The sequence below is a fragment of the Streptomyces sp. NPDC015171 genome (assembly GCF_043079545.1).
Classification (GTDB): Bacteria; Actinomycetota; Actinomycetes; order Streptomycetales; family Streptomycetaceae; genus Streptomyces.
Map to the genome: position 1 here is coordinate 328,184 of NZ_JBIBUO010000003.1, position 57,671 is coordinate 385,854.

Consider the following 57,671-nt stretch of genomic DNA (forward strand, 5'->3'; position numbering starts at 1 on the left):
CCGGCCCGCACCCGCCGAACTGCGCGCGGCCCTGCGCCGCGTGCTGCCCGACCCGCTGGTGCCGTCCTCCTTCACCGCGCTCGCCGCACTGCCGCTGACCACCAGCGGCAAGCTGGACCGCCGCGCCCTGCCCGCCCCCGACCTCGAAGGCGGCGACCGGGAACGGGAGTTCACCGCCCCGCGCACCCCCGACGAGGAGACCCTGGCCGGCATCTGGGCCGAGGTGCTCGGCGTGGCCCGGGTCGGTGTCACGGACAACTTCTTCGAGCTGGGCGGCGACTCGATCCTGAGCATCCAGGCCGTCTCCCGGGCCCGCGCCGCCGGTCTCGTGATCGGCTCCCAGGACGTCTTCCGGCACCAGACGGTCGCCGACCTGGCCGCCGCCGCGTCCCGCCGCACCGTTCCCCTGCCCGCGCCCCGGCGCCCGCGGGCGGACGGCCCCGCCCCGCTCACCCCCGTCCAGGAGTGGTTCCTCGCCACGCACGGCCCGCTGCGGCACTTCAGCATGTCGATGCTGCTCGACCTGCCGTACGACCTCGACGAACAGGCCCTGGAACGCGCCCTGGAGGCGCTCGTGGCCCGGCACCCGGCGCTGCGCACCCGCTTCACCCGCACCGCCGAGGGCTGGCGGCAGCACCCCGGCACCGGCCCGGCCACCGCGCTGCTCACCCGCCACGGCCCGGGGACGGCGCCCGCCGAGGCCGCCGAGCAGGCACGCGCCGCCCTGGACCCGGCCACCGGCACCCTGCTGAGCGCCGCCCTGCTCACCGGGGCCGAGCGCCCGCGCCTGTTCCTGACCGCCCACCACCTGGCCGTCGACAGCGTCTCCTGGCGGGTGCTGCTCGCCGGTCTCGAACAGGCCTACCGGCAGGCGGCGGCGGGCACCGAACCGGCCCTGGAACCGGAGCACACCCCGTTCGCCGACTGGGCCCGCGCGCTCGCCGAACGCGTCCGGGCCGGCGACCTGGACGACGACCTGCCGCACTGGACGCGGGAGGCCGGAGCACCGGCCGCACCGCTGCCCGTCGACCTCCCCGGCACCCCCCTCGCCGGGTCCGTGCGCACCGTCCGCACCCGGGTGGACCGCGCCACCACCGAGGCGCTGCTGCGTCGGGTGCCGGGCGTGTACCGCACCCAGGTCAACGACGTGCTGCTGAGCGCGCTCGGCCGGGTGCTGGCCGACTGGACGGGCACGGACCGGGTGACCGTCGCCCTGGAGGGCCACGGCCGGGAGGAGGAGCTGGCCGAGGGCGCCGACCTGTCCCGTACGGTCGGCTGGTTCACCGTGCAGTACCCGGTCACCCTGACCCCGGCGGGCCCGGACGACTGGGGGGCCACCCTCAAGGCCGTCAAGGAGCGGCTGCGGGCCGTACCCCGGCGCGGCCTGAGCCACCAGGCCCTCGGCCACCTCGGCTCACCCCGCCCGGAGGCCCGCGCCCTCGGCGAACTGCCGCTGCCCCAGGTCTGCTTCACCTACCACGGCCAGTGGGAGGCGCCCGCCGGAGGGGACTTCGCGCCCGTCGCCGACCTGCCCGGCCGGGACACGGACCCCGGCGAGCCGCTCGACCACCTGCTGGACGTCTCCGCGCTGGTGAGCGAAGGCGAGCTGGAGATCACCTGGCACTACAGCGACCGGGTGCACCGGTCCGGCACCGTCAGGGAGCTGGCCGAGGGCATGGTGCGCGCGCTCGGCGCCATCGCCGAGCACTGCGCCGCGCCCGGCGCGGGCGGCCGTACCCCCTCCGACTTCCCGCTGGCCCGCCTCGACCAGGCCGGCGTGGACCGCCTCGTGGGCGACGGCCGGGACGTGACGGACCTGCTGCCGCTCACCCCGCTCCAGGAGGGCATGCTCTTCCACCGGCTGGTCGGCGGACCCGACGACGTCTACGTCGACCAGGCCGCCCTGCTGCTGGACGGCGTGAGCGACCCCGACGCCCTGGCGACGGCCTGGCAGCGGGTGACCGACCGCACCCCCGCCCTGCGCACCTCGGTGGTGTGGGAGGGCGTTCCGGTGCCGCTCCAGGTGGTGCACCGCCATGTCCGCGTCCCCGTCACCCAGCTGGACTGGCGGGAGGCGGACGCGGACGGGCACGACGCCCGGCTGGCCCGGCTGCGCGCCGACGATCTCGCGCGCGGCCTCGACCTCGGCACGGCACCCCTGATGCGGCTCACCCTCGTCCGGCTGCCCGGCGCCCGGCTGCGCCTGCTGTGGACCTCCCACCACCTGATCCTGGACGGCTGGAGCCTGGCCCAGGTCCTCACCGAGGTGTTCGAGGAGTACACGGCGCTCACCACCGGCACCGCGCCACGGCCCCCGGTACGCCGGCCGTTCGGCGACTACGTGCACTGGCTGGCCGGCCAGGACAGCGAGGCCGCCCGCGCGCACTGGCGGGCCGTCCTCGCCGGGTTCGCCACCCCCACCCCGCTGCCCGCCGACCGCGCCGGGCGCCCGGGACACGAGACCCGCTCGGCGGGCGTCCACACGGCCGGGCTGACCGAGGAGGTCTCCGCGCGGCTGGCCCGCACCGCCCGCGCGGCCGGACTCACCCTCGGCACCGTGGTGCAGGGCGCCTGGGCGCTGCTGCTGTCCCGCTACGGCGGCGAACGGGACGTGCTGTTCGGCACCACCGTCTCCGGACGCCCCGACGACCTGCCCGGCGCCGAGTCGATGGTGGGCATGTTCATCAACACCCTGCCCACCCGGGTCCGGGTCGACGGCGGCCGTACCGCCGCCGCCTGGCTCCGGGAACTGCAGGAGGAGCAGGCCGAGGCGCGGCGGTTCGCGGCGGTCTCCCTGGCCGAACTGACCTCGCTGAGCGACCTGCCCGCCGGCAGCCCGCTCTTCGACACCATGGTGGCCTTCGAGAACTACCCCTTCGACGAGGCCCGTTCGGCCGCGTCCGGGATACGCCTCGCGGAGGTCCACTCCCGCGACGCCACCAACTACACCCTCGTGCTGCGCGCCTACCAGGGCGAGCGGTTCGGCTTCGACCTCGCCTACGACCCGGAGCTGTTCGACGCCCCGACCGTGCGCGGCCTCGCCGACCTGCTGTGCCGGCTGCTCACCGAACTGGCCGACGACCCGGAACGGCCCGTGCGCACCCTGGCCCGGACCACCGCCGGGGAACGGCGGCGGACACCGGACGAGCGGCACGGCACCGAGGAGGCCCGCCCCGCCGACACCCTGGACGCCCTCTTCACGGCCCAGGCCGCCCGCACCCCCGGCGCCGAGGCCGTCACCTGCGGCACCGACCGGCTCGACTACGCCGCGCTCGACGCGCGCTCCGGGCGGCTCGCGCACCGGCTCGCCGAACTCGGCGCCGGACCCGAGACGTTCGTGGCCCTCGCACTGCCCCGCTCCACCGACCTCGTCGTGGCCGTCCTCGCCGTCCTCAAGACCGGCGCCGCCTACCTGCCCATCGACCCCGCCCTGCCGCCGGAGCGCGTCCGGCACCTGCTCGCCGACGCCGCCCCGGTGGCACTGGTGACCACCACCGGGACCACGCCGGACACGGCCGTGCCCGTCCTGCCGCTTGACGACCCCGGTGTACGGGCCGACCTGGACCGGCGCCCCGCAGCGGGGCCGCCCCGCCGCGCGCTGCCCGACAGCCCCGCCTACGCCATCTACACCTCCGGTTCCACCGGCCGGCCCAAGGGCGTCGTCGTCCCGCACGCCAACGTGGTCCGGCTGTTCACCCGCACCCGGCACTGGTTCGGCTTCGGCCCCGACGACGTATGGACGCTCTTCCACTCCTACGCCTTCGACTTCTCGGTGTGGGAGCTGTGGGGCCCGCTGCTGCACGGCGGCCGGCTCGTCGTCGTCCCCGAGGACACGGCCCGCTCCCCGGAGGACTTCCTGCGGCTGCTCGCCGACGAACAGGTCACCGTGCTCAACCAGACCCCGTCCGCCTTCTACCCGCTCAGCCGCGCCGACGCCGAACTGCCCGACGTCAGCGCCCGGCTGGCGCTGCGCACGGTCGTCTTCGGCGGCGAGGCGCTGGACGTGACCCGGCTCGCCGACTGGTACGCCCGCCACCCGGACACCGCGCCCCGCCTGGTCAACATGTACGGCATCACCGAGACCACCGTGCACGTCACCTACGCCCCGCTCGACCGCTCGGCGGTCCGCGCCGGCACCGCGAGCCCCATCGGCACCGGCATCCCCGACCTGCGGATCCACGTCCTGGACGACACCCTCCAGCCGGTGCCGCCCGGTGCGATCGGCGAACTGTTCGTGGCCGGCGAGGGCCTGGCCCGCGGCTACCTGGGCCGGCCGGGCCTCACCGCGGCCCGCTTCCCCGCCGACCCGTTCGGACGGCCGGGCACCCGTATGTACCGCACCGGGGACCGGGCCCGCCTGCGGGCCGACGGCACCCTGGAGTACCTGGGCCGCGCCGACCAGCAGGTCAAGATCCGCGGCTACCGCATCGAACCCGGCGAGATCGAGGCAGCCCTGCACAGCCACCCGGAGGTGGCGGCTGCCGCCGTCGGCGTGTACGAGGACACCGCCGGGACCCGCCGGCTCGTCGCCCACGTCGTCGGCACCGGCACCGGCGAACGCACCGCACCGCCCCCGGCCGCCGCCGAACTCCGCGCCCACCTGGGGAAGCTGCTGCCCGCGCACATGGTGCCCGCCGCCTATGTGCCGATGGCCGCGCTGCCGCTCACCGCCAACGGCAAACTCGACCGGCGTGCCTTGCCCGCGCCGGGACCGGACGGATTCGCCGCCGACGCCGTACGGACCCCGCCGCGCACCCCCGCCGAACGGCTGGTGGCCGCCGCGTGGACGGACGTCCTGGACACCGGCGAGGTCGGCGCCGACGACGACTTCTTCGCCCTCGGCGGCGACTCCATCCTCGCCGTCCGCGTCACCTCCCGGCTGCGCGCCGCCTTCGGCGGCGACGTCTCGCCCCGGCTGCTCTTCACCCACCCCACGCTGTCCGCCCTCGCGGCGGCCCTCGGCGAGCCCGGGTCGGGCGGCACCGCCGACACCATCCCGGCCGCCGCCCCGGACACCCCGGCGCCCCTGTCGTACGCCCAGCAACGCCTGTGGTTCCTCGACCGGTTCGAGCCGGGCAGCACCGAGTACACGACCCTGTCCGTGCTGCGGCTGCGCGGCCCGCTCGACACGAACGCCCTGCACACCGCCCTGGACGGCCTGGTCGCCCGGCACGAGGCCCTGCGCACCACGTTCGCCGAACACGACGGCCGGGCCCGGCAGATCGTCCACCCGCCGCGGCCCGTGGACCTCCCGGTGACGGACCTCGCCGACGCCGCCGCCCTGGACGGCCTCCTCGACCGCGAGGCCGCCACCCCCTTCGACCTCACCACCGGGCCCCTGCTGCGCACCCGCCTGGCCCGGTTCGCCGCCGACGACCACGTCCTCGTCCTGGCCGTGCACCACATCGTCACCGACGGCTGGTCCTTCGGCGTCCTCGGCCGGGACCTGGGCGAGCTGTACACGGCCGCCCTGGAGGACCGCCGCCCCGACCTGCCCGACCTGCCCGTCCGCTACACCGACCACGCCGCCTGGCAGCGCGCACGCGCCGACCGCGCCGAGTCCGAACTCGCCTACTGGCGGCGGGCGCTGGACGGGGTGACACCGCTGGAGCCGCCCACCGACCGGCCGCGACCCGCCGTCCGCGGCCGCGACGGCGCCCTGGTGACCTTCACCCTGCCCGCCGCGCTGACCGAGCGGCTCACCCTGCGGGGCCGGGAGGCCGACGCCACCCTCTACATGACCCTGGTGACCGCCGTACAGGTCCTCCTCGCCCGCTGGGCCGGCCAGGAGGACGTCACCGTCGGCACCGTCACCGCCGGCCGCGAGCGCCCCGAACTGCACGACGTGGTCGGCATGTTCGTCAACACGCTGGTGCTGCGCGCCCGGGTCCGCCCCGAGCTGTCCTTCCGGGAACTGCTGGCCGGGGCGCGCACCACCGTGCTGGAGGCGTTCGCCCACCAGGAGGTGCCGTTCGAGCGCGTCGTGGACGCCCTCAGGCCGGAGCGGGACACCAGCCGCACCCCGCTGTTCCAGGTCATGGTCGCCCTGCACAACCTCGGCGCCGAACCGCCCCGGCTGCCCGGCCTCGCGGTCGAGCCGGTGACCCCGCCGGTGCGCAACGCCACCTTCGACCTCGCCTTCGACTTCGTGGCCGGCGACGACGGACTCACCGGCCACCTGGAGTACGACACCGCGCTGTTCGACGCCGGCACCGCCGAGGACCTGGCCGCCCGGCTGCGCATCCTGCTGGAGGCCGCGGCGGCGGACCCCGGCCGGCCCGTGGGCCTGCTGCCGCTGATGACCGACGCCGAGCGGCGCCGGACGGCCCGCCATGAGCGGGGCGCCCGGCTGCCCGCACCGGACACCACCTTCCCCGCCCTGTTCGAGGCCCAGGCCGCCCGCACCCCGCACCGCACCGCCCTGGTGGCCGGCGACACCACCCTGGACTTCGCCGCGCTCAACCAGCGGGCCAACCGGCTCGCCCACCACCTCATCGCCCAGGGCGCCGGCCCCGAACACGTGGTCGCCGTACGCCTCCCGCGCACCTCCGACCTGCTGGTGGCGCTGCTCGCGGTCCTCAAGGCGGGCGCCACCCTGCTCTGCCTCGACCCGGCGCTGCCCGCACAGCGGGCGGACCTCCTGCTCGCCGACGCCCGCCCGCACACCCTGCTGACCGGACTCGGCGCCGTGCCCTGGGACCGGCTGCCCGCCCACGACCCCGCCGACACCGACCGGACCAGCCCCCTGCTGCCGGAGCACACCGCCTACATCGTCTACACCTCCGGCTCCACCGGCCGCCCCAAGGGCGTCGCCGTCGAACACCGGCAGCTGGTCAACCTCTGCCACGACCACCGCACCGGCCTGCTCGCCCCGCACACCCTCGGCGGGCGGCGGCTGCGGACCGCGCTCAGCGCCTCCTTCTCCTTCGACACCTCCTGGGAAGGGGCGCTGTTCCTCGCCCTCGGCCACCAGGTCCACCTCGTCGACGAGGACGTCCGCCTCGACCCGGAGGCGTTCTGCGCCCTGGTCGACGCACACCGCCTCGACCTCGTCAACGTCACCCCCACCTTCCTGCGCGAACTGACCGCCGCCGGACTGCTCGCCCCCGGCCGCCACCACCCGCGGCTGCTGCTCGTCGGCGGCGAGGCCGTCACCCCGGCCGGCTGGCGCGACCTCGTACGCGCCGAACGGGAGCTGGGCGTGGCGGTCTACAACATGTACGGGCCCACCGAGTGCACCGTCGACGCCGTCTACGGCCGCGTCACCGACCGGACCGACCTCCCGGTCATCGGCCGCCCCGGCGGCAACCTGCGCGCCTACGTCCTCGACGGCGCGCTGCGCCCGGTGCCGCCCGGGGTGCCCGGCGAGCTGTACCTGGCCGGGGCACAGGTGGCCCGCGGCTATCTGCACCGGCCGGGACTGACCGCCGCCCGCTTCCTCGCCGACCCGTTCGGGGCGCCGGGGGAGCGGATGTACCGCACCGGCGACCGGGCCCGCCGGCACCGCGACGGACTGCTGGAGTTCCTCGGCCGCGTCGACGAGCAGGTCAAGATCCGCGGGTTCCGGATCGAACCCGGCGAGGTGGAGGCCGCCCTCCTGGACCACCCGGACGTCTCCGACGCCGCGGTCGCCGCCCGCGAACACGCCGGGCGCCTCGTGCTCGTCGGCTATGTGGTGCCCGCCGCCGGCCGCACGCCGTCCGCCGACGCCCTGCGGCTCGCGCTGCGCCGCACCCTGCCCGACCACATGGTGCCCACCGCGTTCGTCCCGCTGGCCCGCGTCCCCCGCACCAGCAGCGGCAAGACCGACCGGCAGGCCCTGCCCGCGCCGCCCGCCCAGCCGGACAGCGCCACCCCCTACGTGGCCCCCAGGCCCGGCGCCGAGGAACGCCTGGCCGCGATCTGGGCGCAGGTGCTCGGCGTCGAACGGGTCGGCGCCCGCGACAACTTCTTCGCGCTCGGCGGCGACTCCATCCTCAGCATCCAGATCGTCTCCCGCGCCCGGCAGTCGGGACTCGCCCTCACCACCAAGGACGTCTTCCGCCACCAGACCGTCGCCGAACTCGCCCTGCGCGCGAGGGAATCGGCGCCGCGCCCGGCTCCCGACGACGGCGCGGCACCCGGCGAGGCACCGCTCACCCCGATCCAGCACTGGTACCTGGACGGCCGCGACCCGGCGCACCGGCTCCGCTTCACCATGACCCAGCGCCTCGAACTCGCCCCGCAGGCCCAACCCGCCGCGCTGGAACAGGCCGCCGGCGCCCTCGTCCGCCGGCACGCCGCCCTGCGCACCCGGTTCACCCGCTCCGCCGACGGCTGGCGCCAGGAGGTCCTGCCCGAGGCGCCGGACGGCGTCTTCGCCCGCCACGACCTGGCCGCCCTGGACGAACCGGCCCTGGAGAGCGCGGTGCAGCGGCTCACCGACGAGGCGCAGGCCGCCCTCGACCCCGCCACGGGCCGGGTCGTCCGCGTCCTGTTCTTCGACGCGGGCCCCGCCCGCCCCGGACAACTCGTCGTCACCGCACACCACCTGGTGATCGACGGCGTCTCCTGGCGCATCCTGCTCACCGACCTGGAGACCGCCCACCGGGCCGCGACGGCCGGCCGGCCCGTCGAACTGCCCGCCCCGGCCACCTCCTACGGCCACTGGGCGGACCGGCTCGACCGGCACACCCGTTCCGGGGCCTTCGACGCCGACCTGCCGTACTGGACGCGCACCGGCGACGCCCCGGCCGGGCTGCCCGCCGGACGGCCGGGCCCGAACACCCACGGCGGCGCCGCCCTCCTCACGGTCACGCTGGACGCGGAGACGACCGACGCCCTGCTGCGCAAGGTCCCGGAGGTCTACCGCACCCAGGTCAACGACGTCCTGCTCAGCGCCCTCGGCCGCACCCTGGCCCGCTGGTGCGGGCGCGACACGGTGCTGCTCGGCGTGGAGGGGCACGGCCGCGAGGACCTCTTCGAGGACGTGGACCTGTCACGGACGGTCGGCTGGTTCACCGCCGAGTTCCCGCTCGCGCTGCGCACCGAACCGGACGCCGGCTGGCACGACACTCTCCGCTCGGTCAAGGAGCAGCTGCGCGCGGTGCCGCTGCGCGGCCTCAGCCACGGCGCCCTGCGCCACCTGGTGCCCGGCAGCCCGCTCGCCGGCGCCCCGGCTCCGCTGATCGGCTTCAACTACCACGGCCAGTGGGACACCGGGAGCGCCGAAGGCCTGTTCCGCGGCGCACTGCCCCCGGCCGGCCGGGACACCGACCCGGACGAACCCCGCCCCTACCTCCTGGACATCACCGGCGTGGTCCAGCGGGGCCGCCTCGAACTCGGCTGGACCTATCCGCCGCAGGTCTACGACGAGGCGGTCGTGCGCCGGCTCGCCGAGGAGACCCTCGCGGCCCTGCGGGAGATCGCGGCCCACTGCGCCGGCCCCCGGGCGGGCGGCCGCACCCCGTCCGACTTCCCCCTGGCCGGCCTCGGCCAGGACCAGCTGGACCGGCTCGTCGGCACCGGCCGGCACGTCGAGGACGTCCTGCCGCTCACCCCGCTCCAGTCCGGCATGCTCTTCCACGGCCTCGTGGACACCGAGCACGCCTACTTCGACCGTACGGCCGTACGGCTCTCCGGCGTGGCCGACCCGCACGCGTTCGCCGCCGCCTGGCAGCAGGTCGCCGACCGCACCCCGGCGCTGCGCACCAGCGTCCACTGGCAGGGCCTGCCCCACCCGGTCCAGGTCGTCCACCACCGCGCCGAACTCCCCGTCACCCACCTCGACTGGCGCACCCTCCCGCCCGCACAGCGCGCGGAGGCCACCGAGCGGCTCCTCGCGGAGGACCGCGCGGCCGGCATGGACCTCACCGGCGCACCGCTCACCCGCCTCACCCTGGCCGCCCTGCCCGGCGACGAGGTGCTGCTGCTGTGGTCCACCCACCACATCGTGCTGGACGGCTGGAGCACCGGACAGCTGCTCACCGAGGTGTGCGAACGCTATGCCGCGCTCACCGGGGGCCCCGACCCGGCACCCCCGCTGCGCCGGCCCTTCGCCGACTTCCTGCACTGGCTGCGCGCGCAGGACGAGACGGCCGCCGAGCGGCACTGGGCCGATGCCCTCGCCGGCTTCACCGCCCGCACCCCGCTGCCCTACGACCGCGTACCCGCCGAGGCCCACCGCGCCCGGTCCGCCGCCGCGGTCCACCACGCGCTGGACGCCCGTGTCTCGCGGCGGCTGCGGGAGGGCGCCGCCCGCGCCGGACTCACCGTCAACACCGTGGTGGAGGGCGCCTGGGCGCTGCTGCTCGCCCGCACCAGCGGCCGGGACGACGTGGTGTTCGGTACCACCGTCTCCGGCCGCCCGGCCGAACTGCCCGGCGTCGAAGGCATGATCGGCATGTTCATCAACACCGTGCCCACCCGGGCCCGTGTCCCCGCCGGGCCGGTGCTGCCCTGGCTGCGCGGGCTCCAGGAGCGGCAGAGCGACGCCCGGCGCCACGACTTCCTCGCCCTGCCCCGCATCCAGGCCGTCAGCGACATCCCGGCCGGGGAGCCGCTGTTCGACAGCATGGTGGTGTTCGAGAACTACCCCGTGGACGAGTCGGCCACCGACCGCACGGGCATCCGGGTCGAGGAGGTGCGCGCCGACGACGCCACCACCTTCCCGTGGTGCCTGCGCGCCCACCTCGCCGAACGGCTCGCCTTCGACCTGTCCTACGACCCCGCCCTGTTCGACGCCGGCACCGCCGAGCGCGCTGCGGACCGGCTGGCCAACCTGCTCACCGCCCTCGCCGACGGCCTCGACACCGACCTCGCCGCGCTGGACCTGCTCACCCCGGCCGACCGCGACCTGCTGGCCGCCTGGAACACCACCGCCCGCCGGACCGCCCCGCGCAGTCCCGTGGACCTGTTCGCCGAGCAGGCCCGGCGCACCCCGGACGCGCTCGCGGTCCGCGCGGACGGCCAAGAACTGACGTACCGTCAACTCCACGACTGGGCAGGCTCCCTGGCGGCTCGGCTGCTGTCCGAGGGGCTGTCCGCCGAGGACCGGGTCGCCCTGCTGATGGACCGCTCCGCCGAACTCGTCGTCGCCCAGCTCGCCGTGCTCCTGGCCGGCGGCGCCTACGTCCCCGTCGACACCCGGGCCCCCGAGGAACGCCGCCGCGCCCTGCTCGACCGGGCGGGCGCGACCGTCCGGCTCACCGCGCACGACGTCACCGCCGCCCGCACCGGCCCCGCGCCGCGGCGGACACCGGCCGCCGACCCCGACGCGCTGGCCTACGTGATGTTCACGTCCGGCTCCACCGGCCGGCCCAAGGCGGTCGGGGTACGGCACCGGGACGTCGCGTCCCTGGCCACCGACAGCCGGTTCGCCGACGGCGTGTGCGCCCGGGTGCTGCTGCACTCGCCGGTCGCCTTCGACGCCGCCACCTTCGAGGTGTGGGCGCCGCTGCTCACCGGCGGCTGCGTCGTCGTCGCCCCGGGCGAGAGCGTGGACGCCGCCCTGCTGCGCCGGCTCACCGCCGACGGGCTCACCGCGCTGTGGCTGACCGCCGGACTGTTCCGGCTGCTCGCCCAGGACGCGCCCGACTGCTTCCAGGGCCTCAGGCAGGTGTGGACCGGCGGTGACGTCGTCCCCGCCCAGGCCGTGCGCCGGGTGCTGGCCGCCTGCCCCGGCCTGACCGTCGTGGACGGCTACGGGCCCACCGAGACCACCACCTTCGCCACCTCCCACCCCCTCACGGACCCGGCGGCGGTCCCCGACACCATCCCCGTCGGGCACCCGCTGGACGACATGCGCGTCCACGTCCTGGACGCCCGGCTGCGGCCCGTACCGCCGGGCTGCGCGGGCGAGCTGTACCTGGCCGGCGAGGGCGTCGCCCGCGGCTATCTGGGCCGCCCCGGCGACACCGCGGCCCGCTTCCTCGCCGACCCCGCCGGCCCGCCCGGCACCCGGATGTACCGCACCGGCGACCTGGCGAGGCGACGCCCGGACGGCACCGTCGAGTTCCTGGGCCGCGCCGACGACCAGGTGAAGATCCGCGGCTTCAGGGTGGAGCCCGGCGAGGTCGAGGCCGTGCTCGCCGCCCACCCGGACGTCGTGGACGCGGCCGTCCTGGCCCGCGAGGACCGGCCCGGCGCCAAGCGGCTCGTGGCCTACGTCGTCGGACCGGCCGGACAGGACATCGAGGAACTCAGGGACTTCGCCGCCCGCACCCTGCCCGACTACCTCGTCCCCACCGCCTTCGTCCCGCTCGCCGCCCTCCCGCTCAGCCGCAACGGCAAGGTCGACCGGGCGGCCCTGCCCGCGCCCGAGGACGCACCGGGCCGCCGGCGGCGGGTCGCGCCCCGCACCGAGGCCGAGCGCCGCACCGCGGCCGTCTTCGGCGAGGTGCTCGGCAGCGAACCGCCCGGCGCCGAGGACGACTTCTTCCGGCTCGGCGGCGACTCGATCCTCAGCATCCGGCTCGCCTCCCGGCTCGCCGAGGCCTTCGGCACCGACCTCACCCCGCGCGCGGTGTTCACCCACCCCACACCGGCCGCGCTGGCCCGCCTGCTCGACACCCGGCGGGGCTCCGGCCGCCCGGCGATCGTCCCGGTCGTCCGGGACGCCGTCGCACCCATGTCCCACGCCCAGCAACGCCTCTGGTTCCTCCAGGAGTTCGACCCCGGCGGCACCGAGTACGTCACCGCGCTCGCCCTGCGGCTGCGCGGCCCCCTCGACGCCGGCGCGCTGCGCGCCGCCCTCGGGGCCGTCGTGGCCCGGCACGAGTCGCTGCGCACCACCTTCGACAGCGTCGACGGGCACGGCGTCCAGATCGTCCGCCCGCCCCACGACGTACCGCTGCCCGTGCACGACCTGTCCCGGCACCCGGACGACGAGCGGGAGCCGGCGCTGCGCCGCCTGCTCGCCGGGGAACGCACCCGCCCCTTCGACCTGCGCGAGGGCCCGCTGCTGCGGGCCGGCCTCGTCCGGCTCGCCGCACACGAGCACGTGCTCAGCCTCGCCCTGCACCACATCGTCACCGACGGCTGGTCCACCGGCGTACTCCTCACCGACCTCGCCCACCACTACCGGGCCGGACTCGGCTCCGCCGAGGCGGAGCTGCCGCCCCTGCCGGTGCAGTACGCCGACTACGCGCACTGGCAGCGCACCGCGGGGGACGCCGGCGCACAGGAGCACCTCGCCTTCTGGAAGCGGCGACTGGCCGGCACCGCGCCGCTGGAACTGCCCACCGACCGGCCCCGGCCGCCGGTGCGCACCAGCGCCGGCGCGACCACCCGGCTGTCGGTGCCCGCCCCGACCGTCCGGCACCTCACCCGGCTCGCCCGGCAGCACGGCACCACCCTGTTCACCACGCTCGTCGCCGCCGCGCAGGCCTACCTCGCCCGGCTGTCCGGCACCGAGGACATCGCCGTCGGCACCGTCACCGCCGGCCGCGACCGGCCCGAGACCCAGCCCCTCGTCGGATTCTTCGTCAACACCCTGGTGCTGCGCTCCCGGGCCGAGGCCGGACAGCCCTTCAGCGGGTTCCTCTCCGCCGTGCGGCAGACGGTCCTCGATGCCTTCGCCCACCAGGACGTGCCGTTCGAGCGGGTCGTCGACGAGGTGCAGCCCGTCCGCGACACCAGCCGCAGCCCGCTCTTCCAGGTCATGGTCGTCCTGCAGAACACCCCCTCCGGCGGCCTCGACCTGCCCGGGGTCGAGGTCACCGACGTCGAACCGGAGTCGGAGCAGGCCGCGTTCGACCTCACCCTGGAGTTCGCCGAGACCGGCTCCGGGGCGCTGGACGGCCTGCTCACCTACAACACCGACCTGTTCGACGCGGCCACCGCCGAACGGATGGCCGCACAGCTCGGCACCCTGCTGCGCGGCGTCGCCGCCGACCCGGACCGCCCGCTGGGCACGCTGCCGCTGACCTCCGACGACGAGCTGAAGGCCCTCCTCGCCCAGGGCCGGGGCACCTTCCGCCCGGTGCCCGAGGCCACCCTGCCCGCCCTGTTCGAACGGCAGGCGGCCCGTACCCCGGACGCCGTGGCACTGATCGACGGCGACCGGGAGCTGACCTACGCGGAAGTGGACCGGGCGGCCAACCGGCTCGCCCACCGGCTCCTCGGGGACGGTGTCGGACCGGAGCGCGTGGTGGCCCTGGCACTGCCCCGCTCGGCGGCGAGCGTGGTGGCCCAGCTCGCCGTCGCCAAGGCCGGCGGCGCCTTCCTGCCCGTGGACCCCGACTACCCCGCCGAGCGACGGGAGTTCATGATCCGGGACGCGGGCGCCCGCCCGGTCCTCGGCGACCCGGCCGAGGTGTGGGCGGCCGACGGGCCGGAGACGGCCCCCACGGACACCGACCGCACCACGGCGCTCACCCCCGCCCACCCGGCCTACGTCATCTACACCTCAGGCTCCACCGGCACCCCCAAGGGCGTGACCGTCACCCACCGGGGCCTCGCCTCCTTCGCCGCCGCGGCCGCCGTGCGGTACGCGGCGGGGCCCGGCGACCGGGTCCTCCAGTTCGCCTCGCCGAGCTTCGACGCCTCCGTGCTGGAGCTGTGCGTCTCCCTGCTCAGCGGGGCCGCCCTGGTCACCGGCGAGGAGGGGCCGCTGGTCGGGGAGCGCCTCGCGGAGGTGCTCGCCGAGCGGCGGATCAGCCACACCCTGATCCCCCCGGCGGCGCTGGCCACCGTCCCGCCGGAGACCGCCGCCGCCCTGCCCGGCCTGCGCACCCTCATCGTGGGCGCCGAGGCCTGCCCGGCCGACCTGGTCGACACCTGGGCCCCGGGCCGCCGGATGATCAACTCCTACGGCCCCACCGAGGCCACCGTGGTCGCCTCCTGGACCGGCCCGCTGACCCCGGGCACCGGCGCCCCGTCCATCGGCCGTCCCGCCGCCGGCACCCGCGTCCATGTGCTCGACGCCGCCCTGCGCCCCGTACCGCCCGGTGTGACCGGCGAGCTGTACCTCGCCGGGCCCGGACTCGCCCGCGGCTACCTGGGGCGGCCGGGACTCACCGCCCAGCGGTTCGTCGCCGACCCGTTCGGCACACCGGGGGAGCGGATGTACCGCACCGGGGACCTGGTCCGCTGGACCGCCGACGGCCGGCTCCGGTACGCCGGACGCGCCGACGACCAGGTCAAACTGCGCGGCTTCCGCATCGAGCCCGGCGAGATCGAGAGCGCGCTGCGCCGCAGCCCGCTGGTGCGGGACGCGGCCGTCGTCGTCCACACGGAGCAGGCACCCGGCGCTCCCGCGCGGCTCGTCGCGTACGTGGTCCCGGCACAGGCGCCGGATGCCGGGCTGCCCGCTGCCGAGCCGTCCGACACCGAGCCGTCCGGCGCCGACTCGTCCGCCGCGGAGCCGTCCGCTGTCCGGCTGCCCGTCGGCGAGCTGCGTGTGCACCTGGCCGGGCTGCTGCCCCCGCACATGGTGCCCTCGCTCTTCGTACCGCTCGACCGGCTGCCGCTCACCCCGAACGGCAAGACCGACCGGCGGGCCCTGCCCGCCCCCGGGCCCGCACAGGCCGCCGACGGCCCGCGGACCGCGCCGCGCACCGACACCGAGCGCCGTATCGCCCGCATCTGGGCCGATGTGCTGGGCATCGAGGAGGTCGGCGCCGACGACAACTTCTTCGCGCTCGGCGGCGACTCCATCCTCAGCATGCAGGTCGTCTCCCGGCTGCGCCGCGACGGCCTGCACATCGCCACCCGGGACCTGTTCACCCACCAGACCGTGGCCGAACTCGCCACCGTGGTCCGCGCCGCCCCCCAGCGGTCCGGGGAGGGCCCGGTCACCGGCGAGGTGCCGCTCACCCCGATCCAGGACTGGTTCCTGACCAGCCCCCGCGCGGCCCACCACCACTTCAACCAGTCGGCACTGCTGGAACTCGACGGCACCCCCGACCCGGACGCGCTGCGCGCCGCGCTCGACGCCCTGCTGGACCACCACGACGCCCTGCGCATGCGGTTCACCCGGGACGAGCACGGCTGGCGGCAGTTCAACCCGGCGCCCGCAGCCGGCCACGGCATCCTCACCCGGCACGACCTGACCGGGCTGTCCGGCGAGGAGGCCGACGCGGCCATGGCCAAGGCCGCCGACGAACTGCACGCCGGCTTCGACCTGGCCCGCGGCCCGCAGCTGCGCGCGGCCCTCTTCACCGGCGACCCCGGCCGGCCCGCCTTCCTCCTCCTCGTCGCCCACCACCTGGTGGTCGACGCCGTCTCCTGGCGCATCCTCCGCGACGACCTGGAGACCGCCTACCGGCAGGCCCGCCAGGGCGCCCCGGTCACGCTGGGGGAGCGCGGCACCAGCTTCCGGGCGTGGTCGCGCGCCCTCGCCGCGCACGTCGCCGAGGGCGGCCTCGACCACGAACTGCCTTACTGGGAACAGGCGGTGCACACCGGCCCCGCACCGGCTCCGGCACCCGACACCGGTCCGGCCGCCGCGGTGAGCGTGGAACTCGGCGAGGAGGACACCGAGGCCCTGCTCCGCTCCGCGCCCACCGCCTACCGCACCCGGGTCAACGACGTGCTGCTCGCCGCCCTGGCGCTGGCGCTGGCCCGCTGGACCGGGCACGACCGGGTCCGCCTCGACCTGGAGGGCCACGGCCGTGAGGACCTGCTCGACGGCGTCGACCTCTCGCGCACCGTCGGCTGGTTCACCACCGTGTACCCGGTCGCCCTCCAGGTGGCCGACCCCGGCGACCTCGGCCCGGACCGCGACTGGCGGTCCCTGGTGAAGTCGGTGCGCCGCCAGCTGCGGGCCGTACCCGGCAACGGCATCGGCTTCGGCGCGCTGCGCACCTTCGGCCCGCCGGAGGTCCGCGCCCGCCTCGGCGCCCACGCCCACGGGCAGGTGGTGTTCAACTACCTCGGCCAGTGGGACGCCCGCCCCGAGACGGCGGACGGCGGCCTGATCCGCGCCGAACACGGTTCCTTCGGACAGGACCACGACCCCCGGGACCCCGGCTCGCACCCGGTGGAGGTGGTGGGCGCGGTGCAGCACGGCCGGCTCGCCTTCACCTGGCACCACCGGCCCGGCAGCCACGACACCGCGACCGTGCGCCGGGTCGCCGAGGAGTTCGCCGAGGCCCTGCGCCACCTCGCCCGGCACGCCCGGGGAGGCCGGTGACCCGACTCCGGCCGCCCGCGGCACCGCCCCGGCGGACCGCCAGGCCACCGCCGCCCTCCGCCCCCGACCCCACCGCACACACACCGACCCCCCTTCACTCCGACCGCGACACGAGGGACGACCACATGGACGAGAACACCCGCTACCAGGTCCTGCGCAACGACGAGGAGCAGTACTCGCTCTGGCCCGCCGACATCGAGGTGCCCGCCGGCTGGCAGCCCGTCGGCAAGGAGGGCACCGAGGCCGAGTGCTCCGCGTACGTCGACGAGGTCTGGACCGACATGCGGCCCAAGAGCCTCCGCGAGCGCATGGAGAACGCCGGCGCCTGACCGGCCGTACCGCCACCCCGCTCGCCGGGCCGGCCGCACCCGCGCCGGCCCGGCGAGTCCCCCCCCACGCGTCGCCGTCCCGGCGCCCCGCCGCCCTCGGCCCCCGCCGCACCGCATCACACTCCGAGGAGCCCGCCATGACCCCCGTCCTGCGCACCGAACGCCTGGACTTCCTCCCCTACCGACCCGAACACGAGGACGTCTTCGTCGCCCTGCTGCGCGACGCGGAGGTGTGCCGCTGGATGGGCCAGGACCTCGTGCCCGAACCGCAGATCCGCGAGCTGTTCCGCGCCATCCTCGCCGAGGTCTACCCCCAGCGGCGCTTCGACGTGTGGGGTCTGTGGCTGGAGGGCACGTACGTCGGCCACGCCGAGGTGAAGCGGACCGGGAACGTCGACGGCCACGAACTCGTCACCGCGTTCGCGCCCGCGTACTGGCGGCGCGGCCTGGGCGGCGAGGCCATCCGCGGCCTGCTCCGGCACGCCGCCGACAACCTCGGCCTCACCGAGGCCTACGGCATGGTGGGCGCGCAGAACACCGCGAGCCTCGCCCTCTGCCGCCGCCTGGGCTTCCGCCATGTCCGCGATGTCGTCGGGGACGACGGCTCCGTGTCGAAAATGCTGGTCATCCCCACCGCACTCCAGCCCGGCCCGGCCCCCGAGCCCCATCCCGGCCCGGCCACGACGGAGGCCCGGCCCGGGCCGGCCGGCGTGGCCCAGGTCGGGTCCGCCACCGCGGCCCAGGCCCGGCCGGCCGCTACGGACCAGTCCGGAGAGGAGACCACGGCCGAGGCCGGGTCGGCGGGTGCGGGCCGAGCCGGACGGGGCGCGGCGGACGATGCCGGACCGACCACCGGGGCCCAGTCCGGGCCGGCCCCCACGGCCCGATCCGGACTCGCCACCGCGGCCCCGGCCGGACCGCTGATCACGGCCGAGGCCGGACCGGCCGCCGCGGACCAGGCCGGACCTGACAGCGCCCACCAGGCCGGACCCACCGACACCGACCAGGCCGGAGCGGTCGTGACGGCTCAGTCCGAAGTGATCACCGCGGCGCAGACCGGATCGGCCATGGGGGCCGAGGCCGGACCGGCCGCCGCGGGCCAGGCCGGACCTGACAGCGCCCACCAGGCCGGACCCACCGACACCGACCAGGCCGGTCCGACCGGCACCGACCAGGCCGGAGCGGTCGTGACGGCTCAGTCCGGATCGGCCATGGGGGCCGAGGCTGGATCGGCCACCGGGGTTCAGCCTGGATCGGCCACCGGTGTTCAGGCTGGAGCGGCCACCGCGGCCCAGGCCCGACGGGCCACCGCGGCCCAGGCCCGGCCGGCCGCCGGGCCCCAGGCCGGCGTCGTCTCCGCCGAGGACTCCGTATGAGCCGGCCGCCGGTCAGCGAAAGCGCTGCCGAGGCCGCCCGGACGGGCCCCGCGCCGAGTCTGTGGCGCAACCGCGACTTCACCCTGCTGTGGAGCGGACAGTGCCTGTCCGACCTGGGCGGCGCCATGGTGGAGCTGGCGCTGCCGCTGCTGGTCCTGCAGCAGACCGGATCCCCGGCGCGGGCCGGGCTCGTCGGCACGGCGGGGCTCGTCACCACCCTGGTGTGCCGGCTGCCGGCCGGTGTCCTCGCCGACCGCTTCGACCGGCGCCGGCTGATGATCGTCTGTGACCTCCTGCGGCTCGCCGTGTACGCCCTCCTCGGCTGGGCGGTGCTGACCGATGCCGCGGGAGTGCCGCTGATCGTCGCGGTGGTGGTCGCCGGCGCCGCCGCGACGGCCGTCTTCAGCACCGCCGAGCACGCCTCGGTGCGCTCCCTGGTCCGCCCCGACCAGCTCACCTCCGCCGTCGCCCGCAACGAGGCGCGCACCTACGGCGTCACGCTGGCCGGTCCGCCGCTGGGCGGCCTGCTGTTCGGGATCGGCCGGGCCCTGCCCTTCCTCGGCAACGCGCTCAGCTTCCTGCTCTCCCTCGCGGCGGTCTGCTGCATCCGGCGGCCCCTCCAGCAGGCCAGACCACAGGCGGGTCCGGGCGCCGGCGGGTCCGCCGCGCAGGGCCTGCGCTTCCTGCTGGGCCATCCCTTCCTGCGCGCCCTGCTGGTGATCGCCGCCCCGCTGAACATGGCCTTCACCGGCATGATCTTCGCCATGACCCTCGCGCTGCGCCGCGCCGGCGTCTCCCCGTTCCTGGTGGGCCTCGCCGGCACGATCTTCGCGCTGGGCGGTCTCCTCGGCGCATTCGCCGCCCCCGCGCTCCAGCGGCGGCTGCGGCTGCCCGTGCTGATCACCCTGCTCTGCTGGACGACCGCCGTGCTGATGGCGGTCGGCGCCCTGCTGTCCAGCACCGTCCTGGCCGCCGTACCGCTGGCCGCCGCGGTGTTCCTCGGACCCACGGCGAACGCCGCGCTCTTCGCGCACCAGGCCGCCGTCACCCCCGACCATCTGCAGGGGCGCGTGGTCAGCGCGGTGCTGCTCGCCGCCGGCTCGGCCGCCGCGCTCGCCCCCGCCCTGGCCGGCGCGCTCCTGGCCCGCTGGAGCCCGGCGCCGGCCATGCTGGTGTTCCCGCTGCTGGTCACCGTCGCGGCGGTGACGGCCACCTTCAGCAAGGGCATCCGTTCGATGTCCGTCTGAGCCCCGGTCACAGGGGCTGCGCGGGCGGCTCGCACGCGCTGTAATGGCGACGTGGTGAGTGAGGGCGCTGCGACCAGCGCGACCGGGACGGCGCCGGAGCGTGCCCGGATCGCCCTGGCCTCGCTGCTGGCCTCGCCCGCCGCCCCCGACCGGCTCCGCCGGGTCCTGGAACAGGCGCTCGTGCTCGCCGGGGCGTCCTTCGCCGGGGTGTACACGCCCGGCCGCGACCCCGCCCTGCTCGTCCTCGCCGAGTCGGCGGGGCTGCCCCGCACCCTGTACGGCCTGCGGGACGGCTATCCGGCCGCCGGCCCCTCGCCGGTCGCCGAGGGGCACCGCACCGGGCGGCCGCTGTGGCTCGGCCCCGCCGAGCTGGCCCGCTGCCCGGACGCGCGCCGCACCCCGGCCGCCGGCTTCTCCCTCGCCGTGCTGCCGCTCGGCCCGGCGGGCGGCGGCTGCCTGCTGGCCGTCGGCGAGCACCCCGGCGGCTTCGGCACCGGCGAACGGGCCTGCCTGGAACTGATCGGCCGCGCGGTCGCCGTCCCCGCCCCGGCCGCCGCCGGCGACACCGGCGAACTGCCCGAGGACGCCTTCAGCCTGGCCATGGACACCGGCCGCGTCGAGGTCGGCGGGGCGATCCTGCGGTTGTTCGGGATCGGCCGGGAGGACTTCGACGGCCGGGTGGAGACCCTGCTCGGCCGTACGGTGCCCGAGGACCTGCCCGCGCTCATGTCCGTGGTCGAGGCCGACCACATGTCCATCGGCGACCGCGAGCTGGACTTCCGCATCCGGCGGCCCGCCGGCCCGCCCGTGTGGCTGCGGCTGCGCGGCCTGCTGCTGCCCGGCGGCGACGGCCGCCCGGCCCGGCTCGTCGGCACCGTCGCCGACGCCTCCACCCTGCGCTCCGACGTCACCGACGTGGCCCGGGTGCAGCGCCTCGCCGCCGCCCTCGCCACCGCCGGCACCGTCAGGGACGTGGGCCAGGCCGTCGTCGCCGCCCTGCGGGGGCCGCTGCACGCCGACCGGATCGCCCTGGCCGAACTGGAGAACGACCGGCTGGTCGTCACCGTCCTCGACCCGCCCGAACCCGAGGCATGGCCCGAGCTGTGGCGTACCGAATGGCGCACCGAGTGGCCCGACGCGCCGGTGCGCGCCATGCCCACCCTCGCCGCGGCGCTGCGCGAGGGCCGCGCCCGGATCTGGCCCGCCGGCTCCGCCCTGGAGCCCGCCCTCGGCGAGGTCGGCCCCGGCGGCCTCGCCGTCCTGCCGCTGCCCGCCGGCAGCCGCATGGCCGGCGCCTGCCTGATCGGCTGGGACAGCCCGCACGACTTCGGCCCCGACGAAGGCGCCCTGCTCACCGCGACCGCCGCGCTGACCGGCCAGGCCCTGCTGCGCGCCCACGCCTTCGACGCCGAGCACGAACTCGTCGGCATGCTCCAGCGCACCCTGCTGCCCCGCAGACTGCCCCGGCTGCCCGGCGCGGTCGCCGTCGCCCGCTACCTGCCCGCCACGGCCGGTCTGGAGGTCGGCGGCGACTGGTACGACGTGATCCCGCTCGCCGACCACCATGTCGCCCTCGTCATCGGGGACGTCCAGGGGCACAACGCGGGCGCCGCCACCCTGATGGGCCAGATGCGCACCGCGCTGCGCGCCTACGCCACCGAGGGCCACGCCCCGGACGTGGTCGTCGCCCACGCCAACCGGCTGCTGCTGGAGATGGAGACCGACCTCTTCGCCACCTGCGCCTATGTCGACGTCGACATGGAGCAGGGCACCGCGTGGTGCGTGCGCGCCGGGCATCTCCAGCCGGTGCTGCGCCACCCCGACGGCAGCACCGAGATCGTGCAGGCCGAGGGCGGTCCGCCGCTCGGTGTGCAGGCGCGGGCCGAGTTCCCGATGACCCCGCTCCGGCTGCGGCCGGGCACGGTGGTCGCGCTGACCACCGACGGCCTGGTGGAGTCCGCCGAGTCCGACCTCGACGAGGGTATGGAGCGGCTGGCCCGCGACCTGGCCGCCGCGGACCCCGCCCACCTCGGGCTGGTCGCCGACGCCGTGCTCACCGGCGCCCACCGCGGAGACGACGTGGCTCTGCTGCTGATGCGCTACGACGGCATGGCCGTACGGCCGCTGCGGGAGAGCTGGACGGTGTGGCGGGTACCGGAGGCGGTCCGGCACGCCCGCCGCTTCACCCGCCGCACCCTGCGCGCCTGGGGCGTCCCGCGGGACACGGTCGACGCGGCCCTGCTGGTGGTCTCCGAACTCGTCACCAACGCCCTCGTGCACACCGGCGGGCCGGTCAGGGTCGACATGAGCCTGGTCGGCCACCGGCTGCGGCTCGCCGTCGCCGACTCCTCCCCGCGCAGCCCCGTGAAGCCCACCAGCATCGGCTGGGAGGCCACCGGCGGCCGGGGCATCCTGCTGGTGGAGGCCGTGTCGGCGGCCTGGGGGACGGTGCCGGTCAGCGGCGGCAAACAGGTCTGGGCGGACCTGGTCCCGGCCGGCTGACCCGCCACTCGGGTACGGGTGGGGGCGTCCCCGGCAGGTCGTCGCGGGTCCGCCCGGCGGGGCTGCCTAGGGTCGGTTGGCGTGTCGTACACCTTCGAAGAACTGGTCGCGAAGCAGCGCGCGGCCGGCGCCGCCCACACCCAGGTCCAGGAACTGCGGGCCGCCTACGGGCCGCCGGCCGGGCGCCAGATGACGGGCGCCGAGTCGGGCACCTACGAGACAGCCCTGCGCGCCTGGCGGGACCTGGAACGCGATCTGCAGACGGCGGTGAACGAGTACGCCAGGGACACCGGGCGGTCCCGGGCCGAGATCGAGACGGAGGTGCGGCGCGCGGCGGCCGAGGAGGAGGAGTGAGCGCCCGGGGCCCGGCGCACGGCCAGGAATGAGGGCCGGGGGCCCGGCGGACGGCCGCCCCGGGCGGCGGCCCACACCGGGACGATGACCGACACGGGCGCGCACCGCGGCGGGCGGGTGCGGACCCGGTCATGAACCCGCTCGTCACGGGCGCCGCCGCGACTTCACCGCCGGCCTCGCGGAGACGGTCGCCTGGTACCGCGACCGCCGGGACTGGTGGGAGCCGCTGAAGCGGCCCGGCGTGCGATAGGCGGGGCCCGTCAGGCGCGGGTCTTGGCGAGCAGCTCCAGGATCTCGGCGGTGGTGCCGCGCTCGCCGAGGCGGGGGAAGATCCGCTCGACGCTGTTCGCGTGCGCCTCGGTGTCGGCGTCGGCCATGGCGTCCGTGGCCAGGGTGACGTGGTAGCCGTGCGCGTAGGCGTCGCGGGCGGTGGACTCGACGCCGATGCTGGTGGCTATCCCGGTCAGCACGATCTGGGTGATGCCCCGGCGGCGCAGCTGGACGTCCAGGTCGGTGCCGTGGAAGGCGCTCCAGTTGTGCTTGGTGACGTGGATGTCACCGGGGTGCCCGGACAGTTCGTCGACGATGACGTCCCAGCCCTCCGGGAAGGAGAGCCCGCGCGCCTGCCCCTCGGTGCGGCCGGGCACGGCGTCCGCCCAGTCGGCCGCGAAGGAGACCCGGACGAGGACCACGGGCAGCCCGTGGGCGCGGAAGGCCTCGGCGAGGCCGGCCGTGCGGGAGATGACCTCCGCGCCCGGGTACGGCTGGGTGGGCATGGCCGCGATGCCGCGCTGCAGGTCGATCGCGACGAGGGCGGTGCGGGGGTCGAGCGTGGTGAGCGACATGGGTCGGTCAGGCCTTTCCAGGGGTTCGGGGTGTTCCGGGGTGGTCAGGGTGGGGCGGCACGGCGAGGGGGGCCGGGCCGGCCGGCGCCGGCGCGAGGTACCGGCGGCCGGCTCCGGCCGCTGCGCGCGCGGTGGGCCCCGGTGTCACGACCGCGACAGCCGTTCCATCAGTTCGAGGGCCGCGAGGACCGTCTGCCGCTCCTCGTCGGTGTACCGGTCCTGGAAGGCACGGGCCAGCCACTCCTCGCGCACCTGCCGGTTCCCCGCGACCCGGGCCCGGCCGGCGTCGGTCAGGGTGACCAGCTGGCGGCGGCCGTCGTCGGGGTCGGGGGCGCGGCGGATCAGCCCGTGCTGCTCCAGGGCGGCCAGCGTGCTGGCCATGGACTGCGGGCGTACGCCCTCGGCGGCGGCGAGGGCGCTGGCCGTGGCCGCGCCGTGCTTGCCGACCAGGGTGAGCGCCGACTCCTGCGACGGGCTGAGGTCGGCGTCCTGCGCCACCTCCCGGATACGGCGTCGCAGCCTGCTGAACACCACGCGCAGATCACGCGCGGCACGGGCGGCGGAGTCGGAGATGTCGGCCATGGCGCCAGACTATGACCGACAGGCTGGACTGTCCAGTTCGGCCTGTTCAGCCTCGGCTGTCTATATGCCCGGGTGTCCTAGGCTGGCGGTGTGCGCCTCCTCCTCATGTCCGACACGCATCTGCCCCTGCGCGCCAAGCGGCTCCCGGAACGGCTGCTCGCCGAACTCCCGGAAGCGGACGTCGTCCTCCATGCCGGGGACTGGGTCGACACCGCCACCCTCGACCTGCTGGAGAGCCGCAGCCGACGGCTGATCGCGGTCTACGGCAACAACGACGGCCCGGACCTGCGCGCCCGGCTGCCCGAGGTGGCCCGCGCCGAACTGGCCGGCCTGCGCTTCGGCGTCGTCCACGAGACCGGACCCGCCCAGGGCCGGGCGGCCCGCTGCGCCGCCCGCTTCCCCGACCTGGACGTCCTCGTCTTCGGGCACAGCCACATCCCCTGGGACACCACCGCACCCGGCGGCCTGCGCCTGCTCAACCCCGGCTCCCCGACGGACCGCCGCCGCCAGCCCCACTGCACCTACCTCACGGCGACGGTCGCCGGCGGCGCGCTCACCGAGGTCACCCTGCACCGCCTGCCGCCGCGCTAGCGGCCGCCCGTGCGAGGATGCCGGAATGATCTCCAGCGCCGGCATACCCGATGTCGTACCGGCGGGCCGTATGGCCGGCCGGCCGCAGCCCGTCCTGGGACTGCCGGGCGGGTTCGCGCTGCGGCCCTGGCGGCCCGAGGACGCCGGCGCGCTGGTCGCCGCCGGGCAGGATCCCGCGATCCGGCGGTGGAACCTGTTCACGGTGGCCGACCGTGCCGAGGCCCGCGCACGGATCGCCCGGATGCACGAGCGATGGCGGGCCGAGACCGGCGCCGTCTGGGCGGTCGAACGGCCGGAGGGACCTGCCGCCGGGCTCATCGGGCTCAACGACGTCGATCTCGCGGGCGGCGCCGCCGAACTCGTCTACTGGCTGCTGCCCGCGGCGCGCGGCGGCGGCATCGCGGTCGCCGCGACCCGGCGGCTCGCCCGCTGGGCGCTGACCGACCTCGGCCTGCACCGCCTGCGCCTGTGCCACTCGACGGCCAACCCCGCCTCCTGCCGGGTCGCCGGGAAGGCCGGCTTCGCCTTCGAGGGCACCCAGCGCGGCGCCCTGCTGCACGCCGACGGCTGGCACGACCAGCATCTGCACGCGCGCGTGGCCGGCGACCCGGAGCCCGCGTAGCCCCCCCGGCAGGTACCGCGCCGCCCGGACGACGGCCACGTTCCGACTCGGCACGCCGCTCGGCACGCGACTCGCCGTACGGCCGCTGCGGTGCGCCCACCGGGCCGGCCGGACCGCCCGCGCGCGGCGCCGCAGGCGACTCGGCCCCGGCCGCCCGTGCGGGAGCCGGTCGCCCGGCCCCTGGCCGACGCCCGGCCCCCGGCCGACGCCCGGGCACTCCTGCCGTCGCCGGACCGCGCGGCCGGCCGGCCCGCCCCGCCTGCGGCGCCGTACCCGGGCGGCCAGCAGTACGACAGCGGCGACCGCCGCCACGGCCGCCACGCCCCCCACGGCCCGTGCGGCCACCGGGAGGCCGGCGGTACGCAGCAGGTCGAGCGGCTCGGCCTCCTCCCGGGCGGGCGGCGTCGTCGACCGGGACCGGGACGGTGGACTCGTGCCGCAGCTCCATGGCGTTCTCCTCGCACTCACAGGGCGGCGGGAGGCGGGTGGATGGCGCCGGTCGTCGCGGTCAGCGGCACACCGCTGCCGCCCCAGCGCAGGGCGACGATCTCCGCGGCGACCGACACGGCGACCTCCTCCGGCGTCCGGGCCCCGAGGTCGAGCCCGAGCGGCGAACGCAGCCGGGCCAGTTCGGCCGCGGAGAGCCCGGCCTCGGCCAGCCGCTCACGCCGTTCGTCGTGGGTACGGCGGCTGCCCATCGCCCCGATGTACGCGGCGGGCCGGCGCAGCGCCTCCCGGAGCAGCGGCACATCGAACTTCGGGTCGTGGGTGAGGACGCAGATCACCGTGCGCTCGTCGGTGCCGGTGTCGCTCAGATAGCGGTGCGGCCACGCGACGACGACCTCCACTCCCGCCGGGAAGCGCTGGGGCGTGGCGAAGACCGGGCGGGCGTCGCACACCGTGACCCGGTAGCCGAGGAACTCACCGATGCGCGCCACCGCTGCCGCGTAGTCGATCGCGCCGAAGACCAGCATCCGCGGCGGCGGCGCGAACGACTGCAGGAACACCGTGACCGCGTCCTCGCGGCGCTCCCCGCGCGGGCCGTAGTGCCGCAGGACCGAGGCGCCGAGGGCGAGTTCGCCGCGCGCGTCGGCGGTGACCGCGACATCGAGCCCGGCCGTGCCGAGTGTGCCGGCCTCGGTGCCCGGCCAGACGGCCAGGGTGGTCCCGCGCGGGGCGGGTCCGTCGACCACCGTGGCCACCGTCACCGGCTCGCCGGCGGCGACCGAGGCGGCGACCGCGCCGAACACCGGGTCCGCGGCGGCGGTCACCGGCCGCACCAGCAGGGTGATCTCGCCGCCGCAGGTCAGCCCGACCGCGAACGCGTCCTCGTCGCTGTACCCGAACGTCGCGAGCCGCGCCTCCCCGCCCGCCACGACCTCCTGCGCCAGCTCGTACACCGCCCCTTCGACACAGCCGCCGGACACGCTGCCCACGACCTCGTCGTCCGGGCCCACCGCCATGGCCGCGCCGGGCCCGCGCGGCGCACTGCGGCTGACCGCGACGACCGTGGCGAGCCCGAACGGGATCCCGGCCGCGTACCAGCGCTCCAGGGTCGGCAGAATCTCACGCACCGTCGGCTCCTCTCACCACGCCCGTGTCACCGGACGTCCCACCGGTCGCCCCGCGCACCACCGCCGCCAGCCGCTCCAGCGCCGCCAGACTGTGGCCCCTCGACGAAGGCGTCCACGCTGGGCAGGGCCGCGGCCACCCCGGCGGCGAGCGGCGCGTAGCCGGGGCGGGCCTTGCGCGGGTTGGCCGAGAACACCTGATGGGCCAGGAGGCGCAGCCGGCGCATCTGGGCGCCCAGCAGCTCCCGACCGCCGCGCTCCCAGCCGCCCGAGAGCAGTACGACCACCGCGCCGCGCGCCATCCCGCGCTGCCCCCAGCGGTTCAGGAACTCGCGCAGCAACTCGCCGAGCCGGGTGCCGCCGCGCCAGTCCGGTACGGCGGTGGCGAGGCGCCCACGTCCGGGTCGCGGTGCGCGAGTTCGCGGGTCGCCCGGGTCAGCCGGGTGCCGATGGTGAACACCTCCGTGCGGCCCCCGCGCACCGCCGCGTGTGCGAACCGCAGCAGCGCGCCGGCGTACGGCGCCGTCGAACCGCTCACGTCGCCGAGCAGCACCACCCGGCGGGGCCGCGGCACCCGCGCGCGCCGCCGTGGCCGGGCCGGTTCGCCGCCGCCGCGCAGCAGCTCCCGCACGGTGCCGCGCGGATCGATCCGGCCGCGCCGGGCGGGCCGCCGCCGTGCCGAACGCCGGGCCTGCCCGCGCAGCGCGAACGCGGCGAGCAGACGGTGCACCTGGGCGCGTTCGGCGGCGTCCAGCGCGGCGAAGTCGCGGTGCCGCAGCATCTCGGCCGAGCTGGCGAGCGTGACCGCGGGCGGGCCGGCGGGCCCGCTCTCGCCGGCCGTCCGCGGGGCGCCCGCGGCCCTCCGCGCGACCAGCCGGTGCCGGGGCGGGGCCGCGGTGCGCGCCGGAGGCCGGGCGGACTCGCCGGGGGGCCCGAAGTAGGCGGCGGACACCCGCTCGTACCGCTCCCGGTCGTCATGGCCGCCGCACAGGGTGGCCCGTCCCGCCCAGTACACGTCCCCGGGGACGCCGGGCCGCAGCAGGCCGACGGCGCGCAGCAACGCGTACAGCCGCTCGGCGTCGTGCCGTCCACGTTCACCTTGATGCGGGTCATCGGTCCTCCAGACCGTGCGGGCGGAGCGAAGGAGATCAGCCACCCGGACGTGATGCAGGTCACTCTAGGGCCGTGTGCCGAGGGCGGCGAACGCTGCACCCGCGGGTTGGTTGAGCGTTAATCCATTGCCGTCGCGGGGCCGGCGCTGCTGCACTGATCAGGACCGGACGTCATATCGAGAGGACCGTCGAGATGCGAGCTGCGTGCATGTCCGCCGAGGAAGGAACCCACCCCATGCCGAAGGACATCACGCTCAGTGCACCTGCTCAATCTCGGAATCCTCGCCCATGTCGACGCCGGTAAGACCAGCCTCACCGAACGGCTGCTGCACACCGCCGGAGTGATCGACGAGCTCGGCAGCGTCGACGCGGGCAGCACCGCCACCGACACCCTCGCGCTGGAGCGGCAGCGAGGGATCACCATCAAGTCCGCCGTCGTGTCGTTCCCGCTCGACGGCGTCACCGTCAACCTCATCGACACCCCCGGCCACCCGGACTTCATCGCCGAGGTGGAGCGGGTGCTGGGGGTGCTCGACGGTGCCGTCCTGGTCGTCTCCGCCGTCGAGGGCGTCCAGGCGCAGACCCGTGTGCTGATGCGCACCCTGCGCCGGCTGCGCATCCCCACCCTGGTCTTCGTCAACAAGATCGACCGGCGCGGCGCCCGGGAGGCGGCCGTGCTCCGCCAGATGGCGCAGCGGCTGGCCGTACCGCTCGTCCCGATGGGCACGCCCGCCGGACTCGGCACCCGCACCGCCCGCTTCGACCCCGGCCTCGGCCCGGACGCGCTGGAGACGCTGGCCGACCGCGACGACGGCCTGCTCGCCGCCTGTCTCGACGGCCGGGTCCCCGCCGGCCGGGTGCGCCGCGCCCTGGCCGCGCAGACCCGGAGCGCCGCGGTCCACCCGGTGTACTTCGGCTCCGCCCTCACCGGCGCCGGCGTGCCCGAGCTGATCGGCGGCATCGAGCGGCTGCTGCCCGCCGCCGCCGGCGATCCGGACGGCCCCCTGTCCGGCACGGTCTTCAAGGTCGAGCGGGGCCCGGCCGGGGAGAAGGCGGCCTACGCCCGGCTTTTCTCCGGCACCCTGCGCGTCCGCGACCGGATCCCGTTCGGGGACGGCCGCCGGGGCGCCGGCACCGAGGGCCGCGTCACGGGGCTCGACGTCTTCGACCGGGGCACGGACAGCCGGGCCGACAGCGCCGGGGCGGGCCGGATCGTCAAGGTGCGGGGCCTCGGCGGCATCCGGATCGGCGACGCGCTCGGCACGCCCGGCCGGGCCCACGAGCAGCACTTCGCGCCGCCCACCCTGGAGACGGTCGTCGTCCCGGGGGCCGGCACGGACCGGCGCTTCCTGCATCTGGCGCTGACCCAGCTCGCCGAACAGGACCCGCTGATCGGCGTCCGCCACGACGCGCTGCGCGGGGAGACCTCCGTGTCCCTCTACGGGGAGGTGCAGAAGGAGGTCCTCCAGGCCGTCCTCGCCGACGAGTACGGCCTCGACGTCACCTTCCGCGAGACGACGACCCTGTGCGTCGAACGGCCGCTCGGCACCGGGCAGGCCGTCGAGTTCGACAAGAAGGACGCCAACCCCTTCCTCGCCACGGTCGGCCTGCGCGTGGACCCCGCCCCGCCCGGCACCGGCGTGGCCTTCCGCCTCGGGGTGGAGCTGGGCTCGATGCCGTACGCCTTCTTCAGGGCCGTCGAGGACACCGTCCGCGAGACGCTCGGCCAGGGGCTGCACGGCTGGCAGGTCACCGACTGCACGGTCACCATGACCCACTCCGGCTACTCGCCCCGGCAGAGCCACGCCCACCAGCGCTTCGACAAGAGCATGTCGAGCACCGGCTACGACTTCCGCGGCCTGACCCCGCTGGTTCTGATCGACGCGCTGCGCCGGGCCGGCACCCGGGTGCACGAACCGGTGCACCGCTTCCGGCTCCAGGCGCCGGCCGACACGCTCGGCGCGCTGCTGCCGGCGCTGGCCCGGCTCGGCGCGGTTCCGGAGCGCACCGCCGCCCAGGCCATGGCCTGTGTGCTGGAGGGCACGGTGCCGGCCGCCCAGGTGTACGCGCTGGAGCAGCGGCTGCCGGGACTGACCCGGGGCGAGGGCGAACTGGAGACGGTCTTCGACCACTACGCCCCCGTCACCCGCGGCACGGTCCCGGAGCGGCGGCGCACCGACCACAACCCGCTCGACCGCAAGGAGTACCTGCTGAACGTCACCCGCCGGGTGGGGGAGTGAGCGACCGAGCTGACTGATAGTCAACTTACTCGTTGGTCAGGATCCATTGACGCCCCCCGGGTCCCGCCGGACTGTAGTGGACATGCCGAAAATCCGGACGCGTCTGCTGGCTGTCCTGGTCGTCCTCTGCGGATCCCTGACGGTGGCGGGACTCCCACCCGCCACCGCCTCCACCGCCCCCGCCCCCGCCGTTCCCGACTCCCTCTGGTTCGACGGCGCCCCCCTGACCGTGCGGAACGGCCGCTTCACCGACGGCCAGGGCCGCGAGATCGTGCTGCGCGGCTACAACGTCTCCGGCGAGACCAAACTGGCGGAGAACGGCGGCCTGCCCTTCGCCTCCGCCGCCGACGCCCGCGCCTCCGCGACCGCGCTGCGTGCCCTCGGCGGCGGCAACGCGGTCCGCTTCCTGCTCTCCTGGGCGCACGCCGAGCCCGTGCGCGGCCAGGTGGACACCGCCTACCTGACGGCCGCCACCGAGCAGATGCGCGCGTTCCTGGACGCGGGCATCCGCGTCCTCCCCGACTTCCACCAGGACCTGTACTCCCGGTACCTGTTCGACACCGGCAGCTGGTACACCGGCGACGGAGCACCCGAATGGGCCGCCGACGCCGGGGGCTACCCGAAGGAGAACTGCGGCATCTGCCTCTTCTGGGGCCAGAACATCACGCAGAACGCGGCCGTGCAGCAGGCCCAGAGCGACTTCTGGCACAACGCCCACGGCCTCCAGGACGCCTTCCTGGCCACCGCCGGAACCACCCTGGCCCATCTGCGGCAGCACCTGAGCGCCGAGGAGTTCGCGGGCATCGCCGGCTTCGACCCGTACAACGAGCCGTACGCGGGCCGGTACGACTCCGGACAGACCTCCCGGACCTGGGAGCGCGACCTGCTGTGGCCGTTCTACGCCGAGTTCCGCGCCCGCATGGACGCCGCCGGCTGGCAGGACAAACCCGCCTTCGTCGAGCCGAACCTGTTCTGGAACGCCAACATCTCCGCCCAGAGACAGGAGGGCGGCCTGCTCGACGCCGGCACGCTCGGCCCGGGATATGTGTTCAACACCCACTTCTACGACCAGAAGGCCATCTCCGGCATCCTCATGTGGGGCAAGGCCACCGACGGCCGGTACGCCTCCGACTTCGCCGCCGTCCGCGACCGCGCCTTCGCCGCCGGCACCGCCGCCCTGGTCGGCGAGTTCGGCCACCCTCTGTCCGGCACGGTGTCCGACAAGGCGCCCACCGTCCTGAAGGCCATGTACCAGGCTCTCGACTCCCGCCTGCCCGGGGCGGGCTGGTGGACGAACCCGGCCTCCTCCGGCCCGGTGCTGTCGGGCACCCAGTGGCAGTGGGACCTCTACAGCGGCCGGCACCGCGAGCTGATGAACGGCAACCCCGGCAAGGTGCGCACCGCCGGGGACGCCTGGAACGACGAGGACCTGTCCGCGGTACGGCTCGACGACTCCGGGAACGCCGTCCTGCGCCAGGACGCCCGTCTCCTGGACCGCGTCTACCCGAGCGCCACCGCCGGCACCGCTCTCGCCTTCACCTACGAGGACCGCTCCCGCGACGGCTCCGCCACCCTCACCTGGAACCCGGTGCCGGCCTCGCTGCCGAACGTCGCGAAGCTGGTGGGCACGGGCCGCTACGGCGTACTCGTATGGCGCTCCGGCGACGGCACCGCGCCCACCGAACTGCATCTGCCGGCGTCCTTCTCCGCCCCGGCCACCACGGTCGTCTCCGACCTCGGCACGGTGCACGCCCCGCCCCCGTACACCGCCGCCACCCCGGTCGGCGCGGCCCCGGAGGCGGGCGGCACGGGCGCTCGCCGGCTGCTGCTGACCGACGCGGACTCCGGCGCACTGCACTACGCGCTGGTGACCGACGGGGCCGCGGCACCCGCGGCGGAGCTGCTGTCCGCGTCCAGGGCCGAACTGGCCGCCTGGGCGGCGGCCCGGTTCTGACCGGAAGTGGCCTCCGGGGTGAGTGGGGGCACCTCGGAGGCCACGTGGGAGGGACGTCCGGGCCCCGCTCGACCACCGCCGGGAACCGTACGGCCGGAATCTGAACACAGGCACCTTCACAGTGCACTTACTGAAAAGTAAGGAGGGGGCGGCCTTCTCGGCAAGGTGTGTGCACGACAAGATTGGGTGATCGGAGGATGGCGGAGGGGGAAGCATGGGGGGCAGGCTCAGAGCGCCTACCGGACGCTACGGCGGCCGGTCCGCCGAGGAACGCAAGGCCGAGCGCCGGCACCGGTTCCTGCACGCGGCACTGCGGCTGTTCGGCGACACCCCCGGCTACCGGGGCACCACCGTGGCCGCGCTGAGCCAGGCCGCCGGCCTGTCCACGCGCCAGTTCTACGAGGAGTTCCGCACCCTGGAGGACGTCCTCGCCGCCCTCCACCTCCAGGTGAACGGCTGGGCCGAGCGGGCCGTCCTGGACGCGCTGGCCGACGCGGAGGGCCTGCCGCTCGCCGAACGCGTCACCGTGCTCTTCCGGGCCTACGCCCGTGACGTCACCTCCGACCCGTGCCGCATCCGCGTCGCCTTCGTCGAGATCATCGGCGTCAGTCCCCGCATCGAGGAGCAGCGCCTGGCCCGCCGCGCCCGCTGGGTCGGCCTCATCCGCGCCGAGGCGGACGCCGCCGCGGCCCGCGGGGAGGCGGCGCCGCGCGACTACCGCCTCGCGGCCACGGCCTTCATCGGCAGCGTCAACGGAGTGCTGCACGACTGGACCGCCGGCTGGCTGGACGCCACGCTGGACGAGGTGGTGGACGAACTGGTCCGGCTGCTGCTGGGCATGCTCCGGCCCGAGGGCTGGCGTCCAGGGAGCCCCTGACCGCTGATTCCCGGCCCCGGACCCCGGCCGCGGACCCCGGACCCCGGCCCCAGCCCTGGCCCCCTGGCCCGTGGAGACGGACCGGGCTGGGCAGGTCAGTGCGGGTGTGTCGCCTTCGACGCGCGGGATCGGGCGCGAGCTGCTCTGCTGGTGCGGGGGGCCGTCGTACCCGTACCCCGGAGAGACCCATGAGCACCTATCGAGTCGCACAGGTGACCGCCCCGAGCGGCGCGTTCGAGCTGGTCGAGCGCGAGGTGCCGCAGCCGGGACCCGGACATGTGCGGATCGCCGTCGAGGCGTGCGGCGTCTGCCACAGCGACACCTTCTTCGTGACCGCCGCACTGCCGGGCATCACGTTCCCGGAGGTGCCGGGACACGAGGTCGCCGGGCGGATCGAGGAGTTCGGCGAGGGCACGCGGGAACGGGGCTGGGAGGAGGGCGACCGGGTGGCGGTCGGCTGGTTCGGCGGCAGCTGCGGCTACTGCGAGCCGTGCCGCCGGGGCGACTTCATCATGTGCGTGAACCTGAAGGTCCCCGGCTGGAGCTACGACGGCGGCTTCGCCGAGCGGATGATCGCCCCCGTGGACGCCCTGGCCCGGATCCCCGAGGGGCTCGCGGCGAGCGACGCCGGACCGATGGCCTGCGCGGGGGTGACCGTCTTCAACGGGCTGCGGCGCAGCCCCGCCCGGCCCGGGGACCTGGTCGCGGTGCAGGGCCTCGGCGGCCTCGGCCACCTCGGGGTGCAGTACGCGGCGGCGATGGGCTACGAGACCGTGGCGATCGCCCGGGGTGCCGAGAAGGCCGACCTGGCCAAGCAGCTGGGCGCCCACCACTACATCGACTCCACCGCCGGGACCCCGGTCGCCGAGGCGCTGCGGTCCCTGGGCGGGGCCCGCGTGGTGCTGGCCACCGGCGGCAACTCCGCGGCCATCTCGGCCACCGTCGACGGTCTCGCGCCGCGCGGCGAACTGGTGGTCATCGGCGCGGGCCCCGAGCCCCTGGACATCAGCCCGCTGCAACTCATCTTCGCCGGCCGGGTGGTACGCGGACACCCGTCGGGCACATCGCGGGACGTCGAGGACTGCATGGCGTTCAGCGCCCTGCACGGAATCCGCCCGGTGACCGAGATCATGCCGCTGGACCGGGCGGGAGAGGCATACGACCGGATGCTGGCCGGCCGGGCCCGCTTCCGAATGGTCCTGACCACGGGCTGAGGACCGGGGCCCGCGGCGGGGGCGGGTCGCCCGGGGGCGGCTGCACGGGCGACCGTGCGGGCGGGCGCGCGTGCGGGATCCGGCCTCCGCCGGACGGCGCGCGTCAGCCGGCCAGCCGGTCCAGTGCGGTCAGTACGGGCGCGGTGCCGTCCTCGGCCCGGATCCGGGCGCCCAGCGCGGTGGCGCGCTGCCGGTACCCCGGGTCCCGGGTGGCCCGCGCCAGCGCCGAGGACAGCGCGTCCACGGTCAGGCCGCGCAGCGGTACGGAGGCCGGTGCCACGCCCAGGGCGATCAGCCGGCCGGCCCAGAAGCCCGCGTCGAACTGCACCGGGACCGGCACGGCCGGCACCCCGGCGCGCAGCCCCGCCGCCGTCGTGCCCGCGCCCGCGTGGTGCACCACGGCCGCCATCCGCGGGAAGAGCACCGAGTGCGGCACCTCGTCGACGGTCAGCATGTCGTCGCCGTCGGCCGCGAGCCCGCCCCAGCCGCGCTGGATCACCCCGCGCAGCCCCGCCCGCCGCAGTGCCGCCGCCACCCGCGCGCTGAGCCGCCCGGCGTCCGGCACGGTGGCACTGCCCAGTCCGACGAAGACCGGCGGCGGCCCCGCGTCGAGGAACTCCCTTACCGCGGGCGGGAGATGGCCCTCGGTGTCGTACGGCCACCAGTAGCCGCCCACCTCCAGGCCCGCCCGCCAGTCGCCCGGCCGGGGCACCACCAGGGGACTGAAGCCGTGGTGCACGGGCCAGTGCCGCCGCTCGCGTGCCCGGCGCGCGGCACCGGTGCGCTGCCGGGGCAGGCCGAGCCGCTCGCGCACGGCCGGTACGGTCCCGGCGAAGACATGCTCCACGGCCAGGCCCACGCCCTGCCCGGCGAGCCGGTTGACCGGCCGTCCCCAGGCGCCGCCGCCCAGCATCGGCGGGGCGAACTCCCGGGTGGCGGCGAGCGGCTGGAGGTAGACGCCGAGGCTCGGCAGGCGCAGGCCCTCGGCGATGGTGTGCCCGAGCGGGGCCAGGGAGGCGGACAGCAGCAGGACGTCGCCGGCCCGTGCCGCGTCGAGCAGGTCCTCGGTGAGCCGGCCGACCAGCCGCCGCGCCATGTCCACCACGCGCACCAGCTTCCCGGTGCCGCTGGCACTGCGGTGCAGTCCGCGGCCGCGCGGCGACTCCAGTTCGGCCCGCGGATCCACGGGCAGCGCGTGGAACCGCACCCCCGAACCCGCCACCAGCGGCTCGAAGCGGCCGTGTGTGACCAGGGTGACCTCGTGACCGGCCAGGGCGAGCCGGTGCCCGAGCCCGGTGTAGGGGGCGACGTCGCCCCGGGACCCCGCCGTCATGATGGCAACGCGCACGAGGGCCAGTATGGCCGGACCGTGCTCGGTGCGTCCCGGCGAACCGCGTTCTCCGGCCGGTTCACGCCTGTCGCGGACGCCGGTCGACCCGGCGCCGCGCACCCGCGACGGCGACCCCCGACCGCCAGCGGGACCGGCTCCGCCCCCCGGCCCCACTGCCCCCGTTCCTACGCGGCGGCGGCCACTGTCACCAGGACCGCCGCCGCCAGCAGCGCGCACCCCAGCACGGCGCAGGCCAGCAGCCGCCGGCGGAGCGCCCGGTAACGGGACTCGTACGTCAGCCCCAGCTCCTGCGCCCGCTCGGCCGTGCGTCGCCACGAGAGCCGGGCGAGCGCCAGGTACTCGGCCTCGAACTGCCGCTCCACGTCCTCCCGTTGGCTCTCGGTGAGCCAGCCGAGCCGGGTGCTGAGCCGGGCCGCCGCGGTACGGCCCTCCTCCCGGGCGGCGGCCACCATCAGATGGCCCTCGATCTGCTGGACGAGATCCCGCTCGTCGTAGGCGGTCACAGCGCGGTCAGCTCCCGCTCCCGCACCTCGGGGTGGTGCAGGTCGAACGCCGGGGATTCGCTGCGGATCCGCGGCAGGGTGAGGAAGTTGTGCCGCGGGGGCGGGCAGGAGGTCGCCCACTCCAGCGAACGGCCGTACCCCCACGGGTCGTCCACGCCGACCGGCTTGCCGTACTTGGCCGTCTTCCACACGTTGTACAGGAACGGCAGGATCGAAAGACCGAGCAGGAACGAGGAGATCGAAGAGACCGTGTTGAGCGTGGCGAACCCTTCCACCGCCAGGTAGTCCGGGATGCGGCGCTGCATGCCCTCGGCGCCCAGCCAGTGCTGGACCAGGAAGGTGCCGTGGAAGCCGGTGAACAGCGTCCAGAAGGTGATCTTGCCGAGCCGCTCGTCCAGCATCTTGCCCGTCATCTTCGGCCACCAGAAGTGGAAGCCGGAGAACATCGCGAAGACGACCGTACCGAACACCACGTAGTGGAAATGGGCCACCACGAAGTACGAGTCGGAGACGTGGAAGTCGATCGGCGGCGAGGCGAGCATCACGCCGGTCAGACCACCGAAGGTGAAGGTGATGAGGAAACCCGTCACCCACAGCATCGGCGTCTCGAAGGAGAGACTTCCCCGCCACATCGTGCCGATCCAGTTGAAGAACTTCACACCGGTCGGTACCGCGATCAGGAAGGTCATGAAGGAGAAGAACGGCAGCAGTACACCACCGGTGACGTACATGTGGTGGGCCCACACCGTCACGGACAGACCGGCGATCGCGATGGTGGCCGCGATCAGACCCATGTAGCCGAACATCGGCTTACGCGAGAAGACCGGGATGACCTCGGAGATGATGCCGAAGAACGGCAGGGCGATGATGTACACCTCTGGATGGCCGAAGAACCAGAAGAGGTGTTGCCACAGCAGGGCTCCGCCGTTCGCCGCGTCGAACACGTGGGCGCCGAATTTTCGGTCCGCCTCCAGGGCGAACAGCGCGGCGGCCAGGACCGGGAAGGCGAGCAGGACCAGCACGGCGGTCAGCAGCACGTTCCACACGAAGATCGGCATGCGGAACATGGTCATGCCGGGCGCGCGCATGCAGATGATCGTGGTGATGAAGTTGACCGCGCCGAGGATGGTGCCGAAGCCGGAGAAGGCCAGCCCCATGATCCACATGTCGGCGCCGATGCCCGGGCTGCGGACCGCGTCCGAGAGCGGGGAGTAGGCGAACCAGCCGAAGTCGGCCGCACCCTGCGGGGTGAGGAAGCCGCCCACCGCGATCGTCGAGCCGAACAGGTACAGCCAGTAGGCGAACATGTTCAGCCGCGGGAACGCCACATCGGGAGCACCGATCTGCAGCGGCATGATCCAGTTGGCGAAGCCGGCGAACAGCGGCGTCGCGAACATCAGCAGCATGATCGTGCCGTGCATCGTGAACGCCTGGTTGAACTGCTCGTTCGACATGATCTGCAGGCCCGGACGGGCCAGCTCGGCGCGCATGAACAGCGCCATCACACCGCCGATCAGGAAGAACGCGAACGCGGTGACCAGATAGAGCGTTCCGATCGTCTTGTGATCGGTGCTGGTGAGCCAGTGCACGGCCCTGGTGTCTTGGATCCTCTTCACGTCCCGCCTGTGTCCGCTCGCCGCCCGCGCGTCACACTCCCAGGACGCGAGGAGGATCACGGAAGAAGGGTGTGACGATCCGGGGAGTGCCGGACACCAACCGAACATGAGCAACGACGAGACATTCGCCGCTGCCTATCGCGAGCACTACTGGGCGGTCAGCCGCTATGTCGCGAGGCGGCTGCAGGGGCGGCCCGACGAGGTGGAGGAAGTGGTGGCGGAGGTGTTCACGGTCGCCTGGCGGCGCCGGGCCGATCTGCCGGCCGCGCCCCTGCCGTGGCTGTACGGGGTGGCCCGCAACTGCCTGGCGAACGCGGTACGCGGCTACGGGCGCCGGCGCCGGCTGGTGGACCGGCTGGGCAACGACGAGGCGGCACACGGCCGGCACATCGTGGACAGCCCCGACGCGGAGGCCCCCGGCGCCTGGGTGCACGAGGCCCTGGCCCGGCTGTCCCCGCCCGATCAGGAGGTGCTGCGCCTCGCGGCCTGGGAGGAACTCGGCGCCGAGCAGATCGCGGTCGTGCTGGGGTGCGGCGGCCGGGCCGCGGTCATGCGCCTGCACCGGGCCCGGCGCCGCCTGAGAGCCGAGATCGACCGCATGCGGCCCGCTCCGGCAGCCGCAGCCGCAGCCGCAGCCGCAGCCGTGCCCGCCTCCGCCGACGTGACCTCCCGCAAGGACGCCCGACATGGCTGACGAACTCGAACTCCTGCGCCGCGCCGACCCGGTGCCCGCCGACGGCCCCCACTTCGGGGACGGGCCGCTGGACCACCGCGCCGAACACCGGCTGGAGCGGCTGCTGCACGAGGATCCGCCGCGGCGCCGGCTGCGGCTGCTTCCCCCGCTCCCCGGCCGAACCCCGCGCTCCCGGCTGGTCTGGGGCCTCGCCGCCACCGCCGCCGTTCTCGCGGTCGCCGTCAACGCCGTGCTCGGCGGTCCGAACACGCCCCGGGCCGTCGCCGCGCCGCGCCCGCTCTCCGTCCGCGCGCACTCCGCGCCCGTACCGCTGAAGGAGATGGTCGCCCTGGCCGACGCGGCCGCGACCGGCGGGTCACCGGAGCTGCGCAAAGGCACGCACGTGCAGTCGTGGAGCCTCAGCATGAGCGACGGCAAGCGGCCCGTCACCGTCCCCGAGGAGCGCGTGGTGCGCTGGCGGGCGGACGCCACCCACACGGAGGTGGTGGTGGCGACCGATCCGCGCCACCCGGGCCGCCCGGTCCTCACCGACGGGGGCGACGACCCGCACGAGGTGGCGGACGGCCATGTGATCAGCCGGACCACGTACCCGCCGATGTGGAACGACGCTCCGCCCGAGGGGACCCCGCCGCACACCGCCGCCCGGCTACGCGCCTACCTCACCGAGATCGCCCGGCCCCAGGTCGACCGCGGCACGTCCCCGCTGAGCACCGTCGAACTGTTCGACGCCGTCGGGGAACTGCTCGACCACTGGACGCTGGGCGCCCCCGAATCGGCCGCCCTGGTCCGGCTGTTCGCGAAGGCCGAGGGGCTGCGGCCGGCCGGCGAGGTGACCGACCGCCTCGGCCGCCCCGGCCACGCGTACGTGTACGACACCGGGGACGTCCGCCGCATGCTGATCCTGGACCCCAGGACCGGCACCGTCCTCGGTGTGGAGACCACCTTCACCCGGGACCAGCCCCAGTACGGGGTCAGGGCCGGGGCCGTCATGGAGTACAGCGCCTGGATGCGCTGATCACACCCCGAGCTGCCGGGCGGCGGCACCGACGGTCTGCTCCAGCAGCGTGGCGATCGTCATCGGGCCGACACCGCCCGGCACCGGGGTGATCAGGGCGGCCCGCTCCACGGCCGTGTCGAAGTCGACGTCGCCGACGTTCCCCGGGTTGTAGCCGGCGTCGATCACGACCGCGCCGGGCTTGATGTCCTGGCCCCGGATCAGCCGCGGCCGGCCGACCGCGGCGACGACGATGTCGGCCTCGCGGACCGCCGCCGACAGGTCCGCGGTGCGCGAGTGGCAGTACGTCACGGTCGCGTCCCGGGCCAGCAGGAGCATGCCCACCGGCTTGCCGAGGATCGCGCTGCGGCCCACCACCACGGCCCGCTTCCCGGACGGGTCGACGCCGTACTCGTCGAGCAGCCGCAGGATGCCGCCGGGCGTGCAGGAGACGAAGCCGGGCAGCCCGAAGCTCATCGTGGCGAACGAGGCGAAGGTGACGCCGTCCACGTCCTTCTCCGGCGCGATCGCCTCGAACGCGGCCCGCTCGTCGATGTGGCCGCCCACCGGGTGCTGGAGCAGGATGCCGTGCACGCCGGGGTCGGCCGACAACTCCCGCAGCGTGCCGACGAGTCCGTCGGTCGTGACGGCGGCGGGCAGGGCGACGTGCCGGGACTCGATACCGGCCTTGCGGCAGCGGTTCTGCTTCATCCGGACGTACGTCTCGGAGGCCGGGTCCTCGCCGACCAGCACCGTCGCGAGACACGGCGCGGTACCGGTCCGCTCGGTGAGGGCGGCGGCCCGCCGCGTGGTGTCCTCGACGATGCGCCGCGCGAGCGCGGTGCCGTCCATCAGCCGGGCCTGGGTCATGCTGCACACTCCTGAGCTGGATCGACTCTCCTCGCCCAGGCGCGCGGCAATGACCAGGGACCGCTCCCCGGTGGTACTCCACCTCAGCGCCAGTCACGGCCCGCGTACAGCGTAACCGAGCACGCGTACGACTCCCGGCCCCCGCCCCCCTGCCGTGTCCCTCACCGGGACCGCGTCCGCCGCCCCCGCACCGCCCGCACCGGCACCGCCCGGGGCGGCGCCGGGCGCGCGCCCAGGCGTGCGGCCCGCAGCAGCGACCGGATCAGTGCGACGGACACCCGCCGCCGCGCGGCCACCGCCGCCGGCCGGCGCGTACGGGCCCGGGCCAGTCCGGCCCGGGCCGAGAAGGTCCAGGTCAGCCGTGAGCTGACCTGGACCCGCGCGACTCTCCTCCCGGCGCCCGCCATGCCGGCCCTGTCCCTACTCGTCCCAGGCCTGGATGATGAGCTGATCGGTGATCTTGCCGTCCCGCAGGGTGACCATGGACTCGGCGAGGACCCGGGTGCCGTCCTCGTACTCGCAGGACTCGCTGTAGGCGGCGTGATCGCCCTGGATGACGCACTGCTCCAGCCGGTGCGTCATGTCGCGGGTGTAGATGTCGTCCAGCAACTCGGCGATCTGGACCCTGCCGTGCAGGACCGTCGGGTGACTCGGCTGGTTGTTCCGGTCGACGATACGGATCTCCGCGTCGTCCGCGTAGAGCGACAGCAGGGTGTTGCCGGTGTTCCCCTCGATGCCCCGGCGCAGTGTCTCGGTGTCGAATACGGACCCCGTCGCGGTGCCCATGATGACCTCCTTCAGGTGCCCGCGACCCGTCGGGGAGCGGGCCGCACGGGCCCCTCTCCGAGCCTCCTCCGCCCCGGCGGCCACGGCAAGCCCGGCCGCCCGGCTCCGCCTCACGGGTGAGCGCGGCCCGCCGCCCGTGTCCGGCCGGGGCCCGCCGCCGTTGCTGAGGACATGATCTCAACACGACGTATCGTCGCCGCCGTCGGTCTCGCCGCCGGCGTCACCGGTCTCGCCGCGCCACTGGCGAACGCGGCCGAGGCGAGCGCACCGGACACCGGGCGGCTCAGCCCCATGGCCGCGGTCGACTCGCTCGCCGTCACCGGCATCCCGGAGCAGTACCAGGGCCAGATCCCGCGGGTCTCCGAGCAGGCCCGCGCGTTGAACCAGGCGAACCAGCTGTGGCAGGTCGCCGCCCCGGCCGAGCCGGTGCTCGGCCTGCTGCCCGCCGTCCAGGGCTGATCCGCCCCGCGCGTCCGAGGGCCGCCCCGCGAGGAGCGGCCCTCACCGCCGCGCCCCCGCACACGGGCCCGTCACACGGGGCCGGCCCCGGCCCGCAGGGCGGGCCAGTCCCGGTCCAGGGCGTAGGCCGCCGCCGGGCCGTCCGGGAGGCAGTCCGCGAGCAGCCGGGTGAGCCGGTCCCCGGGGCCCAGTTCCAGCCACGTACGCACCCCCTCGCGGTGCATCCGGCCGACCGCGTCCGCGAACCGCAGCGGCCCGCGCCCCACCCAGAACTCCGGCTCGGCGGTCTCGCCGGCCACCGGCCGCGCGGTCACGTCGGAGACCAGCGGGAGGCGCGGGGCACGCGGGTGGAGCGTGGCGAGCGTACGGCCGTACGCGGCGACGACCCCGGCCGGGCCGCCGGAGTGCGGCGCCGGCCCGCCGCGGCCGCCCAGCAGCCGGGCCAGGGTGCCGACCGCGTGGCACGCCTCGGCCGGCGAGAACACCCCGGCGGCGTAAGCGGCGGCCATCCGCCCGGCCGCCTGCCCGAACACCACGTCCGGCCGCACACCCCAGCTGCCCAGCAGCCGGTACTGCGCCACCTGGAGCGCGAACACCGCCGGCCCGGCGAACGGAGCCCGGTCGAGCAGCGCCGCCGTACGCGACCCGCCGGCCGCGAACAGCACGCTGCGCAGGGGGAGTTCGAGATACGGATCGAGACGGGCGCACAGGTCCTCCAGCGCCTCGGCGAACACGGGGAAGGCGGTCTGCAGGTCCCGGGCCGCCCCCGGCCGCGACGGGGCACCGGCCGAGAACAGAAAAGCGGTACGTCCCTTGCTGCCGTCAGGGAGCATGGCTCCATTGAGGCACGCCGGGGCGGGGCGCAGACACCAGCCGATGCCCCGCAGCCCGCAAAAAGATTGCCATCATGGAATGGCGCCGACCGCTCGTCTCGCCGAGTGGCGGAAAGATCCACGATCATCCTCGTGGTCCGGCCCGCCACCGATCGGTCGCGCGTAGGGTCGGCGGCGAAGGCAATCGAGGAAGGGACCTGACCATGGCGCAGCAAGTACGCGGCGTGATCGCACCGGGCAAGGACGAGCCCGTACGGATCGAGACGATCGTGGTGCCGGACCCGGGACCCGGCGAAGCCGTCGTACGCGTCCAGGCCTGCGGCGTCTGCCACACCGATCTGCACTACAAGCAGGGCGGCATCTCGGACGACTTCCCCTTCCTGCTCGGCCATGAGGCCGCCGGTGTCGTGGAGTCGGTCGGCGAGGACGTCACCGGCCTCGCCCCCGGCGATTTCGTGATCCTCAACTGGCGTGCGGTGTGCGGCCGGTGCCGGGCCTGTCTGCGCGGCCGGCCCTGGTACTGCTTCGACACCCACAACGCGCGGCAGAAGATGACCCTCACCGACGGCACCGAACTCTCCCCGGCCCTCGGTATCGGCGCCTTCGCCGAGAAGACGCTGGTGGCGGCCGGCCAGTGCACCAAGGTCGACCCCGCCGTCTCCCCGGCCGTCGCGGGCCTCCTCGGCTGCGGGGTGATGGCGGGCATCGGCGCCGCGCTCAACACCGGCAGCGTCGGCCGCGGCGACTCCGTCGCCGTCATCGGCTGCGGCGGGGTCGGCGACGCGGCCGTCGCGGGCTCGCACCTGGCCGGCGCGGCGACGATCATCGCCGTGGACATCGACGACCGCAAGCTGGCCAAGGCCCGCACCCTGGGCGCCACCCACACCGTCAACTCCAAGGAGACCGACCCGGTCGCCGCGATCCGCGAGCTGACCGGCGGCTTCGGCGCCGACGTCGTCATCGACGCCGTCGGCCGCCCCGAGACCTACCAGCAGGCCTTCTACGCCCGCGACCTCGCCGGCACCGTCGTCCTCGTCGGCGTCCCCACCCCCGAGATGAAGCTCGAACTGCCCCTGCTGGACGTCTTCGGCCGCGGCGGCGCCCTGAAGTCCAGCTGGTACGGCGACTGCCTGCCGAGCCGCGACTTCCCCATGCTCGTCGACCTGCACCTGCAGGGCCGCCTGCCGCTCGACGCGTTCGTCACCGAGACCATCGCACTCGACCAGGTGGAGCAGGCCTTCGAGCGGATGCACCACGGTGACGTGCTGCGTTCGGTGGTGGTGTTCTGATGACCGTACGCATTGAACGCCTCGTCACCTCCGGGCAGTTCAGCCTCGACGGCGGCACCTGGGACGTGGAGAACAACGTGTGGATCGTCGGCGACGAACGGGAGGTGATCGTCATCGACGCCGCGCACGACGCCGAGGCCATCGCCCGCGCCGTCGACGACCGGCGCCTCAGCGCCATCGTGTGCACCCACGCCCACAACGACCACGTCAACGCCGCACCGGCCCTCGCCGACCTCACCGGCGCCACCATCTGGCTGCACCCCGACGACCTTCCGCTGTGGCGGCAGACCCACCCGCACCGCGACCCCGACCGGCATCTCCTCGACGGTCAGGTCCTCGAAGCCGCCGGCACCGACCTCACCGTCCTGCACACCCCCGGCCACGCCCCGGGCGCCGTCTGCCTGTACGACCCCGCCCTCGCCACCGTCTTCACCGGCGACACCCTCTTCCAGGGCGGCCCCGGAGCCACCGGACGCTCCTACTCCCACTTCCCGACCATCATCGACTCCATCCGCGACCGGCTCCTCACCCTCCCGCCGGAGACCAAGGTCCTCACCGGTCACGGCGACCCCACGACCATCGGCAGCGAGGCCCCCCATCTGGAGGAGTGGCTGGCCCGCGGCCACTGACCCCGGCCGACACGCGCCCCCGCGCGCGAAAGCAGACAGAAGATGTCCGGCTTCCCGGTGACAGTGGACACGAGGACCACGCGCACCATGGGAGGCAGGACATGTCAGGACCGCTGGACGGCAAGGTGGCGCTGGTCGCCGGAGCGACCCGGGGAGCCGGACGGGGCATCGCCGTCGAACTCGGCGCGGCCGGCGCCACCGTCTACGCCACCGGCCGCAGCACCCGCGCCCGCCGCTCCGAGTACGACCGCCCCGAGACCATCGAGGACACCGCGGACCTGGTCACCGCGGCCGGCGGCCAGGGCATCGCCGTACCCGCCGACCACCTGGACCCGTCCGCCGTCCGGGACCTGGTGGACCGGATCGCGGACGAGCAGGGCCGCCTCGACGTCCTCGTCAACGACATCTGGGGCGGCGAGAAGCTCTTCGCGTGGGACACCCCGTGTGGGAGCACGACCTCGACAACGGGCTCCGGCTGCTCCGCCTCGCGGTCGAGACACACGCCGTCACCAGCCACCACGCCCTGCCGCTGCTGCTGCGCCGGCCCGGCGGCCTGGTCGTCGAGGTCACCGACGGCACCGCCGACTACAACCGCGACCACTACCGCGTGAACTTCTTCTACGACCTCGCCAAGGCGTCGGTGCTGCGCATGGCCTTCGCCCTCGGCCACGAGCTGGGCCCGCGCGGCGCCACGGCGGTGGCACTGACGCCCGGCTGGATGCGCTCGGAACTGATGCTCGACGCCTACGGCGTGCAGGAGGAGAACTGGCCGGACGCCCTGCGGCGGGAACCGCACTTCGCCATCTCCGAGACCCCGCGCTTCACCGGCCGTGCCGTCGCCGCGCTCGCCGCCGACCCCGGCGTGGCCCGGTTCAACGGCCGCTCCCTGACCAGCGGCGGCCTCGCCCGGGAGTACGGCTTCACCGACCTCGACGGCAGCCGCCCGGACGCCTGGCGGTACCTGGTGGAGGTGCAGGACGCGGGCAGGCCGGCGGACGTCACCGGCTACCGGTGAAAGCGGGCCCCGGACCGGTGAAAAGGCGCCCGCGGGGCCGTACCGTCGGCCCATGACCGATCCGAACCGCTTCGCAGGACACGCAGTTCTCGTCACGGGCGCCGCCCGCGGTATCGGTGCCGCCGTCGCCCGGCGGCTCGCCGAGGAGGGCGCCCGGGTCCTGCTGACCGACCGGGACCTGCCCGAGGCCGAGCGGACGGCCGCCGGACTGCGCGGACAGGGCCGCACCGCCGAGGCGTTCGCCTGCGACGTGGCCGACCGCGCCTCCGTCGAGGCGGCCGTCGCCCACGCCGTCGCCACGTTCGGCTCGCTGGACGTGCTGGTCAACAGCGCCGCCCACTGCAGCCCGGACGCCCCGCTCTTCGAGGACGACCCCGACGAGGTCTGGGCACGCGACCTGGACGTCACCCTCACCGGCGCGCACCGCTGCTGCCGCGCCGCGCTGCCGCACCTCGCCGCCTCCGGACGCGGGGCGATCGTGAGCATCGGATCCGTCAACGGCCTGCAGGACTTCGGCAACCACGCCTACAGCGCCGCCAAGGCCGGCCTCGGCTCGCTCACCCGGACCCTCGCCGGGCACGCGGCGGCCCGGGGCGTCCGGGTCAACCTGGTGGTGCCGGGCACGGTCCGCACCAGCGCGTGGGAGGGGCGCGAGGACGAACTCGACGCCGTCCGCGCCCTGTACCCGCTCGGCCGGGTCGGCGAACCGGCGGACATCGCCGCCGCCGTCGCCTTCCTCGCCTCGCGCGACGCCGCCTGGATCACCGGGACCACCCTCGTCGTCGACGGCGGTCTCACCGCGGTCAACACCGGCTTCCACGCGGCCCTGCGGCGCCCCTGAGGCAGCTCAGCCCGCAGCCGTCGCCAGCACCTTCAGCACCCGCTCGGTGTCGGCCTCGGTGGTGCGCCAGTTGCTGAAGGCGGCACGCAGCCCGGGCACCCCGCCGTACACCGTCGGCGTCACGTACGCCTCCCCGGACGCGGCGACCGCCCGGGCCAGCTCCGCCACCCGCTCCTCGGTCGGGTCCGCGGCGAGGGTGAAACAGACCACGTTGAGGCGGACCGGGGCCAGCAGGCGCAGACCCGGCAGCGCGTCGACGCCGGCGCCGAGCCGGCGGGCCAGGGCCACGTTGCGCTCCACGATCTCCCGGTGCCCCGCCCGCCCGTAGGCCACCAGCGAGAACCAGGCAGGCAGGGCCCGCAGCCGGCGCGAGTTCTCCGGGGTCAGATGCAGGAAGTCGGGCTCGGCGCCCGGCCCGCCCAGATACGCCGAGTCGTTGTGGAACACCGCCACCTGCAGATCGCGGCGCCGGGTGAACTGCACGGCCGCGTCATAGGGCACGTTGAGCCACTTGTGCAGGTCCACGCAGACCGAGTCGGCCGCGTCGAGGCCGTCGACCAGCGCCGCGTGGCCGGGGGAGAGCGCGGCGAAGGCGCCGAACGCCGCGTCCACGTGCAGCCAGAAGTCGTACCGCTCCTTCAGCGCGGCGATCGCCCGCAGATCGTCGAAGTCGACGGTGTTCACGGTGCCCGCGTTCGCGACCACGATCACCGGCCGGCCGCCGGCCCCGGCCAGCGCCGCCTCCAGCGCCCGCACGTCGACGGCCTCCCGGTTCCCGGGCAGCAGCGGCACCTTCCGCAGCCGGTCCCGGCCCAGACCGAGCACCGACATCGCCTTGCCGATGCTGGAGTGCGGGCTGCCGGAGAGCACGTCGAGCGGGCCGAGCGCGGCGGCGCCCGCCCGGGACACGTCCACGCCCAGCCGCTCCCCGGCCCACTCCCGCCCGATGGCGAGCCCGACCGTGTTGGACATCGTCGCGCCCGTCACGAACGCCCCGCTGTGCGCCTCGCCGAGACCGAACAGCTCGCGCAGCCAGACCACGGTCTCCCGCTCCAGGTCCTGCGCCCAGGAGCCGCTCGCGCCGGCCAGGTTCTGGTCGAACGCGGACGTCAGCCAGTCCCCGGCGACGGACGCGGGCGTCGCGCCGCCGGTGACGAAGCCGAGGTAGCGGGGGCCCGCCGAGCCGGAGAAGCCCGGTGCCCACCGGTCGGCGAAGCGGGCGAGCGCGCCCTCGCCGCCCGTGCCCGCCTCCGGCAGCGGTTCCGGCCCCGGCAGCGCGCCCGGGGCGGCGACCGTCCGCTCGGCAAGCCCCGCCACCTCCCGGGCGGCGAGGTCACGGGCGGCCTGGAGCAGTTCGGGGAGCCGGGCGAGATCACCGGCGAGCGTACGGTCCATGCGCGGCAGCGTAGACCGGGGTCCCAAGCCCCCGCCCGGTCCACGTCACGGTCCGTGGACCGGACAATCCGCACCGCCCGGCCGCGCGGCGGACCGGCCGCCCGCCCGGACGCGCCCGCACCTGGACGCCGACCCCGGGCGTTTGGGTCACTTCGGGCATGTTGTACGGTCTGGACTTCACCGTTTCGTCACAACCTGACCGGAAACACAACCATGCCCTGCCCCGCCGGGTCTAGTAGTCCGAGAACGCGGGAATCGCGCTGGAAGGACCCGGAGGGGTCCGGGCGAAACACCGTCCGACCGGACATCGGGGAAGGGGAAGAAGCCACCATGGGGGGCATACGCATACGAGGCGTCGTCGCGCTGGGCGTCACGGGACTGGTGGCGCCGCTCGCGCTCGCCTTCACCGCGACACCGGCCCAGGCCGCGAGCTGCACCGCACAGACGGGGCCGTACCAGAAGCAGGTCGAGAAGTTCCTGGGCCGGCCGGTCGACGGCAAGCAGTCCGCCGCCGACTGCAAGGCCGTCCAGGCCTTCCAGAACAAGCACGGCATCACGCCCAACATCGGCTACGCCGGCCCCGTCACCTGGGGCGTGATGGATCTGATGAACAAGCAGAAGGCCGTCGGGAACAAGCCGAACAAGGACGGCAAGTGCCCGGTGAACAAGGGCCGCATCGCCTGTGTGAACCTCACCCTCCAGCTGAGCTGGATCCAGGACGGCAGCAGGCTGGTCTACGGGCCCGTGCCGGTGCGCACCGGACGCGACGGCTACGAGACCCGCACCGGCCTGAAGAAGGTCTACTGGCGTGACATCGACCACGTCTCGGACCTCTACGACGTGCCGATGCCCTACAGCCAGTTCTTCGACGGCGGCCAGGCCTTCCACTCGGTGGGCCTGAGCATGTGGAACCCGCCGGGTTCGCACGGCTGCGTCAACATGACCACCAAGGACGCCAAGAAGTACTGGTCGCTGCTGAAGAACGGCGACGACGTCTTCGTCTACGGCCGCAAGCCCGGCACCTGAGCCGGGAGCCGTCCCGCTAGGCGCCGGGGGCGTCCCCGAAGTCCGGGACCGCCAGCCGCGCCCCGCCCTGCCGCGCCGACTCGTGCGCGATGATGCCCGGCAGGGTGTAGCGGGCGGCCACCCACGCGTTCACCGGCGGCAGTGTGCGGGTGGCCACGGCGGTGACGAAGTCGTCCGCCAGGAAGTGGTGGCTGCCCTCGTGGCCGTTGTGCAGACGGTCGAACTCCCGGGGCAGCCGCGACCGGTCGTGCACCGGCGCCGAGCCCGAGGTGAAGGCCGCCCGCAGCTCCGGCGCGATGTGCGCGAGCGAGGGGTCGTCGGGCGCGAGCGTCTGCTTGGGCTCCAGCAGCTCGCTGATGTCCTTGACCCCGTGCTTGTCCTGCCACAGCGCCACCGTCGCCAGCTGTTCCATGCTGGCCTCCGTCCCGAAGAACCGGAACCGGGACTCACGGATGTGCGAGGGGTAGCCGACCCGGCGGAACTCGTTCGTACGGAACGACCCGCCGCCCGCCACCTCGAACAGCGCGGTCGCGTTCGACATGTCGTTGTCGAACTGGCTGACCGAACGGTCGAAGACGCCGTCGTCCCGCTCGTCGCGCACACCGATCGCCGACACGCTCACCGCGTGGGTCCGCCACGCCCCGAGCACCCCGCCCACCGAGTGCGTCGGGTACAGCAGCGGGGGATAGCTGGCGGTCGCCTTCCAGTTCTCGCCGCCGCTGTACCGGTAGGCGTCGTAGAACCCGAGGTCCATGTCGTGCACGTAGTCGCCCTCGGCGTGGAACAGCCGGCCGAAGGCGCCTTCGGCGATCTGGTTGCGCGCGTGCACGGTCGCCGGGTTGTAGTGGCTGGTCTCGCCCATCATGTACGTCAGCCCGGTGGCCCGGACCGCCTCGATGATCGCGGCGATCTCCTCGGCGGTGACCGCCATGGGGACGGCCGAGTACACGTGCTTGCCCGCGTTCAGGCCCCGCAGGACCAGCGGGCCGTGGGTCCAGCGCTGGGTGAAGACCGCGACCGCGTCGACGGCGGGCGACTCCAGCATCGCCTCGTACGACGGGAAGGTGCCCGCGAGGCCCTGCGCGGCGGCGAGCCGCTCGGCCCGTTCGGGCAGCAGGTCCGTGACGTGGACGGCACGGACTCCGGGGTGGGCCTGGAAGAGCGCGGCGAACTGTCCGGCGAACTGTCCGGCGCCGACGATACCGAGGGAGAAGGTCATGCGGATTACTTTCGCGACGGAATAATTATGCCGTCAAGAGGTGCGCGCGGATCGCTCTACAGGTCCCCTACGGTCTCTCCCGGCCACTATGCTGCCCCTGTTACTTCTGAGCCGGAAGAAATGAAGCGAACAGACCGAACCGGAGAAGAGGAGGGGTCGGCTTCCATGACCAGCTGGCTGCCGCTCAGCCCCGCGGAGCGCTCGGTGGCGCTCGACGTGCTCGTGCACGGCCCGCTGTCCCGTACCGAGCTGGCCCGCCGGCTGCACCTCTCCCAGGGCAGCCTCACCCGCCTGACCAAGCCCCTCATCGAGTCCGGGCTGCTGGTGGAGGCGCCCGAGCCGGGCGGGCCGGGCGGGAGCCGCCAGGGGCGCCCCTCGCGACCGCTCGACATCGTCGCCGGGTCCCGCTCCTTTCTCGGCTTCAAGATCACCGCCGATGCGGTCCACGGTGTCGCCACCACCCTGCGCAGCGTGGTCACCGACCGGCTGGAGTGCCCGCTGACCACGCGTGAACCGGACGCCGTGGCCGCTCTGGTGGCGCGGATGGCCGCCGAACTCGCCGCGGGCCGCCCGGCGCCGGCGGGCATCGGCATCGGCGTGGGCGGGCGGGTGCGGGAGCGTGCCGTGGTCGGCGAGTCGGCCTTCCTGGGGTGGCGGGACGTGCCGCTGGGCGCGCTCGTCCGGGACCGCACCGGGCTGCCGGTCGTGGTGGAGAACGACGTGGCCGCCCTGGTGGAGGCCGAGACCTGGTTCGGCGCCGGCCGCGGACTCGACCGCTTCGCCGTGCTGACCATCGGCGCCGGCATCGGCTACGGGCTGGTGCTCGGCGGCAGGCGGGTCCCCTACGAGGAGGAGGACCGCGGTTTCGGCCGGTACTGGATCATCGACCCGTACGGCCCACTCACCCCCGAGGGTGCCCGCGGCAGCGCGGTGTCCTTGCTCACCATCCCCAGCATCCGCCGCCAGATCCGGGCCGCCACCGGCCGGGACGCCGGCTACGAGGAGATCCTCGTGGCCGCCGCCGCGGGCGAGCCCGCGGCCTTCCGGGTGATCGACGAGGCCGCCCGGGCGCTGGGCACCCTCGTCGCGCAGATCGCCAACTTCGCGATGCCGCAGAAGATCCTGCTCGCCGGGGAGGGCGTCGGCCTGATGGATGTGGCAGGGAACACGGTCCGCGACACCGTCCGCGCCCACCGGCACCCGCTGGCCGCCCCGGTGGACCTGGAGACGAAGGTGTCCGACTTCCACGACTGGGCGCGCGGCGCCGCCGTACTGGCCATCCAGGTACTGGTGCTCGGCCTGGGCGAGGAGTGAACTCCCGCTGCCGGTTGACACATTGACGTGATGAGTAACACGGTCCGATATGTCCGTATTGCGGATACTTACTCACGGCGCCTTCACGTCGACCGGCATATGCTTCACAGCATGTCCACCACTGTTGAAGCCGTCTCCGAGCGATCGGCCGCGGAGGTCAACGAGGAGATCCGGGCCCTGTGGCGCCGGGCCGGCGGGACACTGACCACCGAGCAGCGCGCGCAGTACCAGCGCCTCGTGATGGAGTGGGCCGCCGCGTCCCCGCGGTCACGCCGGGCGGCCTGACCCGCCCGGTGCGGACCACGCGCCGCACCGCCCAGGGCACCTGTCAGCGCACGGGTGCCTTTCTCGTGGCCTCCCGCCCCGGCACCCCGCCGGGGCCGTGCCGTCGTTCCGTCAGCCCCATGTCGCCGAGTAGTGCCGCTGGTACGCCTTGCGGTCCTGCTCGGCCCGGATGTACCGGGTCGCCACCAGCGCGATCAGACTGCCCGCGATCACCAGCAGCCCCGGCCCGACGTTCCTCGTGTCCGTCAGCCGCGCCAGCAGCGTGCTGCCCCGCGACGCACCCGTGACCGGCGCCGAGGAGCCCGGCGAGGCCGAGCTGGGCGCCATCGCGCCCTGGTTCGCGCCCGAGGACGAGCCGCCCGCGGCGCCGCCCGCGCCCGGCGCCACGATCAGCCGGACCCCGAGCGCCGTCAGCGCCTTGGTCACCGGCTGGAAGAACGTCGTCCCGCCCGTCCTGCAGTCGCCGTTGCCGCCCGAGGTGACACCGAGCGCGACGCCCTCGGAGAACAGCGGACCGCCGCTGTCGCCCGGTTCGGCGCACACCGTGGTCTGGATCAGCCCGGTGACCGTCCCCTCGGGATAGTTCACCGTCGCGTTCAACGCGGTGACCTGGCCGTCGCGCAGACCGCTGGTGCTGCCGCTGCGGAACACCCGCTGCCCGACCGCCGGATCGGCGGACCCGGTGATCCGTACGCCCTTGCCGCCACCGACCGAGACGACGTCGGCGCCCGACCCGGCCGTGCCGCCGGCGTACTGCACGAGCGAGAAGTCGCTGCCGGGGAAGGAGCTGTTCACGGTCCTGCCGAGCTGCTGATCACCCTGGTTGTCGGCGAACCAGGTGGATCCGGCGGGCCCGCAGTGCCCGGCCGTGAGGATGAAGTCGGACTGCCCGTTGGTGACGTTGAACCCCGCCGAGCAGCGACCGCCGGTCGACAGGATCGGCAGCGCGCCGTTCAGCCGCGTGGTGAAGGCGCCCTTCGTCCGCTCCATGTGCACGAAGCCGCCGATCCTCGCGGCGACCCCGGTCAGCCGGGACCAGTCACCCGAGGACACCGTACGGTCCGCCGACACCATCACCCGGTTGGTCCGGTAGTCCACCGCCCACGCCGTACCCGGCACCCGCGGCGCCGAACCCAGGGTGGCCGTCGCCGACTTCAGCTCGTCCATGCTGTGCGGCACCATCTTCGGCTGGGCGCCGGCCCGCCGCACCGCCCGCGCCGCCGCCTCGTCGGTCACCGCCACGACCGGACGGCCGTCGGCGCCGACCCAGTTGCCCGCGGTGCGCGCGCCGCCGAGCCGCGACACCAGCGAGGCGCCGGTGTCCAGGGCACCCGCGGTGGAGCTGAGCGGCCGGCCGGAGGCCGGCGGGGTCTCGCCGGCCATGGCCGCCTGGGCGACCATCACACTCCCGGCGAGGAGTCCGCCGACCGCCGCCAGCCGTGTCACTCGCCGGACGACCCGTCGTCGTGCGTGCCGCATGCATGGCTCCCGAAGCCGAACCCGAACACGCGATGCCCCAACCGGCACCGCGCAGCCCCCCGATCGTCGGGGGTCCGCACCTCCATACGGCGCCCGGGCCGGCCGCGTTCACCTCCCGCCGGGCTCAGCCCTTGCGGGCCACCCCGCCGAACATCGCGACCTCCTCCGGCTGCGCCCCGTGGGCGTGCTCCGGCCGCCACCGCGAGCAGGACACCACCCCCGGCTCCAGCAGTTCGAGGCCGTCGAAGAACCGGGCCACGTCCTCGGGCCTGCGCTGGGTCAGCTTCGGCGTGCCGTGCTCGTTCCAGAACTTCACCGCCTCGTCCACGTCCGGCATCGACGGGCTGGTGATCGTGTGCGACAGCACCAGATGACTGCCGGCGGGCAGCCGCTCCGTCAACTGCCGCACCAGGCCGTACGGGTCCTCGTCGTCGCCGACGAAGATGACCACACCCAGCAGTATCAGAGCCACCGGCTCGCTGAAGTCCAGCGTCTTCGCCGCGTGTTCGAGGATCCCGTCGACATTGCGCAGGTCCTCGTCCAGGTAGTCGGTACGGCCCTGGGGCGTGCTGGTCAGCAGGGCGCGCGCGTGCGCGAGGACGAGCGGGTCGTTGTCGACGTACACGATCCGCGCGTCCGGCGCGATGCGCTGGGCCACCTCGTGCGTGTTGTCGGCGGTGGGCAGCCCGGTGCCGATGTCCAGGAACTGCCGGATGCCGACCTCGCCGACCAGATGGCGCACGGCACGGCCCAGGAAGAGCCGGTCGGCCCGCGCGTACTCCCCGATGCCCGGGTGCAGGCTGCGGATCTGGTCACCGGCCGCCCGGTCGACCTCGTAATTGTCCTTGCCGCCGAGCCAGTAGTTCCAGATCCGGGCGGTGTGCGGCTGGCTGGTGTTGATCCGGGCGCGCAGCGACGCGGCCACGTCGTTGGTGGCTGCCGGGTTGTCGGTCACGTGGGGTCAGCTCCTGGGATGCCTGATGCGATACCTGACGAGAGATACACCGTGCAGGACGCAATCTAGACGCCCGGGGCGCCCGGTGTGCGGCGGGCCGGGAGATGCGGATGCGGAAGGGGATCGTCAGATCGCGTTCCGCGTAGGCCGGTTGGGGAGCCGCCGCCCGTGGCGGTGCCCGTGGCGGGGGCGGAGGCGGGGGCGCGCGCCGGGGGAGTAGCTGCTGCCGGGGGCCGGTCGCGGGTCACGTGCGGCCGGTGTGCGCGCGTCGCCGTCCGGTGCTCCTCGGGCGGCGGTCCGCCTCCTAGACTGCGGACATGGACGACACACAGCTGGACCGGCTCGGCTCCGGCAAGTACCTGCTGGTCACCAGCTACCGCAAGAACGGCACCCCCGTCGCCACCCCGGTCTGGGTGGTCCGCGACGGCGCCACCCTCGGCGTGTGGACGGCCGCAGACAGCTGGAAGGTCAAGCGCATCCGGCGCCGCCCCGACGTCCTCGTCGGCCCCTGCGACCTGCGCGGCAACCCCACCGGCGATCAGATGCCGGCCACCGCCGAGATCACCGACCCGGCCACCAGCGCCCGCTACCGCACCCTCATCGCCCGCAAGTACGGCATCGTCGGCCGGCTCACCCTGCTGGGCAGCCGGCTGCGGCGCGGCACGGACGGCACGGTCGGCATCCGGGTGACCCTCGGAGGGTGAGGGCCACCCGGAACCCGCGTCCTACGACGCGTCCAGCACCGACCCGGACAGCTCGAGGCCGCCCGGCAGCGGCTTACCGGTGCGCAGGTCGATCTGCCGGAACCGCACCGACTCGGTGGACTCCCGGACCCGGTCCTTCACCGTCGGCACGGTGATGTCCCCGCTGGTACGGCCCGCCGGGATGTCCGTCCACAGATACAGCTCGGCCAGCTTGGACAGCGCGCGCTCCGGGTCGGGCTTCTCCGGGGTCATGCTCCGCAGCCAGGACGCCGGGACGTCCTTCGTGGACAGCTCGTGCGTCGCGGGCGCGACCTTGAACACCGCGCTCATGTCCACGTCCACCGCCTCGGACAGCGAGACCCGCCACTTCAGCGTCTTGCCCTCGGCCACCTCGCCGGCGACCGGCTCGACGGTCATCTTCGGCGCCGGGTCGTCGTCGTGGACGGTGATCCCGCCCCGGTAGGAGCCGACGACCGCACCGCGGACCGCCTTGACCAGCACGTCGTACGACACATCGGTGCCGTACCGCGTGTTGCCCTTCACCTCGACCGGCACATCCACGCCCTGACCGCCCGGACGCACCGTCACCAGCCGGTCCTTGGCCTTCCCGGTGGCCGGGTCGATGACGTACACCCGGACCTGACCGTCGCCGCCCCGGCCCGTGACCCGCACCGGGACCCGGTAGGTGCGCACGCCCGAGTCACCCTCGTCGACGGTCGTCCGGCCGACGTCCACGCGCGCCAGCTCCGCCGTCCGCACCGCGGGCGTCCCCGGCCGCCAGCCCCACGCGTCCATCAGCCAGGCCCGCCCCGACGCCGTACGCGACGTCAGTTCAAGGGACTTGACCGAACCCAGGTCGAGGCCGGCGCGGGTGGCCGCGGTCAGCGGCACCCGGATCTCCTGCGCCCAGTACGGCGCGTTCCGCTCACTGCCGGGCAGCCCGTCCATCCGGACCCGGCCGAGCTTCGCCTTCCGGCCGGCGGCGTCGGCCAGCGTCACGTCCAGCTGCGTACCGCGCGAGTTCGGCGGCACGAACAGCCGCAGCGCCAGCGCCTTGGAGCCGGTCAGCGACACCGGCTCGGCCGCGGTCACCCGCGCCGGGGCGCCGGTGCGGGTCCAGCGCAGCGCGATCGCCCGCCGGCCCGTCTCCCGGTCGGTCTCCCACTGCGCGAAGTGCGGCGAGGATCCCTTCGCCGAGCCGCCCAGGCAGGTCTTGGCCGGGCTCGGGTCCACGGCGGCGCACAGCTTGCCGCCGGTCACCGACACCCCGCCGTCCGGCAGGAAGCCGCCGCTCCGGCGGGCACCCACCGCATGGCTCAGCACTCGCGCCGGGTCCGCCGAGGGCGCCCGCTTCCCGGAACCGTCCAGCAGCGGCCGTACCCGGTCGTCCCCGCCGAGGAACAGCCGCGCCGCGGCGGCTATGTACGTCGATCCGGCGCGGTGCTGCTGGTCGGCGGTCAGCCGGGTCGCGGCCCGCTTGGCGCACACCGGGTCGTGGTGCTGCGGGTCGTCGGAGAAGTCGTCGTCGGCGGGCGCCGCGGCCTGGCCCGGCGTCCACTCCGAGTTGAAGTAGTTGTGGTTGGCGCCGATCACGTACACCGCGCTGTGCAGCGCCGTGCCGTTGCTGACCGCGCGCGTGCCGTCGACGTACACCTCGCCCTGGAGGTCGGAGACATCACCGTCGCAGCCCGGCAGGATCGTCACCGAGGGCACGTCGGGCACCGGGTTCTGACCGAAGACGGTCGGGCCGATGAGGACGGTGCCCCGGATGTTCCAGCGCACCGGCCCGTGATAGCCGTCCTGCTCGGCGGCCGGCGGGACGAGGCTGTCCAGCGCGGCCCGGTTGACGCCCTCGCCGCCCCGCGAGTGCCCGACCAGCAGTACCCGCGACAGATCGGCGCGGGGCGCCTCACGGACCACCTTCGGCGCGGTCTCGGGGTGCGCGGCCCAGTCGGCCCAGCGGGCCAGGTGCAGCCGCACCAGCGACGAGCGGGCCTGCGCGCCGCCGTCCTCCGCCGCGAAGTCCTGCCCGTTGATGCCGTTGGCCGAGACGGACACGGTCATATAGCCCTGGGAGGCGAGCAGCTTCTGGTCCCGCAGATAGCCGCGGTGGCTCGGCACCGGCTTGGTGCCCGCCTTGCAGGGCCAGTCACCGGTGATGTCCGTGCCCTTGTAGCAGGTGTAGTGACGGCCGTGCAGGAACAGCGCGAGGGGACGCTTGCCGGTCGCGCCGACCGGCGCGACGACCACCGCGCGCATCTCCACCGGCGCGGCGAAGCCCGGCAGCCGTACCGACTTCAGCCCGTACTCACCGGTCTTGGTGCGGTACGTGCCGGGCTTGCCCGGGTCCACACCGTTCGCCGGCAGCGGGGCGGGCAGCCGGGCCGCCGAAGTGCCGGCGCCCGCCTCCCGCGCGTCCAACCGCCGCCCGCCGGACCAGGCTTGCAGCCCGTCCAGCTCCGCCGCCCGCCGCCCGTCGAGCGGCAGCCGGAAGGTGTGCCCGTCGGCGCCGGGGCGCGGCACGCCCAACAGCTTTCCACCGGACCGGAATTCGACCCGGGCGTCGCCCATCGGCACCGGCCGGTCCGAACGCCACTCCAGCCGCGGCGCCGAGCCGTCACCGGCCACCCGCCATCCCGGCGGCAGCGGAACTCCGCTCCCGGCCGCCAACACCCCATCCCCTGCGAGCGGTTGGGAGTGGGCTACCGCCACCCCCGGGGATGCTCCCGCCACCGCGAGCAACGCGGCGGCGGTCACCCAAATGCGTCGGGCACGGACCACAGTTCCTCCTCGAACCCCGACCTCGGACGTCCCGGCCCTCCCGGGCGTCCCTCGGTTCCGGAGGATGAGATCCGGGGGCTATGGGTTGCCTGTGAAGGAAAGGT

Annotated in this window: 38 protein-coding genes, 1 pseudogene and 1 riboswitch (1 of these 40 cut by a window edge); of the genes and pseudogenes, 23 read left to right on the forward strand and 16 right to left on the reverse strand. The window is 75.0% G+C overall.

Going from position 1 to position 57,671, the window contains the following annotated elements:
* The 6 genes from ACF073_RS09740 to ACF073_RS09765 form a co-directional block, all read left to right on the forward strand.
* Nucleotides 1-17,113 carry the 3' portion of a non-ribosomal peptide synthase/polyketide synthase gene (locus tag ACF073_RS09740; protein ID WP_392068063.1) on the forward strand. It extends 2,840 nt beyond the left edge of the window, so only the last 17,113 of its 19,953 coding nucleotides appear in the window; its start codon lies beyond the left edge, outside the window; its stop codon occupies nt 17,111-17,113.
* Between the two features lie 125 nt (nt 17,114-17,238).
* Nucleotides 17,239-17,442: an MbtH family NRPS accessory protein gene (locus ACF073_RS09745; protein ID WP_067045059.1), complete on the forward strand. Its 204-nt coding sequence runs from the start codon at nt 17,239-17,241 to the stop codon at nt 17,440-17,442.
* Nucleotides 17,443-17,579: 137 nt separating this feature from the next.
* A complete protein-coding gene (locus tag ACF073_RS09750) occupies nt 17,580-18,818 on the forward strand; it encodes a GNAT family N-acetyltransferase (RefSeq protein WP_392068065.1) in 1,239 nt (412 codons plus the stop codon).
* Nucleotides 18,815-20,065: an MFS transporter gene (locus tag ACF073_RS09755; protein ID WP_392068068.1), complete on the forward strand. Its 1,251-nt coding sequence runs from the start codon at nt 18,815-18,817 to the stop codon at nt 20,063-20,065. Before ACF073_RS09750 ends, ACF073_RS09755 begins: the two co-directional genes overlap by 4 nt.
* Before the next feature lie 54 nt (nt 20,066-20,119).
* A complete protein-coding gene (locus ACF073_RS09760; RefSeq protein ID WP_392068070.1) occupies nt 20,120-22,567 on the forward strand; it encodes a SpoIIE family protein phosphatase in 2,448 nt (815 codons plus the stop codon).
* An 81-nt stretch (nt 22,568-22,648) separates the two neighbouring features.
* Nucleotides 22,649-22,921 (forward strand): hypothetical protein, encoded by a 273-nt coding sequence (locus ACF073_RS09765; RefSeq protein ID WP_392068073.1) that lies wholly within the window; start codon nt 22,649-22,651, stop codon nt 22,919-22,921.
* A gap of 260 nt (nt 22,922-23,181) precedes the next feature.
* On the opposite strand, the gene ACF073_RS09770 is transcribed toward ACF073_RS09765, so the two are convergent.
* Nucleotides 23,182-23,766 carry a hydrolase gene (locus tag ACF073_RS09770; RefSeq protein WP_392068074.1) on the reverse strand — a complete coding sequence of 195 codons (585 nt, stop codon included), beginning with the start codon at nt 23,764-23,766 and terminating at the stop codon, nt 23,182-23,184.
* Between the two features lie 144 nt (nt 23,767-23,910).
* A complete protein-coding gene (locus ACF073_RS09775; RefSeq protein WP_392068076.1) occupies nt 23,911-24,348 on the reverse strand; it encodes a MarR family winged helix-turn-helix transcriptional regulator in 438 nt (145 codons plus the stop codon).
* Between the two features lie 90 nt (nt 24,349-24,438).
* On the opposite strand from ACF073_RS09775, the gene ACF073_RS09780 reads away from it, so the two are divergent.
* Both ACF073_RS09780 and ACF073_RS09785 read left to right on the forward strand, forming a co-directional pair.
* Nucleotides 24,439-24,939, forward strand: coding sequence for a metallophosphoesterase family protein (locus ACF073_RS09780; RefSeq protein WP_392068079.1), 501 nt, complete (start codon nt 24,439-24,441; stop codon nt 24,937-24,939).
* 25 nt (nt 24,940-24,964) lie between these two features.
* Nucleotides 24,965-25,561, forward strand: a complete 597-nt coding sequence (locus ACF073_RS09785; RefSeq protein ID WP_392068081.1) for a GNAT family N-acetyltransferase — start codon at nt 24,965-24,967, stop codon at nt 25,559-25,561.
* 464 nt (nt 25,562-26,025) lie between these two features.
* On the opposite strand, the gene ACF073_RS09790 is transcribed toward ACF073_RS09785, so the two are convergent.
* From ACF073_RS09790 to ACF073_RS09800, 3 genes are read right to left on the reverse strand one after another with little or no spacing between them, the layout of a single operon-like run.
* Nucleotides 26,026-27,135 carry an XdhC family protein gene (locus ACF073_RS09790; RefSeq protein ID WP_392068083.1) on the reverse strand — a complete coding sequence of 370 codons (1,110 nt, stop codon included), beginning with the start codon at nt 27,133-27,135 and terminating at the stop codon, nt 26,026-26,028.
* Between the two features lie 26 nt (nt 27,136-27,161).
* Nucleotides 27,162-27,473, reverse strand: coding sequence for a VWA domain-containing protein (locus tag ACF073_RS09795; RefSeq protein WP_392068086.1), 312 nt, complete (start codon nt 27,471-27,473; stop codon nt 27,162-27,164).
* A complete protein-coding gene (locus tag ACF073_RS09800) occupies nt 27,455-28,288 on the reverse strand; it encodes a VWA domain-containing protein (RefSeq protein WP_392068088.1) in 834 nt (277 codons plus the stop codon). The genes ACF073_RS09795 and ACF073_RS09800 overlap by 19 nt, the downstream gene beginning before the upstream one ends.
* Nucleotides 28,289-28,501: 213 nt before the next feature.
* Between ACF073_RS09800 and ACF073_RS09805 the strand changes: the two genes are divergently transcribed.
* From ACF073_RS09805 to ACF073_RS09820, 4 genes are all read left to right on the forward strand, one after another.
* Nucleotides 28,502-30,484 carry a GTP-binding protein gene (locus ACF073_RS09805; RefSeq protein WP_392068090.1) on the forward strand — a complete coding sequence of 661 codons (1,983 nt, stop codon included), beginning with the start codon at nt 28,502-28,504 and terminating at the stop codon, nt 30,482-30,484.
* 82 nt (nt 30,485-30,566) lie between these two features.
* Nucleotides 30,567-32,438: an endoglycosylceramidase gene (locus tag ACF073_RS09810; RefSeq protein WP_392068092.1), complete on the forward strand. Its 1,872-nt coding sequence runs from the start codon at nt 30,567-30,569 to the stop codon at nt 32,436-32,438.
* Nucleotides 32,439-32,652: 214 nt separating this feature from the next.
* Nucleotides 32,653-33,315, forward strand: coding sequence for a TetR/AcrR family transcriptional regulator (locus ACF073_RS09815; RefSeq protein WP_392068094.1), 663 nt, complete (start codon nt 32,653-32,655; stop codon nt 33,313-33,315).
* A 188-nt stretch (nt 33,316-33,503) separates the two neighbouring features.
* Nucleotides 33,504-34,529, forward strand: coding sequence for an alcohol dehydrogenase (locus tag ACF073_RS09820; RefSeq protein WP_392068096.1), 1,026 nt, complete (start codon nt 33,504-33,506; stop codon nt 34,527-34,529).
* Nucleotides 34,530-34,632: 103 nt separating this feature from the next.
* On the opposite strand, the gene ACF073_RS09825 is transcribed toward ACF073_RS09820, so the two are convergent.
* The 3 genes from ACF073_RS09825 to ctaD all read right to left on the reverse strand — a co-directional run bounded on the left by ACF073_RS09825 (nt 34,633) and on the right by ctaD (nt 37,999).
* Nucleotides 34,633-35,862 (reverse strand): glycosyltransferase, encoded by a 1,230-nt coding sequence (locus tag ACF073_RS09825; RefSeq protein ID WP_392068909.1) that lies wholly within the window; start codon nt 35,860-35,862, stop codon nt 34,633-34,635.
* Between the two features lie 182 nt (nt 35,863-36,044).
* Nucleotides 36,045-36,383 carry a hypothetical protein gene (locus ACF073_RS09830; protein WP_392068099.1) on the reverse strand — a complete coding sequence of 113 codons (339 nt, stop codon included), beginning with the start codon at nt 36,381-36,383 and terminating at the stop codon, nt 36,045-36,047.
* Nucleotides 36,380-37,999: a cytochrome c oxidase subunit I gene (gene ctaD / locus ACF073_RS09835; protein WP_392068101.1), complete on the reverse strand. Its 1,620-nt coding sequence runs from the start codon at nt 37,997-37,999 to the stop codon at nt 36,380-36,382. Before ctaD ends, ACF073_RS09830 begins: the two co-directional genes overlap by 4 nt.
* Before the next feature lie 106 nt (nt 38,000-38,105).
* Between ctaD and ACF073_RS09840 the strand changes: the two genes are divergently transcribed.
* Entirely contained in the window at nt 38,106-38,693 is a 588-nt protein-coding gene (locus ACF073_RS09840) for an RNA polymerase sigma factor (protein ID WP_392068104.1), read from the forward strand.
* Nucleotides 38,686-39,708: a CU044_5270 family protein gene (locus tag ACF073_RS09845; RefSeq protein WP_392068106.1), complete on the forward strand. Its 1,023-nt coding sequence runs from the start codon at nt 38,686-38,688 to the stop codon at nt 39,706-39,708. Before ACF073_RS09840 ends, ACF073_RS09845 begins: the two co-directional genes overlap by 8 nt.
* Here ACF073_RS09845 and ACF073_RS09850 read toward each other — a convergent pair whose 3' ends face one another.
* Together ACF073_RS09850 and ACF073_RS09855 are read right to left on the reverse strand one after the other, a co-directional pair.
* Nucleotides 39,709-40,557, reverse strand: a complete 849-nt coding sequence (locus tag ACF073_RS09850) for a bifunctional 5,10-methylenetetrahydrofolate dehydrogenase/5,10-methenyltetrahydrofolate cyclohydrolase (RefSeq protein WP_392068109.1) — start codon at nt 40,555-40,557, stop codon at nt 39,709-39,711.
* A 26-nt stretch (nt 40,558-40,583) separates the two neighbouring features.
* A riboswitch (ZMP/ZTP riboswitch) is annotated at nt 40,584-40,664 on the reverse strand.
* A 313-nt stretch (nt 40,665-40,977) separates the two neighbouring features.
* Complete coding sequence (locus ACF073_RS09855) at nt 40,978-41,343, reverse strand: nuclear transport factor 2 family protein (protein WP_392068111.1); 366 nt, start codon at nt 41,341-41,343, stop codon at nt 40,978-40,980.
* Between the two features lie 171 nt (nt 41,344-41,514).
* Between ACF073_RS09855 and ACF073_RS09860 the strand changes: the two genes are divergently transcribed.
* Nucleotides 41,515-41,802 (forward strand): hypothetical protein, encoded by a 288-nt coding sequence (locus ACF073_RS09860; RefSeq protein WP_392068113.1) that lies wholly within the window; start codon nt 41,515-41,517, stop codon nt 41,800-41,802.
* Nucleotides 41,803-41,873: 71 nt separating this feature from the next.
* Here ACF073_RS09860 and ACF073_RS09865 read toward each other — a convergent pair whose 3' ends face one another.
* Nucleotides 41,874-42,635 (reverse strand): acyltransferase domain-containing protein, encoded by a 762-nt coding sequence (locus ACF073_RS09865; RefSeq protein WP_392068115.1) that lies wholly within the window; start codon nt 42,633-42,635, stop codon nt 41,874-41,876.
* Nucleotides 42,636-42,838: 203 nt separating this feature from the next.
* Here ACF073_RS09865 and ACF073_RS09870 point away from each other — a divergent pair, with 203 nt between their 5' ends.
* From ACF073_RS09870 to ACF073_RS09885, 4 genes and pseudogenes are all read left to right on the forward strand, one after another.
* On the forward strand, nt 42,839-43,924 hold the full coding sequence (locus ACF073_RS09870; RefSeq protein ID WP_392068118.1) for an S-(hydroxymethyl)mycothiol dehydrogenase: 1,086 nt from the start codon (nt 42,839-42,841) through the stop codon (nt 43,922-43,924).
* Nucleotides 43,924-44,553 carry an MBL fold metallo-hydrolase gene (locus ACF073_RS09875; RefSeq protein ID WP_392068120.1) on the forward strand — a complete coding sequence of 210 codons (630 nt, stop codon included), beginning with the start codon at nt 43,924-43,926 and terminating at the stop codon, nt 44,551-44,553. The genes ACF073_RS09870 and ACF073_RS09875 overlap by 1 nt, the downstream gene beginning before the upstream one ends.
* 101 nt (nt 44,554-44,654) lie before the next feature.
* Nucleotides 44,655-45,568 (forward strand): annotated as a pseudogene (locus ACF073_RS09880) (SDR family oxidoreductase).
* 52 nt (nt 45,569-45,620) lie between these two features.
* On the forward strand, nt 45,621-46,409 hold the full coding sequence (locus tag ACF073_RS09885; protein WP_392068122.1) for an SDR family NAD(P)-dependent oxidoreductase: 789 nt from the start codon (nt 45,621-45,623) through the stop codon (nt 46,407-46,409).
* Between the two features lie 6 nt (nt 46,410-46,415).
* Here ACF073_RS09885 and ACF073_RS09890 read toward each other — a convergent pair whose 3' ends face one another.
* Nucleotides 46,416-47,804 (reverse strand): pyridoxal phosphate-dependent decarboxylase family protein, encoded by a 1,389-nt coding sequence (locus tag ACF073_RS09890; protein WP_392068125.1) that lies wholly within the window; start codon nt 47,802-47,804, stop codon nt 46,416-46,418.
* Between the two features lie 330 nt (nt 47,805-48,134).
* On the opposite strand from ACF073_RS09890, the gene ACF073_RS09895 reads away from it, so the two are divergent.
* Nucleotides 48,135-48,830, forward strand: coding sequence for a L,D-transpeptidase family protein (locus ACF073_RS09895; RefSeq protein ID WP_392068127.1), 696 nt, complete (start codon nt 48,135-48,137; stop codon nt 48,828-48,830).
* 16 nt (nt 48,831-48,846) lie between these two features.
* Here ACF073_RS09895 and ACF073_RS09900 read toward each other — a convergent pair whose 3' ends face one another.
* On the reverse strand, nt 48,847-50,049 hold the full coding sequence (locus ACF073_RS09900; protein WP_392068129.1) for a Gfo/Idh/MocA family protein: 1,203 nt from the start codon (nt 50,047-50,049) through the stop codon (nt 48,847-48,849).
* Between the two features lie 165 nt (nt 50,050-50,214).
* Between ACF073_RS09900 and ACF073_RS09905 the strand changes: the two genes are divergently transcribed.
* Both ACF073_RS09905 and ACF073_RS09910 read left to right on the forward strand, forming a co-directional pair.
* Nucleotides 50,215-51,363: an ROK family protein gene (locus ACF073_RS09905; RefSeq protein ID WP_392068131.1), complete on the forward strand. Its 1,149-nt coding sequence runs from the start codon at nt 50,215-50,217 to the stop codon at nt 51,361-51,363.
* A 99-nt stretch (nt 51,364-51,462) separates the two neighbouring features.
* Nucleotides 51,463-51,648: a hypothetical protein gene (locus ACF073_RS09910; protein ID WP_392068133.1), complete on the forward strand. Its 186-nt coding sequence runs from the start codon at nt 51,463-51,465 to the stop codon at nt 51,646-51,648.
* Nucleotides 51,649-51,759: 111 nt separating this feature from the next.
* Here ACF073_RS09910 and ACF073_RS09915 read toward each other — a convergent pair whose 3' ends face one another.
* Together ACF073_RS09915 and ACF073_RS09920 are read right to left on the reverse strand one after the other, a co-directional pair.
* Complete coding sequence (locus ACF073_RS09915; protein ID WP_392068135.1) at nt 51,760-53,127, reverse strand: S1 family peptidase; 1,368 nt, start codon at nt 53,125-53,127, stop codon at nt 51,760-51,762.
* A 124-nt stretch (nt 53,128-53,251) separates the two neighbouring features.
* Nucleotides 53,252-54,082: an SAM-dependent methyltransferase gene (locus tag ACF073_RS09920; RefSeq protein WP_392068137.1), complete on the reverse strand. Its 831-nt coding sequence runs from the start codon at nt 54,080-54,082 to the stop codon at nt 53,252-53,254.
* A gap of 317 nt (nt 54,083-54,399) precedes the next feature.
* On the opposite strand from ACF073_RS09920, the gene ACF073_RS09925 reads away from it, so the two are divergent.
* Nucleotides 54,400-54,786, forward strand: a complete 387-nt coding sequence (locus ACF073_RS09925; RefSeq protein ID WP_392068139.1) for a PPOX class F420-dependent oxidoreductase — start codon at nt 54,400-54,402, stop codon at nt 54,784-54,786.
* A gap of 21 nt (nt 54,787-54,807) precedes the next feature.
* Here ACF073_RS09925 and ACF073_RS09930 read toward each other — a convergent pair whose 3' ends face one another.
* Nucleotides 54,808-57,567 carry an alpha/beta hydrolase family protein gene (locus ACF073_RS09930; RefSeq protein ID WP_392068141.1) on the reverse strand — a complete coding sequence of 920 codons (2,760 nt, stop codon included), beginning with the start codon at nt 57,565-57,567 and terminating at the stop codon, nt 54,808-54,810.
* Nucleotides 57,568-57,671: the final 104 nt, after the last annotated feature.

Excerpts from the sequence above, each read along its gene's own strand:
- ACF073_RS09745 (WP_067045059.1), top strand. The coding sequence starts at position 17,239 with ATGGACGAGAACACCCGCTACCAGGTCCTGCGCAACGACGAGGAGCAG.
- ACF073_RS09750 (WP_392068065.1), top strand. The coding sequence starts at position 17,580 with ATGACCCCCGTCCTGCGCACCGAACGCCTGGACTTCCTCCCCTACCGA.
- ACF073_RS09755 (WP_392068068.1), top strand. The coding sequence starts at position 18,815 with ATGAGCCGGCCGCCGGTCAGCGAAAGCGCTGCCGAGGCCGCCCGGACG.
- ACF073_RS09770 (WP_392068074.1), bottom strand. The coding sequence starts at position 23,766 with ATGTCGCTCACCACGCTCGACCCCCGCACCGCCCTCGTCGCGATCGAC.
- ACF073_RS09775 (WP_392068076.1), bottom strand. The coding sequence starts at position 24,348 with ATGGCCGACATCTCCGACTCCGCCGCCCGTGCCGCGCGTGATCTGCGC.
- ACF073_RS09785 (WP_392068081.1), top strand. The coding sequence starts at position 24,965 with ATGATCTCCAGCGCCGGCATACCCGATGTCGTACCGGCGGGCCGTATG.
- ACF073_RS09810 (WP_392068092.1), top strand. The coding sequence starts at position 30,567 with ATGCCGAAAATCCGGACGCGTCTGCTGGCTGTCCTGGTCGTCCTCTGC.
- ACF073_RS09815 (WP_392068094.1), top strand. The coding sequence starts at position 32,653 with ATGGGGGGCAGGCTCAGAGCGCCTACCGGACGCTACGGCGGCCGGTCC.
- ACF073_RS09820 (WP_392068096.1), top strand. The coding sequence starts at position 33,504 with ATGAGCACCTATCGAGTCGCACAGGTGACCGCCCCGAGCGGCGCGTTC.
- ACF073_RS09825 (WP_392068909.1), bottom strand. The coding sequence starts at position 35,862 with ATGACGGCGGGGTCCCGGGGCGACGTCGCCCCCTACACCGGGCTCGGG.
- ACF073_RS09840 (WP_392068104.1), top strand. The coding sequence starts at position 38,106 with ATGAGCAACGACGAGACATTCGCCGCTGCCTATCGCGAGCACTACTGG.
- ACF073_RS09845 (WP_392068106.1), top strand. The coding sequence starts at position 38,686 with ATGGCTGACGAACTCGAACTCCTGCGCCGCGCCGACCCGGTGCCCGCC.
- ACF073_RS09850 (WP_392068109.1), bottom strand. The coding sequence starts at position 40,557 with ATGACCCAGGCCCGGCTGATGGACGGCACCGCGCTCGCGCGGCGCATC.
- ACF073_RS09855 (WP_392068111.1), bottom strand. The coding sequence starts at position 41,343 with ATGGGCACCGCGACGGGGTCCGTATTCGACACCGAGACACTGCGCCGG.
- ACF073_RS09860 (WP_392068113.1), top strand. The coding sequence starts at position 41,515 with ATGATCTCAACACGACGTATCGTCGCCGCCGTCGGTCTCGCCGCCGGC.
- ACF073_RS09865 (WP_392068115.1), bottom strand. The coding sequence starts at position 42,635 with ATGCTCCCTGACGGCAGCAAGGGACGTACCGCTTTTCTGTTCTCGGCC.
- ACF073_RS09870 (WP_392068118.1), top strand. The coding sequence starts at position 42,839 with ATGGCGCAGCAAGTACGCGGCGTGATCGCACCGGGCAAGGACGAGCCC.
- ACF073_RS09875 (WP_392068120.1), top strand. The coding sequence starts at position 43,924 with ATGACCGTACGCATTGAACGCCTCGTCACCTCCGGGCAGTTCAGCCTC.
- ACF073_RS09885 (WP_392068122.1), top strand. The coding sequence starts at position 45,621 with ATGACCGATCCGAACCGCTTCGCAGGACACGCAGTTCTCGTCACGGGC.
- ACF073_RS09890 (WP_392068125.1), bottom strand. The coding sequence starts at position 47,804 with ATGGACCGTACGCTCGCCGGTGATCTCGCCCGGCTCCCCGAACTGCTC.
- ACF073_RS09895 (WP_392068127.1), top strand. The coding sequence starts at position 48,135 with ATGGGGGGCATACGCATACGAGGCGTCGTCGCGCTGGGCGTCACGGGA.
- ACF073_RS09900 (WP_392068129.1), bottom strand. The coding sequence starts at position 50,049 with ATGACCTTCTCCCTCGGTATCGTCGGCGCCGGACAGTTCGCCGGACAG.
- ACF073_RS09905 (WP_392068131.1), top strand. The coding sequence starts at position 50,215 with ATGACCAGCTGGCTGCCGCTCAGCCCCGCGGAGCGCTCGGTGGCGCTC.
- ACF073_RS09910 (WP_392068133.1), top strand. The coding sequence starts at position 51,463 with ATGCTTCACAGCATGTCCACCACTGTTGAAGCCGTCTCCGAGCGATCG.
- ACF073_RS09915 (WP_392068135.1), bottom strand. The coding sequence starts at position 53,127 with ATGCGGCACGCACGACGACGGGTCGTCCGGCGAGTGACACGGCTGGCG.
- ACF073_RS09925 (WP_392068139.1), top strand. The coding sequence starts at position 54,400 with ATGGACGACACACAGCTGGACCGGCTCGGCTCCGGCAAGTACCTGCTG.